At 43.4% G+C, this 57,671-nt stretch carries 59 protein-coding genes and 1 pseudogene (1 of these 60 running past the window's edge); 43 read left to right on the top strand and 17 right to left on the bottom strand.

Translation table 11 applies throughout. The features are described from left to right. The 4 genes from ACE01T_RS03820 to ftn all read left to right on the top strand — a co-directional run. Positions 1-648: the 3' portion of a cell division protein ZipA C-terminal FtsZ-binding domain-containing protein gene (locus ACE01T_RS03820; RefSeq protein WP_180042512.1), read on the top strand. The gene continues 303 nt to the left of window position 1, outside the view; 648 of the gene's 951 nt are visible here — the last part of the coding sequence; its start codon lies off the left edge, out of view; it ends in the stop codon at positions 646-648. A 91-nt stretch (positions 649-739) separates the two neighbouring features. Next, positions 740-2,779: an NAD-dependent DNA ligase LigA gene (gene ligA, locus ACE01T_RS03815; protein WP_395518779.1), complete on the top strand. Its 2,040-nt coding sequence runs from the start codon at positions 740-742 to the stop codon at positions 2,777-2,779. A gap of 169 nt (positions 2,780-2,948) precedes the next feature. Continuing rightward, the gene (gene rlmF / locus ACE01T_RS03810) at positions 2,949-3,923 is read left to right on the top strand and encodes a 23S rRNA (adenine(1618)-N(6))-methyltransferase RlmF (RefSeq protein WP_395518778.1); all 975 of its coding nucleotides are present in this window, start codon (positions 2,949-2,951) and stop codon (positions 3,921-3,923) included. 403 nt (positions 3,924-4,326) lie between these two features. Beyond that, on the top strand, positions 4,327-4,791 hold the full coding sequence (gene ftn / locus ACE01T_RS03805) for a heteropolymeric bacterioferritin subunit Ftn (RefSeq protein WP_395518777.1): 465 nt from the start codon (positions 4,327-4,329) through the stop codon (positions 4,789-4,791). Positions 4,792-4,874: 83 nt separating this feature from the next. On the opposite strand, the gene ACE01T_RS03800 is transcribed toward ftn, so the two are convergent. Beyond that, positions 4,875-5,444: a peroxiredoxin gene (locus ACE01T_RS03800; protein ID WP_395518776.1), complete on the bottom strand. Its 570-nt coding sequence runs from the start codon at positions 5,442-5,444 to the stop codon at positions 4,875-4,877. A gap of 327 nt (positions 5,445-5,771) precedes the next feature. Between ACE01T_RS03800 and ACE01T_RS03795 the strand changes: the two genes are divergently transcribed. The 5 genes from ACE01T_RS03795 to bioD all read left to right on the top strand — a co-directional run bounded on the left by ACE01T_RS03795 (position 5,772) and on the right by bioD (position 10,488). Next, a complete protein-coding gene (locus ACE01T_RS03795; RefSeq protein WP_395518775.1) occupies positions 5,772-6,503 on the top strand; it encodes an alpha/beta hydrolase family protein in 732 nt (243 codons plus the stop codon). Between the two features lie 84 nt (positions 6,504-6,587). Further along, the gene (bioA, locus tag ACE01T_RS03790) at positions 6,588-7,883 is read left to right on the top strand and encodes an adenosylmethionine--8-amino-7-oxononanoate transaminase (RefSeq protein ID WP_395518774.1); all 1,296 of its coding nucleotides are present in this window, start codon (positions 6,588-6,590) and stop codon (positions 7,881-7,883) included. Then, complete coding sequence (locus tag ACE01T_RS03785; RefSeq protein ID WP_395518773.1) at positions 7,880-9,067, top strand: 8-amino-7-oxononanoate synthase; 1,188 nt, start codon at positions 7,880-7,882, stop codon at positions 9,065-9,067. Before bioA ends, ACE01T_RS03785 begins: the two co-directional genes overlap by 4 nt. A gap of 9 nt (positions 9,068-9,076) precedes the next feature. Further along, entirely contained in the window at positions 9,077-9,847 is a 771-nt protein-coding gene (bioC, locus tag ACE01T_RS03780) for a malonyl-ACP O-methyltransferase BioC (protein WP_395518772.1), read from the top strand. Beyond that, positions 9,844-10,488 (top strand): dethiobiotin synthase, encoded by a 645-nt coding sequence (bioD, locus tag ACE01T_RS03775; protein WP_395518771.1) that lies wholly within the window; start codon positions 9,844-9,846, stop codon positions 10,486-10,488. The genes bioC and bioD overlap by 4 nt, the downstream gene beginning before the upstream one ends. 399 nt (positions 10,489-10,887) lie before the next feature. Here the strand turns inward: bioD and rluB are convergent. The 3 genes and pseudogenes from rluB to ACE01T_RS03760 all read right to left on the bottom strand — a co-directional run. Then, positions 10,888-11,742: pseudogene (gene rluB, locus ACE01T_RS03770) on the bottom strand (23S rRNA pseudouridine(2605) synthase RluB); the annotation flags it as partial. 41 nt (positions 11,743-11,783) lie between these two features. Then, positions 11,784-12,371, bottom strand: a complete 588-nt coding sequence (gene scpB, locus ACE01T_RS03765; RefSeq protein WP_395518770.1) for an SMC-Scp complex subunit ScpB — start codon at positions 12,369-12,371, stop codon at positions 11,784-11,786. Then, positions 12,371-13,165, bottom strand: a complete 795-nt coding sequence (locus tag ACE01T_RS03760) for a segregation and condensation protein A (protein ID WP_395518769.1) — start codon at positions 13,163-13,165, stop codon at positions 12,371-12,373. Before ACE01T_RS03760 ends, scpB begins: the two co-directional genes overlap by 1 nt. Before the next feature lie 378 nt (positions 13,166-13,543). Here ACE01T_RS03760 and ACE01T_RS03755 point away from each other — a divergent pair, with 378 nt between their 5' ends. Beyond that, positions 13,544-14,260: a GNAT family N-acetyltransferase gene (locus ACE01T_RS03755; RefSeq protein ID WP_180042501.1), complete on the top strand. Its 717-nt coding sequence runs from the start codon at positions 13,544-13,546 to the stop codon at positions 14,258-14,260. Between the two features lie 11 nt (positions 14,261-14,271). Here ACE01T_RS03755 and ACE01T_RS03750 read toward each other — a convergent pair whose 3' ends face one another. The 3 genes from ACE01T_RS03750 to ACE01T_RS03740 form a co-directional block, all read right to left on the bottom strand. Continuing rightward, entirely contained in the window at positions 14,272-14,559 is a 288-nt protein-coding gene (locus ACE01T_RS03750; protein ID WP_180042500.1) for a hypothetical protein, read from the bottom strand. A gap of 49 nt (positions 14,560-14,608) precedes the next feature. Beyond that, positions 14,609-15,226: an L-threonylcarbamoyladenylate synthase gene (locus ACE01T_RS03745; RefSeq protein WP_086196072.1), complete on the bottom strand. Its 618-nt coding sequence runs from the start codon at positions 15,224-15,226 to the stop codon at positions 14,609-14,611. 84 nt (positions 15,227-15,310) lie between these two features. After that, a complete protein-coding gene (locus ACE01T_RS03740) occupies positions 15,311-15,973 on the bottom strand; it encodes an elongation factor P hydroxylase (RefSeq protein WP_395518768.1) in 663 nt (220 codons plus the stop codon). A 97-nt stretch (positions 15,974-16,070) separates the two neighbouring features. Here ACE01T_RS03740 and ACE01T_RS03735 point away from each other — a divergent pair, with 97 nt between their 5' ends. The 6 genes from ACE01T_RS03735 to lysM all read left to right on the top strand — a co-directional run bounded on the left by ACE01T_RS03735 (position 16,071) and on the right by lysM (position 19,799). Continuing rightward, positions 16,071-16,628 carry a YceD family protein gene (locus ACE01T_RS03735; protein ID WP_086196070.1) on the top strand — a complete coding sequence of 186 codons (558 nt, stop codon included), beginning with the start codon at positions 16,071-16,073 and terminating at the stop codon, positions 16,626-16,628. A gap of 77 nt (positions 16,629-16,705) precedes the next feature. After that, positions 16,706-16,888: a 50S ribosomal protein L32 gene (gene rpmF / locus ACE01T_RS03730; protein ID WP_004279227.1), complete on the top strand. Its 183-nt coding sequence runs from the start codon at positions 16,706-16,708 to the stop codon at positions 16,886-16,888. Positions 16,889-17,093: 205 nt separating this feature from the next. After that, the gene (fabD, locus tag ACE01T_RS03725) at positions 17,094-18,080 is read left to right on the top strand and encodes an ACP S-malonyltransferase (RefSeq protein WP_180082019.1); all 987 of its coding nucleotides are present in this window, start codon (positions 17,094-17,096) and stop codon (positions 18,078-18,080) included. Further along, a complete protein-coding gene (gene fabG / locus ACE01T_RS03720) occupies positions 18,077-18,811 on the top strand; it encodes a 3-oxoacyl-ACP reductase FabG (RefSeq protein ID WP_166171102.1) in 735 nt (244 codons plus the stop codon). Before fabD ends, fabG begins: the two co-directional genes overlap by 4 nt. Positions 18,812-18,894: 83 nt before the next feature. Then, positions 18,895-19,131, top strand: a complete 237-nt coding sequence (acpP, locus tag ACE01T_RS03715; protein ID WP_004651013.1) for an acyl carrier protein — start codon at positions 18,895-18,897, stop codon at positions 19,129-19,131. 185 nt (positions 19,132-19,316) lie between these two features. After that, positions 19,317-19,799: a peptidoglycan-binding protein LysM gene (gene lysM / locus ACE01T_RS03710; protein ID WP_395518767.1), complete on the top strand. Its 483-nt coding sequence runs from the start codon at positions 19,317-19,319 to the stop codon at positions 19,797-19,799. A gap of 35 nt (positions 19,800-19,834) precedes the next feature. On the opposite strand, the gene ACE01T_RS03705 is transcribed toward lysM, so the two are convergent. Continuing rightward, the gene (locus tag ACE01T_RS03705) at positions 19,835-20,437 is read right to left on the bottom strand and encodes a hypothetical protein (protein WP_200223098.1); all 603 of its coding nucleotides are present in this window, start codon (positions 20,435-20,437) and stop codon (positions 19,835-19,837) included. A gap of 429 nt (positions 20,438-20,866) precedes the next feature. Here ACE01T_RS03705 and rutD point away from each other — a divergent pair, with 429 nt between their 5' ends. From rutD to ACE01T_RS03665, 8 genes are all read left to right on the top strand, one after another. Beyond that, positions 20,867-21,679, top strand: coding sequence for a pyrimidine utilization protein D (gene rutD / locus ACE01T_RS03700; RefSeq protein ID WP_395518766.1), 813 nt, complete (start codon positions 20,867-20,869; stop codon positions 21,677-21,679). 347 nt (positions 21,680-22,026) lie between these two features. Continuing rightward, complete coding sequence (gene rutA / locus ACE01T_RS03695; RefSeq protein ID WP_395518765.1) at positions 22,027-23,142, top strand: pyrimidine utilization protein A; 1,116 nt, start codon at positions 22,027-22,029, stop codon at positions 23,140-23,142. Continuing rightward, positions 23,139-23,900, top strand: a complete 762-nt coding sequence (gene rutB, locus ACE01T_RS03690) for a pyrimidine utilization protein B (RefSeq protein WP_180042492.1) — start codon at positions 23,139-23,141, stop codon at positions 23,898-23,900. The genes rutA and rutB overlap by 4 nt, the downstream gene beginning before the upstream one ends. 20 nt (positions 23,901-23,920) lie before the next feature. Continuing rightward, the gene (rutC, locus tag ACE01T_RS03685; protein WP_180042491.1) at positions 23,921-24,301 is read left to right on the top strand and encodes a pyrimidine utilization protein C; all 381 of its coding nucleotides are present in this window, start codon (positions 23,921-23,923) and stop codon (positions 24,299-24,301) included. Positions 24,302-24,474: 173 nt separating this feature from the next. Further along, the gene (gene rutF, locus ACE01T_RS03680; RefSeq protein ID WP_395518782.1) at positions 24,475-24,984 is read left to right on the top strand and encodes an NADH-dependent FMN reductase RutF; all 510 of its coding nucleotides are present in this window, start codon (positions 24,475-24,477) and stop codon (positions 24,982-24,984) included. A gap of 34 nt (positions 24,985-25,018) precedes the next feature. Further along, positions 25,019-26,374: a pyrimidine utilization transport protein G gene (gene rutG, locus ACE01T_RS03675; protein WP_395518764.1), complete on the top strand. Its 1,356-nt coding sequence runs from the start codon at positions 25,019-25,021 to the stop codon at positions 26,372-26,374. Positions 26,375-26,383: 9 nt separating this feature from the next. Beyond that, a complete protein-coding gene (locus ACE01T_RS03670) occupies positions 26,384-27,256 on the top strand; it encodes an NAD(P)-dependent oxidoreductase (RefSeq protein ID WP_395518763.1) in 873 nt (290 codons plus the stop codon). 157 nt (positions 27,257-27,413) lie between these two features. Beyond that, entirely contained in the window at positions 27,414-27,827 is a 414-nt protein-coding gene (locus tag ACE01T_RS03665; RefSeq protein ID WP_395518762.1) for a TM2 domain-containing protein, read from the top strand. A 48-nt stretch (positions 27,828-27,875) separates the two neighbouring features. Here the strand turns inward: ACE01T_RS03665 and ACE01T_RS03660 are convergent, their stop codons facing one another. The 5 genes from ACE01T_RS03660 to ACE01T_RS03640 all read right to left on the bottom strand — a co-directional run bounded on the left by ACE01T_RS03660 (position 27,876) and on the right by ACE01T_RS03640 (position 33,674). Then, positions 27,876-28,481, bottom strand: coding sequence for a DUF805 domain-containing protein (locus ACE01T_RS03660; protein WP_395518761.1), 606 nt, complete (start codon positions 28,479-28,481; stop codon positions 27,876-27,878). 171 nt (positions 28,482-28,652) lie between these two features. Continuing rightward, positions 28,653-28,886 (bottom strand): DUF2188 domain-containing protein, encoded by a 234-nt coding sequence (locus tag ACE01T_RS03655; RefSeq protein ID WP_395518760.1) that lies wholly within the window; start codon positions 28,884-28,886, stop codon positions 28,653-28,655. Positions 28,887-28,953: 67 nt separating this feature from the next. Then, positions 28,954-30,237 (bottom strand): ribonucleotide-diphosphate reductase subunit beta, encoded by a 1,284-nt coding sequence (locus tag ACE01T_RS03650; protein WP_395518759.1) that lies wholly within the window; start codon positions 30,235-30,237, stop codon positions 28,954-28,956. 137 nt (positions 30,238-30,374) lie between these two features. Continuing rightward, positions 30,375-30,506, bottom strand: a complete 132-nt coding sequence (locus ACE01T_RS03645) for a preprotein translocase subunit YajC (RefSeq protein WP_086196044.1) — start codon at positions 30,504-30,506, stop codon at positions 30,375-30,377. Between the two features lie 339 nt (positions 30,507-30,845). Beyond that, positions 30,846-33,674 (bottom strand): ribonucleoside-diphosphate reductase subunit alpha, encoded by a 2,829-nt coding sequence (locus ACE01T_RS03640; protein ID WP_395518758.1) that lies wholly within the window; start codon positions 33,672-33,674, stop codon positions 30,846-30,848. 586 nt (positions 33,675-34,260) lie between these two features. Here ACE01T_RS03640 and bfmR point away from each other — a divergent pair. Both bfmR and bfmS read left to right on the top strand, forming a co-directional pair. Next, a complete protein-coding gene (gene bfmR, locus ACE01T_RS03635; RefSeq protein ID WP_086196042.1) occupies positions 34,261-34,974 on the top strand; it encodes a response regulator transcription factor BfmR in 714 nt (237 codons plus the stop codon). 35 nt (positions 34,975-35,009) lie between these two features. Continuing rightward, complete coding sequence (gene bfmS / locus ACE01T_RS03630; protein WP_368737327.1) at positions 35,010-36,680, top strand: sensor histidine kinase BfmS; 1,671 nt, start codon at positions 35,010-35,012, stop codon at positions 36,678-36,680. A 45-nt stretch (positions 36,681-36,725) separates the two neighbouring features. Here bfmS and ACE01T_RS03625 read toward each other — a convergent pair whose 3' ends face one another. Then, positions 36,726-37,082, bottom strand: a complete 357-nt coding sequence (locus ACE01T_RS03625; protein ID WP_086196040.1) for a hypothetical protein — start codon at positions 37,080-37,082, stop codon at positions 36,726-36,728. Positions 37,083-37,651: 569 nt separating this feature from the next. Between ACE01T_RS03625 and ndhC the strand changes: the two genes are divergently transcribed. From ndhC to ACE01T_RS03545, 16 genes are all read left to right on the top strand, one after another. Further along, positions 37,652-38,197, top strand: coding sequence for an NADH-quinone oxidoreductase subunit A (gene ndhC / locus ACE01T_RS03620; protein ID WP_086196039.1), 546 nt, complete (start codon positions 37,652-37,654; stop codon positions 38,195-38,197). A gap of 7 nt (positions 38,198-38,204) precedes the next feature. Next, complete coding sequence (locus ACE01T_RS03615; protein ID WP_395518757.1) at positions 38,205-38,882, top strand: NuoB/complex I 20 kDa subunit family protein; 678 nt, start codon at positions 38,205-38,207, stop codon at positions 38,880-38,882. A gap of 87 nt (positions 38,883-38,969) precedes the next feature. After that, complete coding sequence (gene nuoC, locus ACE01T_RS03610) at positions 38,970-40,757, top strand: NADH-quinone oxidoreductase subunit C/D (protein WP_086196037.1); 1,788 nt, start codon at positions 38,970-38,972, stop codon at positions 40,755-40,757. Between the two features lie 14 nt (positions 40,758-40,771). After that, entirely contained in the window at positions 40,772-41,281 is a 510-nt protein-coding gene (nuoE, locus tag ACE01T_RS03605) for an NADH-quinone oxidoreductase subunit NuoE (RefSeq protein WP_086196036.1), read from the top strand. Beyond that, positions 41,278-42,606, top strand: coding sequence for an NADH-quinone oxidoreductase subunit NuoF (nuoF, locus tag ACE01T_RS03600; protein WP_180042486.1), 1,329 nt, complete (start codon positions 41,278-41,280; stop codon positions 42,604-42,606). The genes nuoE and nuoF overlap by 4 nt, the downstream gene beginning before the upstream one ends. Positions 42,607-42,617: 11 nt before the next feature. Further along, a complete protein-coding gene (nuoG, locus tag ACE01T_RS03595) occupies positions 42,618-45,296 on the top strand; it encodes an NADH-quinone oxidoreductase subunit NuoG (RefSeq protein ID WP_395518756.1) in 2,679 nt (892 codons plus the stop codon). Between the two features lie 3 nt (positions 45,297-45,299). Beyond that, a complete protein-coding gene (gene nuoH, locus ACE01T_RS03590) occupies positions 45,300-46,316 on the top strand; it encodes an NADH-quinone oxidoreductase subunit NuoH (protein WP_180042484.1) in 1,017 nt (338 codons plus the stop codon). Between the two features lie 18 nt (positions 46,317-46,334). After that, on the top strand, positions 46,335-46,877 hold the full coding sequence (gene nuoI / locus ACE01T_RS03585) for an NADH-quinone oxidoreductase subunit NuoI (protein WP_086196032.1): 543 nt from the start codon (positions 46,335-46,337) through the stop codon (positions 46,875-46,877). Continuing rightward, the gene (nuoJ, locus tag ACE01T_RS03580; RefSeq protein ID WP_171521992.1) at positions 46,877-47,395 is read left to right on the top strand and encodes an NADH-quinone oxidoreductase subunit J; all 519 of its coding nucleotides are present in this window, start codon (positions 46,877-46,879) and stop codon (positions 47,393-47,395) included. The genes nuoI and nuoJ overlap by 1 nt, the downstream gene beginning before the upstream one ends. Next, the gene (nuoK, locus tag ACE01T_RS03575) at positions 47,395-47,703 is read left to right on the top strand and encodes an NADH-quinone oxidoreductase subunit NuoK (protein ID WP_004651041.1); all 309 of its coding nucleotides are present in this window, start codon (positions 47,395-47,397) and stop codon (positions 47,701-47,703) included. Before nuoJ ends, nuoK begins: the two co-directional genes overlap by 1 nt. Further along, complete coding sequence (gene nuoL / locus ACE01T_RS03570) at positions 47,700-49,595, top strand: NADH-quinone oxidoreductase subunit L (RefSeq protein WP_180082258.1); 1,896 nt, start codon at positions 47,700-47,702, stop codon at positions 49,593-49,595. Before nuoK ends, nuoL begins: the two co-directional genes overlap by 4 nt. A 7-nt stretch (positions 49,596-49,602) precedes the next feature. Further along, entirely contained in the window at positions 49,603-51,207 is a 1,605-nt protein-coding gene (nuoM, locus tag ACE01T_RS03565) for an NADH-quinone oxidoreductase subunit M (RefSeq protein ID WP_180082262.1), read from the top strand. A gap of 3 nt (positions 51,208-51,210) precedes the next feature. Next, positions 51,211-52,704 carry an NADH-quinone oxidoreductase subunit NuoN gene (gene nuoN / locus ACE01T_RS03560; protein ID WP_166167762.1) on the top strand — a complete coding sequence of 498 codons (1,494 nt, stop codon included), beginning with the start codon at positions 51,211-51,213 and terminating at the stop codon, positions 52,702-52,704. Between the two features lie 122 nt (positions 52,705-52,826). Continuing rightward, the gene (gene upp / locus ACE01T_RS03555) at positions 52,827-53,462 is read left to right on the top strand and encodes a uracil phosphoribosyltransferase (RefSeq protein WP_180082257.1); all 636 of its coding nucleotides are present in this window, start codon (positions 52,827-52,829) and stop codon (positions 53,460-53,462) included. Between the two features lie 83 nt (positions 53,463-53,545). Beyond that, positions 53,546-53,839 (top strand): cold shock domain-containing protein, encoded by a 294-nt coding sequence (locus ACE01T_RS03550; protein ID WP_180082256.1) that lies wholly within the window; start codon positions 53,546-53,548, stop codon positions 53,837-53,839. 123 nt (positions 53,840-53,962) lie between these two features. Continuing rightward, the gene (locus ACE01T_RS03545) at positions 53,963-54,697 is read left to right on the top strand and encodes a cold shock domain-containing protein (protein WP_395518755.1); all 735 of its coding nucleotides are present in this window, start codon (positions 53,963-53,965) and stop codon (positions 54,695-54,697) included. 40 nt (positions 54,698-54,737) lie between these two features. On the opposite strand, the gene gigC is transcribed toward ACE01T_RS03545, so the two are convergent. Then, positions 54,738-55,616 (bottom strand): LysR family transcriptional regulator GigC, encoded by an 879-nt coding sequence (gigC, locus tag ACE01T_RS03540; protein WP_166167753.1) that lies wholly within the window; start codon positions 55,614-55,616, stop codon positions 54,738-54,740. An 85-nt stretch (positions 55,617-55,701) separates the two neighbouring features. On the opposite strand from gigC, the gene ACE01T_RS03535 reads away from it, so the two are divergent. Next, on the top strand, positions 55,702-56,463 hold the full coding sequence (locus tag ACE01T_RS03535; RefSeq protein WP_180174689.1) for a ferredoxin--NADP reductase: 762 nt from the start codon (positions 55,702-55,704) through the stop codon (positions 56,461-56,463). Between the two features lie 178 nt (positions 56,464-56,641). Here ACE01T_RS03535 and ACE01T_RS03530 read toward each other — a convergent pair whose 3' ends face one another. Further along, the gene (locus ACE01T_RS03530; protein ID WP_086196104.1) at positions 56,642-57,064 is read right to left on the bottom strand and encodes a hypothetical protein; all 423 of its coding nucleotides are present in this window, start codon (positions 57,062-57,064) and stop codon (positions 56,642-56,644) included. Positions 57,065-57,284: 220 nt separating this feature from the next. After that, positions 57,285-57,671 (bottom strand): IS3 family transposase (locus ACE01T_RS03525; RefSeq protein ID WP_395518754.1); only part of this gene is annotated, 387 nt, incomplete at its 5' end.

The raw sequence follows: 57,671 nt of genomic DNA, 5'->3' as shown, positions 1-57,671 counted from the left end.
CCCGCTCAGGCGGAGTTGAAAGCAGATGCTACCGCTGTAGAAGAAGTAAAATCTGAAGCCAGCTCAGAACAGGCTCAACAAGGTGAAGATAAAAAAGCAGATGAATTTAACCTGAACAGCAGCATTGAAAAAGCCGAAATTTCAGACTTTGAAGATGAAAGCAGCATTCTGGATGAGCACTTGCATGAACAGCAACGCGTGGATGAAGCCAGTGCCTTATCGACTGCAGCCGAATTTATTGCCTTGAATATTTATCCGGAACGTCGGGTGCTTTCCGGGGAAAAAACCTTAAAAGTCTTGCTAAAGTATGGCCTGCGTTTTGGTGAAATGGCCTGTTTCCATCGTTATACTGAAGATGGCAGCAAGTTACTCTTCTCAGTGTTGCAGATTACTGACGAAGGTGCAGCCGGTTTTGATCTGGAAACTTTATCTACTGAGCAAGTGAAAGGCTTGGCTTTCTTCCTGGCATTGCCACACAGTGATGTACAGAATGCCTTTGATACTATGGACAGCATTTCACGCCTGATTGCCCGTGAAATTGACGGCACCGTGTATGATCAGAACAATCAGGAATTTACGCCGCAATTACGTGAACAATGGCGTCATTTCGCGATTGATTACCGTGCAGGTCAAAGCACAGAAGTTTAGTTTGAAACTGACGGACTCGATTTCTATAATAGCGAGTAGATCAAATAGTTATGAAGGGCGGAAATAGACCGCCCTTTTTTATGGTGTAGATATGACCGAAGATTCAACTATCAAAGCGCAAATGCGTCAATTGATTCAAATTTTAGCCAAGCATAACCATGCCTATTATGTGATGGATCAACCCAGCATTGAAGATAGTGAATATGATCAGCTCTTTCATCAGCTCAAGGCTTTAGAAGAAAAATATCCCGAATATATACAGGCGGATACTCCGACCAATAAAGTGGGTGGCAAAGCGCTTACTAAATTTGCCAGCGTGACCCATGCCGTGCCGATGCTGTCATTGGGTAATGTCTTTAACCAGGAAGAATTGTTCGCTTTTGCCCGCCGTATCGAAGAACGGTTACCAAACCAGAAAATTCAGTATGATGTCGAACTGAAATTCGATGGCCTGGCCATTTCCCTATGGTATGAAAATGGCGTGCTGGTTCGGGGGGTGACCCGTGGTGATGGCGAAACCGGTGAAGATATTACCCATAATGTCAAAACCATCCGTAACTTGCCGAAAGTTCTAAGCTCTGCACAGGTTCAGGTACCGACACTGCTTGAAGTGCGTGGTGAAGTGCTGATTCCTAAAGCTGGTTTTGAAAAGCTGAATGCCGAAAATGAAGCCAAAAGCGAAAAGACCTTTGCCAACCCGCGTAATGCAGCGGCAGGCAGTCTGCGCCAGCTCGATCCTAATGTTGCAGCCTCACGTCCACTGGCCTTTTATGCCTATGGTATAGCACAGTGCGAACCTCATCATGGCCAGACCACCATGTATGCCAGTCTGGAATGGTTAACCCAGTTTGGTTTTACCATAGGGGAAAGTCATTTTATTTGTGACACGATTCAGGATGTACAAAAAGCCTATGAAAAAATCAATGCAGAACGTGCCGATTTAAGTGTTGAAATTGATGGTCTGGTCATCAAGGTCGATGACTTAAAACAGCAAAAACAGCTCGGTTTTTTGAGCCGTGAACCCCGTTGGGCAACCGCCTATAAATTCCCGGCGGTAGCGGCTTTAACCACGGTAGAAAATATTGACTGGCAAGTGGGGCGTACCGGAACTTTAACCCCGGTTGCACGTTTAAACCCTGTCGCGGTCGGTGGGGTCACGGTGTCCAATGTCACCCTGCATAATATTGGCGAAATCCACCGTTTAGATGTCCGAATTGGCGATACCGTCAGCGTATACCGTAGCGGTGACGTGATTCCGAAAGTGGAAAAAGTCTGGCCGGAATTCCGCCCGGATGAGGCAGTAGAGGTTCATTTACCGGAAAATTGTCCTGTTTGTGATTCGCCGGTGGTGATGCCTGAAGGCGAGGCATTGGCACGCTGTTCTGGCGGTTTGTACTGCGCAGCCCAGCGAATTGAAGCCATTCGCCACTTTGTTTCGCGTAAGGCCATGGATATTGAAGGTCTGGGCGATCGCTGGGTGGAATGTTTACTCCATCTCGACCTGCTCAAAAATGTGGCGGATATTTACTGCTTGCACCAACATCGTGAACAGCTTTTAAACATTGATAAAATGGGTGAAAAATCGGTACAAAACCTGTTTGATGCAATTGAAAACAGCAAGAAAACCACACTGGCTTCCTTCATTTATGCTTTGGGGATTCGTGGCGTGGGAGAAACCACTGCACGTATGCTGGCCAATACTTTCCAGACTTTTGAAGCTCTGCAAAATGCTGATATTGAAGCCTTGAAGAAAACCCCGGATGTCGGGGAGATTACCGCTGAATGGATTATCGATTTCTTTCAGGCACCGCATAATCTGGAAGTGGTCAAGCGTTTGCTCGAAGCGGGAATTCACTGGGATGCTCCAGTTGCACCGATACGTCAGCCGCTGAATGGCGAAAGCTGGGTGGTGACGGGTACGCTCAGCAGCATGGGCCGTGATGAAGCGACACAGTTACTCCAAGCCTTAGGCGCTCGGGTCAGCGGCAGTGTGTCGAGTAAAACCAAATGTGTGGTTGCCGGTGAGAAAGCCGGTTCCAAGCTGGATAAGGCAGAAAAACTCGGTGTCGCTGTGATCAACGAAGAACAGTTTATTGCTTTGATGAAAGAGCATGGTCAACTTCCTGCTTAATCGATCTTAAGCATGAATTAAAAAAGACATCCTCGGATGTCTTTTTTATGGCTTGATTGGGTTGGGATCGTCATGATGAGCTGAATTCACGTACAATATCGATCTATTGACAGGTATTGAGCCTGTCTTATCAGATGATTCTGTTCTCCCGTTGATTATTGGCATACACATGGCGCAAGCAAAGAAAACTTTTCCGCAACAAAAATCGCAATTACATGCACGAAATCTGCATCGCAGTCGTTACGATTTTCCTCAGTTAATGCAGACTTGTCCGGAACTTGCACCTTTTGTTAGCTCAAATAAATATAACGATCTTTCAGTCGATTTTTCTGATCCACAGGCTGTGAAAATGCTCAATAAAGCATTGCTGAAACATTTTTATGGCATTCAATATTGGGATATTCCTCAAGATTTTCTTTGTCCGCCTATTCCGGGTAGAGCTGACTATATCCACTATTTGGCTGACTTGTTGAGTGCCAATAATAAAGGTCAGATTCCAACAGGGCATGCCGTTCAAGTGTTGGATATTGGAGTGGGAGCAAACTGTATTTATCCGATCATTGGTCATCGTAGCTATGGTTGGAAATTTGTCGGCTCAGACATTCATTCTACATCCTTTAAAAGTGCTCAATTCATTGTGGAGGCGAATCCAAATTTGCGAAAAGGGATTCAGATTCGATTGCAGAAGAACTCAAGCAATATTTTCAAAGGTGTGATTAAACCCACAGATCATTTTGATTTGACGATGTGTAACCCGCCATTTCATGCCTCGCAAGATGAAGCAAATGCCACAGCAACTCAAAAATTAAGAAAACTTGGCAAGCCGGTTGATCGGACGAAGGTGGTGTTAAACTTTGGTGGTCAAAAAAATGAACTCTGGTGTGACGGTGGTGAAGAACGCTTTGTCTGCCAAATGGTACAAGAGAGCATACAGTTTGCTGAGCAATGTCTTTGGTTTAGCACACTGGTTTCCAAGAAAACAACATTGCCTGTGCTTTTAAATGCGTTGCGTAAGAGCGGAGCAGTGGATGTGAAAACCATTAAAATGACGCAGGGGCAAAAAGAAAGTCGTTTTGTCGCTTGGACTTTTTTAGATTTAAAGCAACAACAAGCATGGAGAAATGCACGTTGGACTTCAGCTTAAGCCTATTTTCGCTGAGGATGAGTGAGCGTGTCGGTGCATGACTAAGATTTGGCCTGCTTATACCAATGAACAAGCTCAATTTTGCTTATATATAATAACCTGATGCCGATGCACTCAGCGTTTCTGATTTGATACGCATATAGTTCAATGAATATATGCCACAATGATTTTGAATCTAGTTACAAAAAACCAATACATTATAAAAGTACTTTGATCTTGTTCATCTAAGCTGAGTACTGAGTGCAAGACATTGTTTTATAAATGGGAATTTATTCAACTAAAACTGTAAATGTAAGTGTTTCTCATTTTAATTGTTTAAAAATCATATATTTACTGAAATTTTATTTTGCAAATCCAGATGATTTTCTCCATAATAAGCCCATAAAGGTAGGGAGTTATAAAAATGCGTGGTAATCCAGAAGTCGTAGATTATTTAAATATGTTGATCGGTGGCGAACTGGCTGCTCGCGACCAATACCTGATCCACTCTCGTATGTATGAAGATTGGGGGTTAAACAAGATTTTTGAACGGATCGACCATGAAATGCAGGAAGAAGCTGCTCATGCCGATGCGCTTATTCGCCGTGTATTGTTTTTAGAAGGTACACCGAATATGAACCGCGATGACATCGAAACTGGTGAAGATGTGCTGAGCTGTTTAAAAGCAGATTTAAAACTCGAATATCATGTACGTGAAAAATTGGCACAAGGCGTGAAATTGTGTGAAGAGAAAGGTGATTATGTGAGCCGTGATATGCTTCGTCAGCAAATGTCGGATACGGAAGAAGATCATACTTACTGGTTAGAAAAACAGATTCGTTTGATTGAATTGATTGGTTTGCAAAACTATATTCAATCGCAAATGTAAGTTTAAATGTTGAAATATAAAGCCTGACCTGAGTCGGGCTTTTTTATTTGTTTAAATTTATGATTGAGATAGGCAATGACGTGCTATTGAGAAAATTTCCGGATATCCGCCAGGACCTGAGCCGCATGAGTTTGCGTATTCACACTGCTATAGTGGTAAACAATGGTGCCTTGAGGATCAATCAGAAAGCTTTCCCGTTTGGCAATTTGGATAATGCCCAGATTACGCACAATACCCAATTGATTCGATAATTGGTGTTTGTGATCTGCTAAAAGAGGAAAAGCTAAGCCTAACTTTTCTGAAAATTTTTGATGGGATTTGACATCATCCAGACTCACCCCCAAAACCATGGCATTGTTTTTTAAAAATTGTGGATAGAGCGCTTTAAATTGATTGGCTTCCTGGGTACAGCCGGGAGAGTTGTCTTTAGGATAGAAATATAACACCACCCATTTGCCTTTGTACTGGCTCAAGGAATGCCATTGACCATTTTGATCCTGCAATTTAAATGCAGGTGCCGCTTTTCCGACCCATTGTTTTTCAGTGTTTTTCTGAGAAGTGAAAATCGAATTTTCGGCATAGGCAGGAACCGTGAAAGCATTGAATGCTGATATGGATATCAAGCTGATTTGCAGCAGTTTTGAAGTTTTCATGACGTATACTTTTATAATTAATGTCTGCATTAATCTTAGCAAATTTGCTGATGAGATGGTGCAGTGTAGGTTTGCAATGATTTCAAAGTTTCTTATGAACGAAATTCTTTAAAAATTACCTGTGATTGCATATTTACCTTTGATGGATCAAAAATAACAAAACCCCGCTGTTGGTCAAAAAGGGATATTCATATCATCCTTCAGCAACAACGACTCCCTTGTCGCCATTCACGATAGTGGATTATGAATGAATTTTGAAATGCTGCTGCGAGAATTGAGACAGAGGTTTTATACTGTTCAAATGATTTAGTTTTTTTAGAGCTTACCTTGAATCAACGTATTTTACTCATCACGGGCTGGGGCGGTGGAACCCAACTGCTTGATCCATTAAAACAGGCTTTGGCGGCACAAGGACATGAGGTTGAACTTTGCAACATTTTTAATGCTTTAGATGAACAGGTTCTACAGCAGAAAGTGGAACTGGCGCATCAGTTTGATGTGATTGCCGGCTGGTCTTTGGGGGGGCAGTTAGCTACAGTGTTGGTCGATCAGGTTCAAAAGCAGCATGGACAGGAAAAAGTATTGATTACTTTAGGTTCCAATCCCTGTTTCGTAGCAAACGATACATGGCCAATGGCAATGGATCAGCTGACCTTTCAGCAGTTCAAACAGTCATTTGAGCAAGATGCTATTTCCACTTTAAAAAAGTTTGGCTATATGGTGTGTCAAGGCACAGTAACCACAAAAGCTGACTTCATCACTTTACAAAGTTTGATTCAGGCACAATCGATTGAAACTTTAAGACAAGGACTATTATGCCTTGAGTATTTAAATAATGTCGATATCTTGAGGAATTACCCAGGTCATCAATATCATATGTTTGCAAAACAGGATTTTTTAGTTAGTTACAAAGTTCAAAGAAATTTTCATAAATTCAATGCAAAGTTTCTGGAAACAGAGCTGATCAGCGGGTCACATGGCTTTCCCTTATTTGAAGCTGAACTGATAACTGGCAAAATCTGCCAATTTTTAAAGAAAATAGAACAAACAAGCGGATAACTGGTTTATCTCGCAATTTATTTTTAGTTCATGCAGGTTTAAGATCATGAAAAATTGATTTTCAAGCGTCTGCAGGAGTAAGGGATGACCGAATTAAACGACCAAGACTTTGATCTTGCGCATATCTGGCATCCTTATACCTCCATGACCGATCCATTGCCGACCTTTAAGGTAAAACAGGCGCATGGTGCCATTATCGAGCTGGAAGATGGACGGCAACTGATTGATGGCATGTCTTCTTGGTGGTGTGCCATCCATGGCTATAACCATCCTGAACTGAATCAGGCCGTGACAGATCAATTACACAAGATGTCGCATATCATGTTTGGTGGTTTGACTCATGATCCTGCAATTGAACTTGGCAGACTGTTGTTAAAAATTACCCCGCCCAGTCTGGATAAAATTTTCTATGCTGACTCTGGATCTGTTGCGGTAGAAGTGGCATTAAAAATGGCGGTGCAGTTTTGGACTGCACAAGGTGAAAGTCAGAAAACCAATTTTATTACACCGCGTTCTGGCTATCATGGCGATACCTGGAATGCCATGTCAGTTTGTGATCCGGTCACAGGCATGCATCAGATTTTTGGTTCCAGTTTACCTAACCGTTTCTTTGTTGCAGCCCCACAGGTCGGCTTTGATGATGAATGGAATCAGGATGATATTGCAGAATTGGAACAGGTCTTAAAACAGCACCATGCCAGCATTGCTGCTTTAATTCTGGAACCGATTGTGCAGGGTGCGGGCGGGATGCGTTTTTATCATCCTGAATATTTGCGTCAGGCCAAATTGCTGTGTGAACAATATAAAGTGCTGCTGATTTTTGATGAAATTGCCACCGGTTTTGGTCGTACTGGCAAATTGTTTGCCTGGGAACATGCCGGCGTTGAGCCGGATATCATGTGCATCGGCAAGGGCTTGACTGGCGGCTATATGACGCTTTCGGCCACCTTAACCAGCAAGTATGTGGCGGAAACCATTAGCCGTGGCGAGGCAGGCGTATTCATGCATGGTCCCACCTTTATGGCCAATCCACTGGCCTGTGCAGTGGCTGTGAAAAGTACCGAGGTTTTATTGGCTCAGGATTGGCAAGCCAATATTCAGAGCATCGAGCAACAGTTGCAACACCATCTGCAACCCCTATCAGCACTGGATTATGTGCAGGATGTGCGGGTGCTGGGCGCGATTGGTGTGGTGGAGCTGACATTTAATGTGGATATGAAAAGCTTGCAACAACAGTTTGTTAAGCGAGGCATCTGGATACGTCCATTTGGTAAACTGGTCTATGTGATGCCGCCGTATGTGATTACTGAACAACAATTGAATATATTGCTGGAACAATTAGTGAATGTGGTGGAGCAGATGCAAGAGGTATCCGCATGAAATTGTTAAATAACCAGCTGTTAAATGCCCCTTTGTTAAATGATTATGCAAGCAAGCTGGACGAACTCAAACAGCAGGGCAATTTGCGGCAATTTACCTCTAATGTCCAGCAAGGCCGAATGATTGAAATCCAGGGTCATTCGATGCTTAACCTGTCTTCCAATGATTATTTGGGATTGGCAGCAGACTTAACTTTGCGTGAACAGTTTTTTGATGAAACACCGAATGAACTTCGTGTCATGAGTTCATCTTCTTCACGACTGTTAACCGGAAACTTTCCTGAATATGAACAGCTAGAAGCCAGTTTGAGTCAGGCTTTTCATGGACGAGCTGCGCTGTTATTTAACAGTGGCTATCACATGAATATCGGGATTCTGCCAGCTTTAAGCGACAGTAAGACCCTGATTCTGGCCGACAAACTGGTGCATGCCAGCATGATTGACGGTATCCGTTTATCCTCTGCAAAATATGTACGCTATCGGCACAATGACCTGAATCATCTGCAACAGCTTTTACAGCAATATCATACAGATGAGGCTTTTGATCACATTATTGTGGTCACGGAATCCATTTTTAGTATGGATGGCGATGAAACCGATCTGGCTGAGCTGGTTCGGATCAAACAGCAATTTTCTAAAGTGATGCTGTATGTTGATGAAGCACATGCCATTGGTGTGCGTGGCGAGCAAGGCTTGGGCTGTGCAGAACAATATGCGGTGATTGATGAGATTGACCTGCTGGTTGGGACTTTCGGGAAAGCACTGGCATCGGTCGGTGGTTATCTGATTTGCCATCCCATCATCCGGGAGTATCTGATTAATTCCATGCGTCCACTGATTTTCAGTACCGCACAGCCACCCATGTGTATGGCGTGGACTGATTTTATTTTCCAGAAAGTTTTAGGCTTACAACAGCAACGTCAGCATCTGCAACAGATCAGTCAAAATCTGCAACAGTCAGTACAGGCCAAAGGTTTTGATTGTCCTTCGACTTCACATATTGTGCCGGTGATTATTGGCGAGTCACAAAAGACGGTGGAAAAAGCCCGGCAGCTACAGCAGGCCGGATTTTATATCATGCCGGTGCGTCCACCTACAGTACCGAAACACAGTTCAAGATTACGTATTTCACTGACTTCTCAAGTCAATCAGGCTGACCTTGAACAGCTGGTGGCATTGCTGTGAGTTGTAGCCGTGAATATTAATAAGTCTCAAGTTGCACAGCGTTTTGCCAAGGCAGGACAAAGCTATGCTGAACATGCCATCGTACAAAAACAGATTTGCCAACAGTTACTGCAATTGATGCAGCAATATTTGCCAAGTAACAGCCTGAACCGTGTTTTTGAAATCGGTTGTGGCTCAGGCAATTTAAGCCATTTGCTGATGCAAAATTTGGAAATAAAGCATGTGTTTTTAAATGATCTGTATTCTGAAGTTCAGCAGCATTTTCAAGCTAAGGAAAATTTGGAGTGGCTGATTGGTGATGTGGAACAACTGGATTTTCCGCAATCCCTTGATCTGATCGCTTCGAGTTCGGCGTTGCAATGGGTGGGTGATATCGATTCGATCTTTAAAAAAAGTGCAGCGGCGCTTATCGAAAACGGCTATTTGTGTTTTTCCACTTTCGGTCAGCAGAATTTGCAAGAAATTAAGGCTCTGACTGGGCAAGGACTGAATTATCTGACTCTTGATGAGATTCAGCACAACCTGCTTAAACAGGGTTTTGAAATTCTACATCTTTCCGAGAGTCTGGAAATACTGAATTTTTCCCATCCTAAAGCTGTGCTGCAACATTTAAAGGCCACCGGGGTGACTGCAACCGCCGCACAGCATCGTTGGACCAAACAGTCTTTACAGCAGTTTTATCAGGACTATCAGCAATTTTCAGAGCTGGATCAATCTGGTCAGCACCATTATCAGCTGAGCTATCATCCTATTTATTGCATTGCACGGAGTAAGCCATGACATCCCCCGTTTATTTTATCAGTGGCATCGATACCGGTATTGGCAAGACCTATACCACAGGCTATCTGGCGAAGTTATGGAATGAGCAGGGCAAGAAAACCATCACCCAAAAACTGGTGCAAACCGGCAATACCGATATTTCTGAAGATATTGAACAGCACCGTAAAATGATGCAGATGGGCTGGTTTCTGGAAGATGAAAGCAAACTCACCATGCCGGAAATTTTTACTTATCCGGCTTCGCCACATTTGGCGACTAAAATTGATGGCCGTGAAATCGACTTCCAGAAAATTGCCGATGCGACCCGGCAATTAACTGAAAAATATGAAGTAGTGTTACTGGAAGGTGCGGGCGGTTTAATGGTGCCTTTAACCACAGAATTGTTAACGATTGATTATATTGCTGAACAGAAATTCCCTGTCATTCTGGTGAGTTCTGGTCGTTTGGGTAGTATCAATCATACCTTGCTCAGTCTGGAAGCCTTGAAAAGTCGTGGTCTGGAACTTTATGCTTTGGCCTATAACCTGAATGACGAATCACAGGACCAGCTGATTTCCAGAGATACTTCGGATTATCTGAAAGGCTATCTGGCGATACATTTCCCAAATGCACAGTGGATTGATATTCCTGTTTTATCCTAACTCTTGCTTAAAAGAGAAGGATATAAAAAAAGCCACTCTATTGAGTGGCTTTTTAAAGGAAAGTTTTAAAAATTAAAACTTCTTAAAGCTTTTTTTACCAAATGGTTTACGTGGTGCATTTTCATCACGACGTTCACGCTGGGCATATGTCGCTTGATTGCCAAAGTTTTCAGGTCGGTTTTCACGCTGTGCATAGCTGTTGCCTTGACGTGGTTCACGTTGAGCGTAAGTGTTTGGATTGCCATCCTGACGACGTTCACCGCGTTGGGCAAAACCGCTGCCATTATTGCCGTCACGACGTGCATAAAGATTGCCAGTATTGTCACGACGTTGTGCATGACCATTCTGGTTTTCACGACGATCACGCTGTGCATAGGTCATTGGGCTTTGGTTTTCACCTTCTTCGCTATCACGGCGTTGCTGACGCAAATAACCGCCACGACGTGCTGCCATTGGTTTTTCTTGCATACGCTCGGTACGGCGTTTTGCCATACCAAACAGGCCTGTACCTTGACGTGGCTTCAACTCTACAGATTTGGTCAGGTTGTCGATGTCGGCTTTATCCAGTTCCATCCAGCGACCGGTACGAAGTTCACGCGGTAAAATCACGGTACCATAACGGGTACGCAGCAGGCGGCTGACTTTTAGACCTTGTGATTCAAAAATACGGCGCACTTCACGGTTACGACCTTCTTTAACTACCACCTGATACCAGCGGTTGATGCCGTCACCACCAATTTCAGAGAAGGATTCGAATTTCGCCGGACCATCATCTAAAACTACGCCCTGAAGCATGTTGTTTTTGATTTGTGGTGTCACTTCACCCATCACACGAACTGCATATTCACGTTCAATTTCATTTGATGGATGCATGAGGCGGTTAGCTAATTCACCATCATTCGTGAACAGTAAAAGACCGGTTGAGTTAATATCCAGACGGCCGACCATCACCCAGCGATCATTGGCAATTGCAGGCAGTTGTTCAAAAACGGTAGGACGTTGTTCAGGATCATTGCGTGAGCAAATTTCACCTTCGGGTTTGTAGTAAATCAGAACGCGACGACGGATTTCGTCTTCAATCTGGAATTGGACTTTACGACCATCGATGCGAAGCTCATCACCTGGTTCAATGCGTTCACCCACTTGGGCAACACGTCCATTGATACTGACACGACCAGCGGCAATGACTTCTTCCATATAACGGCGAGAACCCAAACCTACGCGTGCAAGCACCTTTTGTAATTTTTCACTCATGACAGCATAACCTTAGAAATTATCATCAACAGTTCACCTATCTATGACTTCGCTGCGTGAGCATCGAGCACCATAAAAGCTTCCTTGGCATCCTGCAGGGGAGGCAATTGGCCTAAAGATGTCAGACCAAAAGCATTTAAAAATTGTGGCGTTGTAACTAACAACGCGGGTCTTCCCGGTAGTTCTCTGAAGCCGTATTCTTTAATCCAGTTCCAGTCAAACAATGATCTTAAGATCTGACTATTGTTTGAAACTCCACGAATCTGTTCAATATCTGCCCGGGTTACTGGTTGGTGATAAGCAATCACAGCAAGGGTTTCGAGCAGGGTGGGTGATAAACGAGTTGGTCGTTCCGGCCACACCTGGGTAATGATATTGCGATATTTAGCCCGAACCTGGAAACGGAACCCTTGTGCGGTTTCTACCAGTTCAATCGATCTACCATGTTGTAGCATGGCGAGCTGTTGTAACAACTGACGCAATTCCTGTTTATTATATTGATTTTGGAATGCTTCTTTCAAACGTGCAAGTGAAACAGCTGTTTCACTTGCAAAAATAATGGCTTCCAGTTGCATCAGCACTTCATGTTGATTCTCGGCAACAGATAGAGATGTTGTCTGATGATCCATTATGCAGCTACTCCTTGAATTGCAAGTGGTGCTTCAATACCGCTGGCAATAATAGCTACTTTTTGTTGCCGTGTGAGTTCTAAAATGGCCATAAATGTAACCACCATGCCCATGCGCCCCTGGCTGGGTTTAAGCAGGGCTTCAAAATGCAGCACTTCACCGGACTGTAAACGGCTTTCAATAAAGGCGATGCGCTCTTCAAGCAACACTAGTTCTTGCTGAATTTGATGGGTAACCGGTTCTGGGCGATTGAATACGCAAAACAGCGCATCACGTAACTGGCTGACATCATAACCTTCATTGATTTGTACAACCTGACCCAGACTAATATTGGCCGGGAAGGTATCGCGTTCCAGAACAGACATTTGTCCTAAACATTCTGCCGCCTGTTTGACCCGTAAATAGGTTTCCAGCCGGTCAATCAGTTGCTGTTTGGGGTCTTTTTCAACAATAACGCTGGAGCTTGGTTTTGGCAACAGCAGTCGTGATTTAAGATCGGCCAATAAGGCAGCCATCACCATATAATCTGCCGTCAGCTCAATATTCAGCGACTTCATGGCATCCATATAAGATAGATACTGCGCGGCAATGGGAGCGATATCCAGTTGTAATAAGTCAAAACCGTTTTTTTGAATCAGGTAAATCAGGAAGTCGAGTGGACCTTCGAAATGCTCTAGCAGAATTTCAAATGCAGCAGGAGGAATATATAAATCCTCTGGAATCGTATCTTGCCACTCATCCATAACACGGATATGTGAGCTTGGCTCCATAGGATTATGGATAGGTTGATTCATTGCAGTTTTAGGCCACGCGAATTTTCAAAGGCATGCAGGATGATGCTTTTGCCTCGATCTCGCATCGAAAGAAAAAGCACGTAAATTAGTAAGTGCTAGTGTAATGGAAATTTGACTTCAAATAAATTAGTTAAGTCAACAAATACAAAAAAACCTGAAATTCAGTAAGGTTTTTAACTGGCTTGATGAGGTGAAATGCATAGGGGAGTATGGTTTTAATTTTTTTGACCGAACCGATTGGATTTTGGATTTGTATGAAAAAATGGGGCATAGCATTAGGCCTCATATTGTGAATAGAATAAAAGAAGATTCTGAATATAGAATAAAGCAAAATTTTTCGGCAATATGAATGCCAATAAAAAAGAGATCCCCGATGTCATGAAAGATCATGAAAAAGTACAAGAAAATGAATATGGGCAGTTTATTGGAGTTCCCGTATCTCATCCTTTGCCGACCCATTTTTTAGCCGATACCCTTTATGGTAAATATGCCACCCTGCATGTCTTATCTTCAGCAACCATGAGTGAAGATCAGCTGAAGCAAGTTTGGCAATGTGTAAATGGTGAAATAGATCGCAGCTGCTGGACTTATTTACCTTATTCGGGTTTTGAAAATGCAGCGGAATTGCAAACTGCTCTTGAAAATAACTTTAATTTCAAAAATTCAGTTCATTATCTGGTAGAAGCCAATCATGCAATTGTAGGATGGGTAGGCTTGCTGAACCAGCGTTCCGCCGATCAGGTTATTGAAATCGGCAATGTTTATTTTTCACATCAACTGAAACAGTCTACAGCATCGACAGAAGTCATCTATTTATTATTAAAGGCGTGTTTTGAGCAGGGTTTTCGCCGTGTGGAATGGAAGTGTGATGACTTAAATCTGCCCTCTAAACGCGCAGCCTTGCGCTTTGGCTTTCATTATGAAGGCACTTTTCGCCAAGACCGTATTGCCAAAGGTCGTAACCGCAATACCGCCTGGTTTTCAATTCTGGATCAAGAGTGGCCTGAGCTGGAAAAAGCCTATCTGGCCTGGTTAAGGGCAGATAATTTTGATCAGAATGGGCAACAAAAAATGCGCTTGCGTGATGTTCTTTAACTTTACTGTGCTTAATGATCTGTTGCGGTGGATGTCGATAACTTGAGCGCGAATTCGATGATTCGTTGCGCACTGTCTCGGATGCATAAATTTTGAGTTTGATCGAGGCTGGATAATTTTTGAATAACGACAACTTCCAGGAAAAATGCATAGGTGTTGTCGATTATCGCAGAAGGGGTTTGCTCAGCATCTGCCTTCATAATTTTCACTTTAGACTCAAGTGTCCAGGGCATTTCCGCATAAATGCGGCTATTTACCTCAAAATCATGATAGTTGAGCAGCACATAAAACAGATCCATTCTCGCACTACTCCTTGATCCTGAACATTCCCTTTAATCTTAACCGTGCTTATTCAAACGCGCTGACATCACCCATACCGCGACGGATCACTTCAGGATTGTCACCGGATAAATCTACAACACTGGTGGTGCTTAAGGTGCCGAATCCGCTATCAATAAATACATCAATACGCTTTTCCAGCTGTTGCTCAATGTCATAAGGGTCATCTAAAGGTTCATCCTGACCGGGAAGAATCAGGGTGCTGGTTAACAATGGCTCACCCAATTCCTTAAGCAACATTTGGCACACACGGTTGCTTGGTACGCGCAAACCAATGGTTTTCTTTTTTGGATGCATCAGTCGTTTAGGGACTTCACTGGTTGCCGGCAGAATAAAAGTGGTGATTGCCGGTGTATTGTTTTTTAGCAGACGATACATGGCATTGTCGACTTTGGCATAGGTCGCAATATCAGACAGGTCACAACAAAGAATGGCATATTGATGCTTTGGACCGAGACCACGAATCTGGGCAATGCGTTCCATGGCATTTTTATTTCCGATCTGGCACCCAATGGCATAGGCAGCATCGGTCGGGTAAACAACCACATCACCGGCACGAATACGTTCTACCGCTTGGCTGATCAAACGTGGTTGAGGATTATCAGGATGTATTCTTAAATGCAGCATATTTATTCTCCCCTGACTTGCTATTAGTCATTATCTGTTGAATTTACAAAGTCTTGCAATCAGGCTTTGATGATTTTGTGTAAATTAATCCAGCATGTCACGTTGAAACTCGTCACTTTGTAATGTTTTGCCACCCCGGGTACAGGCACAGATACAGGCAATAAAATGTGCAGCATCATGCGGCAACTTGGCTTCACCGGAAAAATAACGTTGTACTTGAGCAAAGACATTATCTTTAAAGGTGCTGCCGTCACCGCCGTCACCGGTCAGGTTATCCAGAGATACACGGAATTTACGACCAAAAGCTTGTGCAAACATCCATTCAATCGCTTGAGGCTTGATTTCGACCTGCTCAAATAAAGCCTGCTGTTCTGCTGTGCGACCATCTGGGGCATACCAGTAACCCAGGTCGGGGAGCAAGCGTCTTTGCTCACCCGCAATAGTCCAGTGACTGATTTCATGCAAGGCACTATTAAAGAAACCATGGGCAAATTGAATGCGGGCAGGCGCATCTTCGGTTGCCGGAAAATATTCAGGTTCAAAATCGCCTTTGACCAAACACACATTTAAGTGGGAAAACCAGTGATTAAAGTGTAGTATAAGCCAATCAACTTGTTGAACTTCAGTTTGCAAACTGGCCCAGGGTGAGCGTTGCACAGGGTCGATAGAAACAGCAGAACTTGAGGTTGAATAAGTAGTTAACTGTAATGAAGTGGTGACTTCAGGTTGCGGCTGCAACTGATGCATGACTTGTATTACCCAATTGATCTGTCTAAATAAGTACAAAATTGTATCTTAATCTTTGACAGAGTACCGATGAATTTGTAGAATTGCCGCCTTAATTATGTCAGCAAATACCTTTCCGGCACAGATTGAGCCGTTTAAATGGGCTGAACAGGGCTTTACATGGTCAGGTACACTGCCATTGTCTCGCTTTGTTCGTATTTCCCGTGAAGCTGTTGGATCAATTGATGATCAATTGATTAACATAGACTGTAAGCTATCAATGGATGCGTATCATCGTATCGTATGGTTAGATGGTCATGTTGAAACGAAAGTACCAATGGAATGTCAGCGTTGTCTGAATCCTGTTGAAATTTCTCTCGTTTCAGACTTTCATTTAGCGCTTGTGGATGATGAATCACTGATAGAGCGCTTGGATGAGGATGCTGATTTCATCGTCTTAGGTGAGAGTGAAGCAACGACAAAAGGCAGCTATGATGCGCCTGCGACGGCTGATTTACTTTCTCTGATAGAAGATGAATTGTTATTGTTGTTGCCTTTGTCTCCTAAGCATGACGTTTGTGAGCATAAGCATCAACCTGCCATTGATGACATTGTCGAAGAAAAACGGGATAACCCGTTTGGTGTTTTGGCAAGTTTGAAGGGTAAACTTAACTAATTTTTGTGTTATACTGTTAAGTATAAGACAACTGAATTTGTTCTGATCCATTTTTTCGATCTTTGTAAGGAGCCATCATGGCCGTTCAGCAAAACCGTAAAAGTCGCTCTCGCCGTGACATGCGCCGTTCACATGACGCTTTAACCGAGAATGCATTAACTGTAGACCAAGCTACTGGCGAGACTCACCGTCGTCACCACGTATCTAAAGATGGTATCTACCGTGGTCGCCAATTATTCGCTAAAGCATCTGCTGAATAATTGATGATGTATTAAGCGTCAAGCTTAGTAGAAAAAATGGGAGCGTTAAGCTCCCTTTTTTTATGGCGTCTTTTTGTTGTATTTGGCAATTACCAAAACAAAAATTAAGTGTTAAATTCCGTTCCGTAAATAAGCTTACATAAGTGTATGTTGGTTATTTAACCGATTGTTGAATAACAATATCACTTCATTACAGGATTTTTTTATGTCTGCTAAACAACTCGAGCAAGTTGCTCAAGCAACGAAAACAGCATTTGTATTTCCGGGTCAAGGCTCACAAAAAGTCGGTATGCTCGCAGAATTGGCTGAACAGTTTAGTAGCGTGACAGAAACTTTTGCAGAAGCATCGGCAGCCGTGGGTTTTGATCTCTGGCACATTGCACAAAGCGGCGAAGGTTTAAATCAGACTGAATTTACCCAGCCTGTACTGCTCACCGCAAGTATTGCACTTTGGCGTGTGTGGCTAGAGTTGGGTGGAGTGGCGCCAAAATATCTTGCAGGACACTCACTGGGTGAATACAGCGCATTGGTTGCTGCCGGAGCGATGTCACTGGGTGATGCGGTTAAGCTGGTGAATTTGCGTGGCAAATTGATGCAAGATGCAGTACCGCAGGGTCAAGGTGCAATGGCGGCTATTCTGGGTCTGGATGATGCCAAAGTGATTGAACTATGCGAGCAGGTCAATATTCATGGGCGTGGTTCAGTAGAAGCTGCCAACTATAATGCTCAGGGCCAAGTGGTGATTGCAGGTGATAAGACCCTGGTCGAAGCGGTTATGGAGCTGGCAAAAGAAAATGGCGGTAAAGCCATTGCTTTACCTGTTTCTGTTCCATCGCACTGTTCACTGATGAAACCCGCTGCTGACAAATTTGCACAAGCTTTGGAACATACTGCCATTGAGCTGCCTAGCCTTCCTGTAATACAAAATGTCAACGCGGAAATCGCGACAGATGTAGCAGGATTACGTCAGGCATTGACTGCACAATTGTATCAATCTGTGCAATGGACCAAGACCATGCAGTTCCTTCAAGATCAAGGAGTGCAGTATGTGGTTGAATGTGGTCCAGGTAATGTATTGGCTAATCTTGCGAAGCGTTTACCAAATATCGAAAAAGCATTCCCAGTCGACAGTAACAGTCGTATGGAAGATGCGCTAAACGCCATTTTAGTGGCTGAAGGAAAAATTGCATGACACAGGAACGCAAAGTCGCATTAGTGACAGGCGCGAGCAGAGGGATTGGTGCAGCCATCGCTCAGCAATTGATTCAAGACGGTTATTTTGTAGTGGGAACCGCCACTTCAGAAGCGGGCGCAGAAAAATTATCTGCAAGTTTTGCTGAAAATGGTGCGGGTGCAGTACTGGATGTACGTGATGCGGCAGCCATTGATGCACTAGTTACAGATATTGAACAAAAATATGGTCCAGTTCTTGTATTAGTGAATAATGCTGGCATTACCAAAGATAATTTGTTACTGCGTATGTCTGAAGATGATTGGGACGATATTCTCAATATTCATTTGAAGGCAGTATACCGTCTGTCTAAGCGTGTCTTAAAGGGCATGACTAAAGCACGTTTTGGCCGCATTATTAATATCAGTTCTGTTGTAGCACACTTTGCAAACCCGGGGCAGGCCAACTATTCTGCTGCCAAAGCAGGCATCGAAGCGTTTGGTCGAAGTCTTGCAAAAGAAATGGGCAGCCGCCAAATTACCGTGAATGCTGTGGCACCTGGCTTTATTGCAACAGAAATGACGGATCAATTAAGCGAAGACATTCGTAAAAAAATGAGTGATCAAGTGGCATTAAACCGTTTAGGTGATCCACAAGATATCGCAAATGCCGTGAGTTTTTTAGCAAGCGATAAAGCAAGCTATATCACTGGTACTGTTTTACATGTAAATGGCGGTTTATACATGAGCTAAGCTCAAGTATAAACTTTGCAAAAATAAGATATTCAATTAAACTAACGGCATTAAAAACGCCACAAGCAATGAGGAGAATTCCTGTGAGCGATATCGAACTACGTATCAAACAAGCGGTTGCAGAACAACTTGGTCTTAAAGCTGAAGAAATCAAAAACGAAGCATCTTTTATGGATGACTTAGGTGCTGACTCTTTGGACTTAGTTGAGCTTGTTATGTCTTTCGAAAATGATTTTGACATCACTATCCCTGATGAAGATTCTAACGAAATCACAACTGTTCAATCAGCTATTGACTATGTTTCTAAGAAACTAGGTTAATTGTTGTTTCAGCTCTGCTGAATATAAAAAAGCCACCTTTAGGTGGCTTTTTTATTTACTCATCAAAATGATAATTACATATCTTTACTGTTGCTGGACCAAAGACAACCTTTCTTTGAATTAATTTTATGTATAAAAAAAGACGCTATTTCAAATTGCATAAATAATAATGATGGAGAAATACGATGGGTCTTTTTGATTTTGTAAAAGGTATTGGTAAAAAAAATACGGCACCAGCAGAACCTCAGCCAGCTCCGGTCGCTTCAACTCCTCCAGCAGAACCTTCTGCACAAGAAATCGCAAACAAGCTTCTGGGGCATATTAAAGCTTTAGGCTTGCCAGTGACCGGTTTATCGGTGAGTTATAACAGCAGCAGCGATCTGGCGACCATTAAAGGGCAGGTACAAAATCAGGCCGACCGCGAAAAAATTGTCCTGGCTGTAGGGAATGTCGATCATGTGGCTAAAGTAGATGACCAAATGACCGTGGTAACACCTGCTCCGGAAAGTAAATTCTATACAGTTAAATCGGGTGATACCTTGTCCAAGATTTCAAAAGAATATTATGGTGACGCCAATCGATACAACAAAATATTTGAGGTTAACCGTCCCTTGTTAAAAGATGCTGATGATATTTTTCCCGGGCAGGTACTGCGTATCCCGACTTAAGTAGAACCTGATAAAAGAGCGCCGAGAGCGCTTTTTTATCGAAGCTTGTGCTGTAATTTCTGTCTGGCAAGTTGTGCTCTACCTAAAAAAAATTTAGGGTCTAAATCATAGTGTTGCGCCAAAATCTGAATCAGTTTTTTTCGGTTGTCTTTATCGAACATATTAAGATCAATATGTGTCATTTTATATTGCTTGCGAAATTCAGGTTTTAAAATAAAGCCGAGACTACTCACTTTCCACTGTTGTTCTTGGCTGAATGCTTTTGCTGCGAAGGGCTTATATGTGCGATACCTTGAGCTGTGAGAGGAATAAAGCTGGGTCTTTAAAAGCCTGTTGCGCTGTACCAGATTGCTTAACTTTATGCCAAAACTTTGTATGGATATGCTTTGGCGGGTGATGACCAATTTCATATTGATTGCAATCAATGTCAGCATGATGAAGAGTGCCAGCATCAACCAACCCGGCATGGATTGATGCAATAAGTATTGAATCAGGCTACTGAAATCTTTAATCATATTGAAGTTACTGAGCGAGTGCTGCGCTAAAACAATAAATATAGCAGGAATAAAGATTAACCCAATTAAATAACGGGGCAGATAATGGCATTGAAATAGCGGATATTCAGTAGGTATGTCCATTCATCATCACCTTTCAAGCAAAGTAGAGATAGGGCCATGATGGCTATTTTTTTCATAATGACTGCTGTATGGGGAAACAGGTGTTGCATTATGAATGCTATAAATTTTCCTCCAATTAAGTTGTGTTTAAATTCTTAATCCTTGTTTTAGCAAGTTATTTTCTGGTATCTATTTTTGTGTTTATCTATTTTAAGTGTTTGAGTTTTCTTGGGTTTATCTATTTTTGTTGTAGATTTGAGTATGAAAGTAAATCCTGTTATTCAGTGTTTAGAGCCAAATTATTCTTTTGTTTATTTTGCATAAAATTTTACTTTTTCTATGAGCCTTGCAAGCCAAGGTTTCCAAGAATCAGACAGGCTGAATTGATGTGATTTTTCAGGCATAAAACTTGCTGTTTATTTTTTAAATTATTTGAATAAATGGTAAAAAATGAACTATAAAATTCATTTGTGCACAGAAAATTCAGCCGCCGATTTTTTAATTTTTTCTTCCGGTTTGGGCGGGCATGGCAGTTTCTGGCGCCCTCAAATTGATGCATTCACGCGATATTTTCATATTTTGACGTATGATCAGGAGGGCTGTCATGCGGATTCAGCAATTTTGCCTGATGATTACAACATTATCCATCTGGCCCAGCAGTTACTGCAAATTATCAGGCAAGAAAAAATTCGGCATTTTCATTTTGTGGGACATGCAATTGGCAGTTTTATTGGTGCAGAGCTAGCGTTATTGCTCAATTCATCTGAGCTGAGAGTGCTCAGCCTGACCTGTATCAATTGCTGGGACGAACTCGACCCACATACGCAAAAATGCTTTGAAGCACGGACTCTTCTATTAAAGTCAGCGGGTTCTGATGCTTATGTCAGGGCGCAGGGACTGTTTTTATATCCACCGAGCTGGATTTCAAAACATCATCAGCATTTAAAGACTTTGGAGGATATTCAACTCGCGGATTTTCCGCCGCCGCAAAATGTACTCAAGCGAATTCAGGCAGCACAGCAATTTAAAATTAATGAGCAGCATATACAGGCCTTGCAACACAGTCAGTTGCATTTGATTGCCAATCAGGATGACTTTTTGGTTCCTGTACACAAATCGAGTGATTTAAAGCAGCGGCTTGGACATGGATCTTTAAGTATTCTTGCAACCGGAGCTCATGCTTCCACGCAAATAGAACCTGACTTACTGAACAAAACCATGCTTGAATTTTTGCATAAACACTTTTTGCAAGTAACGTCTTGAGTAAATGAAACTGGCTTGTTAATAAAATTAGCAACGGATTTCTCGATAATTTCTTATCCTCCTAGCTCGCCGTGATTGTTTAAAATCACGGTTTTTTTATCCATTTTATTAAAGACAGCTTGAATATAAGGCAAATTGAATTTGACGGTTTTTTCAAACCGTGCATTTTTTTGGAGCCATGGTGGCTAATAAAGGTGCATTTGTTTGATTGTATGTTTTACTGTTTGTTAAAATAAAATAATTACAAATATTTGATAATTAATGCATTTGCTAAATACTTGTTATAAAAATAAGGTTGATTGCCTGAAGTGTATTTATAACCAAATGGTAAAAAAGAGGTATCGAAAATGAAAATAGGCGTCTTTTGTCCAATCGGGAATAATGGCTGGCTGCTCTCGGAAAATGCACCACAATATAAACCGACTTTTGAAATGAACAAACAGATTGTAGAGCGTGCAGAACATTATGGATTCGACTTTGCACTTTCCATGATCAAGTTGCGTGGCTTTGGTGGGAAAACAGAATTTTGGGATCATAACCTCGAAACCTTTACCTTAATGGCCGGTCTGGCGGCAGTAACCAGTAAAATTAAAATTTATGCAACAGCGGCAACTTTGGTAATGCCGCCGGCTATAGTGGCTCGTATGGCATCTACCATTGACTCCATTTCCAATGGCCGTTTTGGTTTAAATGTGGTGACGGGATGGCAAGCCCCTGAATATCAACAAATGGGCATGTGGCCCGGAGATGAATACTTTGCCAAGCGTTATGATTATCTGTCTGAGTATGTAGAAATTTTACGTGAACTGTGGGCGACTGGAAAATCAGACTTTAAGGGTGAGCATTTTCAAATGGAAGATTGCCGGGTCAGCCCGCGACCGCAAGCCGATATGAAAATTATCTGTGCCGGACAGTCGGATACAGGTCTGGCATTTTCGGCCAAATATGCAGACTACAATTTTGTTTTTGGGAAAGGTTTAAATACCCCGACTGCCTATGCAGACATCAATGACCGCTTAAAAGCACAAACCGACAAGACCGGGCGTGATGTGCAAACTTATGTGCTGTTTATGCTGATTGCTGCAGAAACCGATGCAGAAGCTTTTGCCAAATGGCAAAGCTATAACGAGGGAGCAGATGTAGAAGCCATTAACTGGCTGATGAATCAAGGCAGTCAGGATACCAAATCCGGTGCTGATACCAATATTCGCCAAATGGCTTCTAGTGTATCTCCAGTCAATATCAATATGGGCACCATTGTCGGTTCTTTTGAAAATGTCGCGAAAATGCTGGATGAAATTGGTGAAATTAAAGGCACCGAAGGCATCCTGTTAACTTTTGATGATTTTATTCAAGGAGTAGAGGATTTTGGTCAAAGAATTCAACCGTTAATGAAATGTCGTGAACATGTTGTGGTCGAAGGTGTAACCGCTCCAGCCACAGCCTTGGAGAAGTCAGCATGAATACAAATGAATCTTTAGAATATGTGGTTTGTACAGGCTTTACCCAAGCTGTCGGAACAGGAAAAGTGTTAAAGGCTGAACCGGAAGCGATCCAGCTTTCAGCCGAGCAAACCGCACTGATTGTAATTGACATGCAGAATGCCTATACCTCCAAAGGGGGCTATCTGGATCTGGCTGGTTTTGATGTGTCTAAAACCAAGCCGGTGGTGGAGAATATTAAAAATGCAGTGGATATGGCGCATGCCGCAGGCATTCAGGTGATTTATTTCAAAAATGGTTGGGATGATCAGTATGTGGAAGCTGGCGGGATCAATTCGCCCAATTTTCATAAATCCAATGCCTTAAAAACCATGCGTAAGTATCCTGAATTACAGGGAAAATTACTGGCCAAAGGCAGTTGGGATTTTGAGCTGATTGATGAGCTGCAACCTTTGGCGCAAGACATCGTGATTGAAAAACCCCGTTATAGCGGTTTCTTCAATACTGCTCTGGACAGCATGTTACGTAGTAAAGGGATTCGTAATCTGGTGTTTGTCGGCATTGCCACCAATGTTTGTGTCGAATCGACCTTAAGAGACGGCTTTTTTCTGGAATATTTCGGCGTGGCGCTGGCAGATGCCTGTTATCAGGCCGGTCCAGCGGAAGCGCATGCAGCCAGTCTGTATAACATTAAAACCTTCTTCGGTTGGGTGTCTGATACACAGAATTTTGTCGAAACATTTCAATTCAAATCACACCTCTTAGAAAAATCAGCTTAAGTCGTTATAGGGGAAAACACATGCCTAAAGACATTATTTTACCTGCAGGGACAGGCAAACCATTGGCACCGTATGTACCGGCAACCAAAGCAGACAATATTGTGTACGTTTCCGGCACTTTAGCGTTTGATGAACATAACAATGTGGTGCATGTCGGCGATGCGGCAGCACAGACCCGTCATATTCTGGAAACCATCAAGAAAGTGATTGAAACGGCCGGTGGCACAATGGATGACGTAACCTTTAATCATGTATTCGTCAAGGATTGGGCGGATTATGCGGCAATCAATAGCGTGTATGCCGAATATTTTCCGGGGGATAAACCTGCACGTTACTGCGTACAAACAGGACTGGTCAAACCCGATGCGCTGGTGGAAATCGCTTCGGTTGCCCATGTATAAATTACTTATTTTTCTACTCAAGCATCAAGCTGATTGGGTAATTAAAAACAGCAACACTGAAATTTGCATTGTATGATCAATAGCGGATTTCAGTGATGGAGAAGGTGATGAACAGTAAACTGATGTCCGTTCCATCTGGAAAAGATTTATTACAACATGCCCAAAGTTTTAAAATGGCTGATGATGAAGCAGATACAGAAATTGATCAGGCAACTTTTAGACAAGGCATGAGTAATTTGGGTGCCGCTGTGAATGTGATTACCACCGATGGTGCAGCAGGTCAGGCAGGGTTTACCGCTTCGGCTGTATGTAGTGTCACTGATACTCCACCGACATTACTGGTCTGTTTGAACCGTTCCGCATCTGTATTTGAAACTTTTAAGCGTAATCAGGTACTTTGTGTAAATACCTTAGCGGCTCATCAAAAAGACTTATCCAATGCTTTTGGTGGCAAAACACCTATGGCGGAACGATTCTTGCGTGGAATATGGTCAACCCTAATCACACAGGCACCAGTTTTAGAAGATGCCTTGGTTTCATTTGACTGTGAAGTGGTGCAGAGCATGTTGGTAGGTAGTCACGACGTTCTGATTTGTCAGGTCAAGGCCATGAAACAGAATCAGGGCGGTAATGCATTAATGTATTTCAACCGTAGTTATTGTGAGCCGCAACCAATGAATTGATTCAATATTCCTAATTTAAGGGGAGGGGAAACCCATGCAAAAAGAAGAATCATGGTTTCCGAAATTTAAGCCTTATCAAGGCAATCTAGATGTAATGCCTGTACAGGTCGATGAATATTTGCCTGCTGGCAAAAGTATGGTTTTGGGTTTGCAACATGCTTTTGCAATGTTTGGCGCAACAGTGCTCGCACCTTTGCTGATGGGCTTCGATCCAAATCTGACGATCTTTATTACCGGGATTGGCACCATTTTATTTTTCCTGATGACCGGCGGACGGATGCCGAGTTATCTGGGATCAAGTTTTGCGTTTATTGGCGCAGTGGCTGCGGCAACAGGCTATGCGGGTGCAGGTGCCAATCCGAATATCGGATTGGCACTGGGTGGAACCATGGCTTGTGGGTTGGTTTATGCGGCGATAGGCCTGATTGTGATGAAAACCGGAACCGGCTGGATTGAAAAGCTGATGCCACCGATTGTGACCGGTGCAATTGTGATGATTATTGGTCTGAATTTGGCGCCAGTTACCATCAAGAGCGTGTCCACCAATAGTTTTGATACCTGGATGGCTGTGGTCACTATTATCTGCATTAGTGTTGTCGCCGTGTTTACCCGCGGTATGGTGCGCCGTCTGCTATTGTTGATTGGTTTGTGCAGTTCTTATCTGGTGTATTTCCTGCTGGCCAATGTCATGGGTTTGGGCAAGCCGATTGATTTCTCCATCATTTCCAATGCTGCTTGGTTTGGTCTGCCAACTTTCCAAACACCGGTCTTTAACGCCAATGCGATGTTATTGATTGCACCTGTTGCCATTATTCTGGTCGCGGAAAATCTGGGACACTTTAAAGCCGTTTCAGCTATGACTGGTAAAAACCTGTCACCGTATATGGGCCGTGCATTTTTTGCAGATGGGGTATGTACCACCATGTCGGCTTCGGTGGGTGGCACAGGCATGACCACTTATGCGGAAAATATTGGCGTCATGGCCGTCACTAAAGTTTACTCAACCACTATTTTTGTGGTGGCGGGACTGTTTGCCATTTTGCTGGGTTTGTCACCAAAGTTTGGTGCGGTAATCAGTACTATTCCTGTGGCATTGCTGGGTGGTGCATCAATTGTGGTGTTTGGCCTGATTACCGTAGCCGGTGCCAAAATCTGGGTCGATAACAAAATCGATTTCACCAAAAACAGCAGCTTAATTATTGCAGCCGTCAGCCTGATTATGGGTGCAGGGAACTTTAGTCTGCATATCGGTTCATTTGATTTGGGCGGTATTGGTACAGCCACTTTGGCGGCGATTGTGCTGAACCTGTTTTTGAGTCGTGGCGAAGAAAAACAAGGTTCAGTCAGCCTCGATAGCGAAAATTCAGTAACACCTGTGGTTAACCAATAGGAGTATATTTTGAGCCATACAATTGCATTTATTGGACTAGGGGCAATGGGATGGCATATGGCCTCCCACCTTCCTCAACTGGGACATGAAGTCTGGGTCTGGAATAGGACCGGATCCAAGGCGGATCAACATGCCGAAACTTTTCAAACCCAATCCGTAAAGATTGAAAAGGCGGTGCAGGCCGATTTTATTTTCTCCTGTTTGCCGACCAGTGCCGATGTTGAGCAGTTGATTGCAGCACATCCTCCCAAGTCCGGCAGTATCTGGATAGATTGCACCAGTGGTGTGCCACAATCGGCGCAGAATTTAATGCAAAGCTTGAAAAAACTCGGTGTTGCATATCTGGATGCACCGGTTTCAGGGCAAACCATCGGTGCGGAAAAAGGCACTTTAACTGTTATGGTAGGCGGTGATGTCGATGCATTTGAAAAAGCTAAACCCATCATTGCCGCCTTTTCGAGTCTGATTGAATATGTAGGAGAGAGTGGTTCGGGCTTTGCGGTCAAAGCCATTAACAATACCTTAATGGCAACGCATTTGTGGGCTTTGGCTGAAGGCTTAACCGTGCTAAAGTCGAAAGGCGTTAATTTATCTGCAGCTTTGAACTGTATCAATCATTCCAGCGGTAAAAGCAGCATGTCGGAAAATATTATGGCACAGCGGGTGCTGAATCGCAGTTTTGATAAAACCTTTGCTTTAGACTTGTTGCAGAAAGACATTGGTATTGCGATTGATCTCATTCAGGAACAATCGTTACAGCTTCCGAGCACACAGTTAATCCAAAATCAATTTGCCCGAATTCAAAAAGAGCAGGCCAGTACCTTGGACTTTTCTGCTGCAGTGCAGAGCCTTGAACAAATCAATCAGATCGAATTGCGATAAGTATTTTTAATAGATGAAATTATGCATCCATGACCCAGGCGAGCAAAGTCTGGGGCTTTTGCATATTTTTAGCATAAGGGATGAGTTGATAATTATTTTAAATTCAATCAAATGCACTTACTATTCAAAGTGAATATAAAGAAAAACAAGGAAATATATGAAAGGTCAGATATTGGATTTTTCTATTCAAAGTAATAGTGGGGTGATTAGTGGTGATGACCAGAACCGCTATCACTTTACTGGGGCAAGCTGGCGTGGGCAGATTTCACCTGCCCGGGGGCAGAAAGTCGATTTTACTGTGGATGGAAGCGGTCAGGCCAACGACATTTATGTCCTGAGTTCAGCCTCTGCATTTACCAATCAGGTGGGCGAGAAAAACAGGATTGTGGCTGCAGGTTTAGCTTTTTTCCTGGGTGGCTTTGGTATTCATAAATTTTATTTGGGGCAAATTGGCTGGGGCATTGTTTATCTGATTTTCTGCTGGACCTTTATTCCTGCGCTTGTCGCTTTTATTGAGTTCATTATTTATTTGTGTACTTCAGATGAAGATTTTGCCCGAAAATATGGTTGATGAATTTCAGATAAGAGAAAAGGGCGATATCGCCCTTTTTGATCTGCTTTATTTAGCGGGTTGTCCCCACTGATTGTTTTCCCGTTTTGTATCTGAAGCCCACCAGATAATGAGAGGAATAATACCAATAATGGTCAGCACAAGAAGTTGCCACCAACCCGATCGATTTGTGTCATGTAAACGACGGGCACTTACGGCGAGACTTGGCAGGAATAATGCCAAATTTAATAGTCCATTCAGCATTTTGTCGGTACCGAGTATTGCATCAATAATTTGTACGATAATGCCCAAAATGAAAGAAACCAACATAAAGAACCAGAATTCCTTACGGCGTGCACGTCCATCAAAGGTGACATAATTTTTCAGACATTTTACAAACCAGTCAATCATATTAAATTGTTCTTCAGATTGATTCTGGTTTGAAATTCTATCCAGTTGTTCAGACAGGTTCTGAACGGTGCTGTTGCGGTTGAGGGCAATATAGATCTGCGAGGCATTACCGGCATTGTCAACCGCAAAATCGACATGTTCACCAGGTGAAGGCGGGCGCTGTCCTCGCCATTCCGCACCAGTAAAATTATAGCGGTTCTGGTCATCACCACTGATAATGCCTGTATTGCTTTGGATTGAAAAATCCAGAATTGTTCCTTTCATTATTAGCCTCTATTTTTGTAGTATGCGTTATAAATTTAGTATCATCATAGCAGAATGGTTTAAAAATTAAACTAATTAATTATTATTAAGTCTATGTATTTATATTGTTTTTTATAATATATTTATCTTTTGATAAAAAATCCCACTATTGAAGCGGGATCTAGAATCGGATTATTTTGTATCTTTCGGTGGATAAGGATCATTACCATAACTGTTACCGGAACGTATTTGTCCATTTGTACCATGAATTTTTGTGTCAGACCCTTGATTACGAGCAATGCTTTCAGCAATTTTAATTGCTTCAGCTTGGGTAGATGTTACTTTAGTTGCTTTGCTATAGCCGGCACCTTTAACAGCCCATCCATTAGAATGTGGGGCGACATGTTGATTTTTACCTTTACTCATTTTTATTCACCATTATTTTTATTCGTATAAAAAAAGCGGAACCTAATGACTCCGCTTTTTATATTTCTTACCAGCTTAAAGCACCGCCAGTCTGATAATCCGTTACACGCGTTTCAAAGAAGTTTTTCTCTTTACGCAAGTCCATCATTTCCGACATCCACTGGAATGGGTTATTCACGCCAGCGAACTGTTCAGGCAAACCAAGTTGCGCTAAACGACGGTTACAGATGAACTTCAGGTATTCTTCCATCATCGCAGCATTCATGCCAAGTACACCGCGTGGCATGGTGTCACGTGCGTATTCGATTTCAAGCATGGTGCCTTCAAGAATCATCTGGATGATTTCTTCCTGGAATTCAGTCGTCCATAAACCTGGGTTTTCGATCTTGATCTGGTTGATCATGTCGATACCGAAGTTCAGATGCATAGACTCATCCCGCAAGATGTACTGGAATTGCTCGGCAACGCCATTCATCTTGTTACGGCGGCCCATAGACAAGATTTGGCTGAACCCACAGTAGAAGAAGATACCTTCAAGTACACAGTAGAACGCGATCAGGTTGCGAAGCAAGATTTGGTCGTTTTCAGGTGTACCGGTTTTAAAAGTAGGATCAGTTAAAGACTGGGTATATTTCAAGCCCCACGCCGCTTTACGTGCTACTGATGGAACTTCGCGGTACATGTTGAAGACTTCGCCTTCATCCATACCCAAAGATTCGATACAGTATTGGTAAGCGTGAGTGTGAATCGCTTCTTCAAATGCCTGACGCAAGATGTACTGACGGCATTCAGGGTTGGTAATGTGACGGTAAATCGCCAGTACCAGGTTATTTGCTACCAATGAGTCCGCAGTCGAGAAGAAACCAAGCGAACGCATGACAATAGTACGCTCATCTTCGGTTAAGCCATTTTCAGACTTCCAAAGTGCGATGTCGTGGTTCATGTTGACTTCTTGTGGCATCCAGTGGTTGGCACAACCGTCCAGATATTTTTGCCAAGCCCATTCGTATTTGAACGGTACTAGCTGGTTTAAGTCAGCACGACAGTTGATCATGGCTTTATCATCAACCTGTACACGCTGCGCGCCCATTTCAAGCTCTTCCAGACCTGGAGCAACATCAAGGTTCTCTAGGGAAGAAGATGCTCTTGCCAATGAATCGGTTGGATTTGATCCTCGGTTTTGAGTGGCTCTAAGGGGTTGTGCAGTTGCCACATGCGACGGTGCGTTGTGTGCATCAGATACCACCTGTGTATGAGCCGCTTTTTGCGGTTCGACGGACGCAGACTTGTGTTCAGGTGCAGCCGGTTTTTGCGAATCATCTTCGAAATCGTCCCAACTTAGGATAGACATATCAATTCTCTCTTCGTTGCTTATATCCGTTATCTGACATCTCACAAACGAAGATGTCTACTATACGCTTAAATTGTGTAAGCAAAATTAAGTTTTGCCGACTACTGCTCTAATCTTGTTCGATAGGACAGATATCCTCACGACTTATTTTGATTACGCTGCTGTTTGCGAATGGCTAAAAACGCATAAACCATAGGCGTGTAAAAGAAAATAAAGGCAAACACCAGTACTGCAAGTCCTAACATGTAGTTATGAGTCATATGGAGCATGGTGTTTTCCTTTGTGTGTTTAATGTGATTTAGAATTTTTTGTCGTGATTACCATAGTAATTATGGTTAGTGATGTTATTTATAATTTTCATATTTTGCGAATTATCTCTATTTGCTTTAAATGAAAATTTTAACTTCACTGCATACAACGTTGCTAAAAAAGCTATTAATCCTAAAACACATATGATTATAAAGCTGTCCATTTAATCACCGTTAATTTTGGCGATTTGGCTATCTCTGACTATTAACAACATCCTTGATAGCCAAATTGGCTATTTTCAGAGCTAATTAATTCATTAAATTAATTAGCTCGACGGATAAATTACTTTTAATCAGTGATTATTGACAAGCCTCACAATCAGGGTTGTCAATTGAACATGCCATTGGCACTGGTGCTGCTTGAGCAAAATCATCTTCAACAGCTGCTTCAGCTTTCACTTCAGGCGCTACTGCAGCGGTAACTGGCGCTGCAACAGTGGCAGGTTTAACTGCGTTTAATGCACCAGTATTAATGGTCGATTTCTCGGCAGAAGTTGCACCCAATGCACGGAGGTAATAAGTCGTCTTAAGACCACGTAACCAAGCCATTTTATAGGTCAGGTCAAGTTTCTTACCGTTTGCACCAGAGATGTAAAGGTTAAGAGACTGAGCCTGATCAATCCATTTTTGACGGCGTGATGCAGCATCCACAATCCAGCGTGGCTCAACTTCAAACGCAGTTGCGAAAATCGCTTTAAGCTCTTCAGGAATACGCGAAATCTTTTGTACCGAACCTTCAAAGTGTTTCAGGTCGTTGACCATCACTGAATCCCAAAGACCGCGATCTTTTAACGCACGTACCAGGTACGGGTTGATCACTGTGAATTCACCAGAAAGGTTTGATTTCACATATAGGTTTTGGAAAGTCGGTTCGATCGATTGAGATACGCCACAGATGTTCGAAATAGTCGCAGTAGGTGCAATCGCCATTACGTTCGAGTTACGCATACCGTCTTTTTGAACTTTGGCACGTAAAGTGTCCCAGTCTAAACGTTGTGTACGGTCTACTTCAAACATACGTTCTGGGCGTGATTTAGCCACGATGTCTAAAGAATCGATTGGCAAGATACCTTGATCCCAAAGTGATCCTTTAAATGTTTCGTAAGTACCACGTTCAACAGCCAAGTCGCTAGAAGTCTGAATCGCGTAGTAGCTGATCACTTCCATAGATTCGTCAGCGAAATCTACAGCTTCATCAGAACCGTAAGCCAGTTTCATTTCATATAAAGCATCTTGGAAGCCCATGATACCCATACCGACCGGACGGTGTTTCAGGTTCGAGTTTTTCGCTTGTGGAACAGCGTAGTAGTTGATGTCAATCACGTTATCCAGCATACGAACTGCTGTTTTTACAGTGCGCGCCAATTTTTCACGATCTAGTACACCACCTTGAACGTGTTGTACCAGGTTAATCGAACCCAGGTTACATACCGCAATTTCGTCTTTGCTTGTGTTTAGGGTAATTTCTGTACACAAGTTAGATGAATGCACTACACCTACATGTTGTTGTGGTGAACGCAAGTTACATACGTCTTTGAATGTGATCCACGGGTGACCAGTTTCAAACAACATAGACAACATTTTGCGCCATAAGTCTTTCGCACGTACTTTTTTGTGCAACATGTTTGTTTCTTTGGCAATCCCTTCGTAATAAGCATAACGCTCAGCGAATTCAGCACCGGTCAAATCATGTAGATCCGGTGTTTCAGAAGGGGTGAACAGCGTCCATTCCGCATCTTCAAACACACGTTGCATGAACAGGTCAGGAACCCAGTTCGCAGTGTTCATGTCATGGGTACGACGACGGTCATCACCGGTGTTCTTACGCAGTTCCAGGAATTCTTCGATGTCCAAGTGCCAGGTTTCTAAGTATGCACAGACTGCACCTTTACGCTTACCACCCTGGTTGACTGCAACGGCTGTATCGTTCGCCACTTTCAGGAATGGAACGACACCTTGTGACTTACCATTCGTACCTTTGATGTATGAGTTAAGTGCACGAACTGGCGTCCAGTCATTACCTAAACCACCTGCCCATTTAGACAGCATTGCATTATCACGCATTGCGCCATAAATGTCGTACAGGTCATCATCAATCGTGGTCAAATAGCAGCTCGACAATTGTGGACGAAGCGTACCCGAGTTAAACAGGGTAGGCGTCGAAGCCATGTAGTCAAAGCTAGACAATAAATTATAGAACTCGATTGCACGGTCTTCGCGGTTTTCTTCATTGAGTGATAGACCCATTGAAACACGCATAAAGAACAATTGCGGAAGTTCGAAGCGTACGCCATCTGAATGGATGAAGTAACGGTCAAATAAAGTTTGCAGACCTAGGTAAGTAAACTGGTTTGAACGTTCCGGTTGAATCGCTGCAGCCAGTTTCGCCAGGTCAAAGTTAAGTAATTCTGGAGAAAGCAGCTCAAGCTCGATCCCTTTTTTCAGGAAAGTTTCAAGCGCGTCGCCTTCATTGGTCTCTGTAGAAAGACCTAAAAACTCAAGACCTGTAGCAACCAGGTTGTCACGAAGTAAACGTGCAGTCACATACGTATAGTTAGGTTCTTGCTCAATACGGGTACGCGTCGCCATCATCATGGTCGTTGAGATGTCAGACTCTTTTACGCCGTTATAAAGATTTTTTACGGTTTCATCGACAATGGCTTTAACGTCAATACCTTCCAAACCTTCAGCTGCTTTTGCCACATGCGCTTCTAAAGCACCCAGGTCAAGCGGTTTAAACTGGCCATTTGTACCAATCACTTGCAAGGTAGGATGATGATGAGCGCCAGTCTGCTTACGTGCTTCAGAACGTTGTTCGCGGTAGATGACATACGCACGAGCTACTTTTTGTTCACCTGTCCGCATCAGCGCAAGTTCAACCTGGTCTTGAATTTCTTCAATATGGATGGTGCCGCCTGAGGGTAAGCGACGGTTAAACGTATTCATTACCATCTCGGTCAGCTGCTCGATACGATCATGAATACGGCTAGAGTCAGCACTTTGCTGGCCTTCTACCGCCAAAAAAGCTTTACCAATCGCTACAGAAATTTTTTCTGCGTCAAAAGTGGCAACATCACCGGTGCGTTTAATCACCTGAAGTTGACCAGGAGTTGAAGTGATTACGCTCATTTAGCATAGCTCCATTGTCATCTATTTTTATGTTTATGGACCGTTTGAACCGGGCAAATTTTATGCCACAGTATTTGAGGAATAAACACAAGACCTAGTGGTTTTAAAATTAATTGAACACAAGATACGGGAAAATTTAGGGTAGATCAATATTGACATTTTGCTAAATATTTTTCTTAGTACATGCATTAATCTCTGTAAAAATATTGCTATTTTTATTGATTTTTCTATAAGCCTTATCAGGCAAGGCATAGCATAACAAAGCTAAAAAAATGTGCTTATAGATAACATTGTGGATAACTTAAAAGAAGCTAACTAACTAGTCAGAAACTGTGCAAACAGACAGGCGGTTTAAAAAATAGACATTTTGTAGCTAAATATTTCTATAAATAGTCTGAAAATTACTAGAATATGAAAAATTCAATAAATTCAATGTTTAAAAAAAATATAACAAAATGCTACTTTGATGTATCAGTTTGGTGAACAGCATCTTGTTTACAATGTAAACGTGTGTATATTGCTGAAGATATTAAAGCGTATCCAACGGATTTTTAAGGATAGCTTAATCCATATAAAGGGGCATTTTATGAGCCAAGAAGAAAAGTTACCTAAAATTTTAATTGTTGAAGACGATGAACGTCTTGCGCGTTTGACTCAAGAATACCTTATCCGTAACGGATTGGAAGTTGGGGTAGAACCTGACGGTAATCGTGCAATCCGCCGTATCATCGCTGAACAGCCAGATTTGGTGGTACTTGATGTCATGTTACCGGGTGCGGATGGTTTGACCATTTGTCGTGAAGTACGTCCACATTATCATCAGCCAATTTTAATGCTGACAGCACGTACTGAAGACATGGACCAGGTTTTAGGCCTGGAAATGGGGGCAGATGACTATGTCGCAAAACCGGTTCAACCGCGTGTATTACTTGCCCGTATTCGTGCCTTGCTGCGCCGTACCGACAAGGCTCCTGAAGATGAAGTGGCTCAACGCATAGAATTTGATGATCTGGTGATCGATAATGGTGGACGATCAGTGACCTTGAATGGTGAGCTGGTTGACTTTACCAGCGCGGAATACGACCTGTTATGGTTGTTGGCTTCAAATGCGGGTCGCATTCTTTCCCGTGAAGACATTTTTGAGCGTCTGCGCGGTATTGAATATGACGGTCAGGATCGTTCAATTGACGTACGTATCTCACGTATCCGTCCAAAAATTGGCGATGATCCTGAAAATCCAAAACGTATTAAAACGGTACGCAGTAAAGGTTATCTGTTCGTTAAAGAAACAGGTCTTTAATCTCTGCCCGCTCGCTAATTTTATAGGACAACTACGTGTTTAAACACAGTATATTCTTGCGCATTTATGCAGGATTAGTGATTTTAGTGGCCTTGGTTGCCTTATTTGGCTATCTACTGGTACAAATCATCAATTATCAGCGTGCGCAAGAATATCGTGAGTCGTTGACCGATGGTATTTCTTATATCATTAGTGAAGGGATTGCCCGACAGCCGAATGAACAGCAGAAAAAAGACTGGATTTCTGATGCTTCCGATTTGCTGGAGCTTCCGATCTATTATGTTGATGCGGCTAAGGTGGATTTATCGCGTACCGAGAGAAAACGGATTGAAGAGCGTAAAGCAGCCGTTCGTTATGATGCAGAAAACTCCATTGCTTATATCATTATTGGTCTGAAAGATGATCCTCAGCATTTGCTGTATGTAAAAGTGAATAAAATAGGCGAGCGCCAGATGAAAGCCTTACCTATTTTCATTCTGGATTATCTGGTGTATTACCCTGGGCAAGAAAAAGAGTATCTCGCCAAAATTCAATCGAATTTTTCTTATCCGATTGCCATTGAAAAAGTGCAAAACCTACCGCTTGATTCTGAACAAATCGGCCGGCTTCGCTTGGATCACAGTATTATTTTGTACCGTGACAATGCCTCGGTTCGGGGTACCACCATCTCGATCGTTTCTCCTATGCCCAGCTCACCTTCCGAGGTGCTGGTTTTAGGGCCTGTACCTTTATTTAACTGGATGCCTTTCCAGTTGGCTGCTGGCATTACCTTACTGAGTCTATTTGTGTTAAGCCTTGGCGTATATGGGTTGTTGGTGCCAATGCAGCGTCGTTTACGTGAAGTGAATTACGCCTTGCATCGTATGAAATCGGGTGACATGACCTTGCGTTTACCGGTCGATGGTACTGATGAAATGGCCAGTCTGGCGACCAATTACAACAGCATGTCCGATCATATTCAGCGTTTGATTGAAGCACAGCGCGAGCTGATGCGTGCAGTTTCGCATGAACTGCGAACACCTGTAGCACGTATCCGTTTTGGTATGGAAATGTTGGCCGAAGAAGATGACTATGAGTATCGCCTACAACAGGTTGAACAGATTGATAAAGATATTGAAGCGCTCAATACCTTGATTGATGAAATCATGACCTATGCAAAACTGGAGCAGGGCACACCTTCTTTAGATTTTGAAAAAATCGTGCTGTTTGAAGTGCTGGATCAGGTGGTGATTGAAACCGAGGCACTTAAAACTCAAAAAGAAATTGAACTCAAAGCACCACCTATTAGTGTGGTGGTCGATGCTGAGCGGCGTTACTTGCATCGTGTAGTACAAAATCTGGTTGGCAACGCGGTTCGCTACTGTGATCATAAAGTGCTTGTCAGTGGTGGTATCAATGACGCGGGGCAGGCTTATGTTCAGGTAGAAGACGATGGTGCCGGTATTCCTGAGGAAGAGCGGCAGCGCATTTTTGAAGCTTTTGCCCGTCTGGATGACAGCCGGACCCGTGCTTCAGGGGGCTATGGTCTAGGTTTGTCCATTGTGAGCCGTATTGCTTACTGGTTTGGTGGGAAAATTGAGGTGGATCAAAGCCCGATTTTAGGCGGGGCTCGTTTCACCATGTCGTGGCCGGTACAGCGGTTTAATAAAGCAAAAAAGAAAACCGGTGTCCTTAAGGTTGATGGTGCCATACAGACAGAATTTTAAAGAATAGGGAACACTAAAAAGCACCGCATTCGGTGCTTTTTAGTCTTATTCATGACTGGTGGCATCTGGTTCAATCAGGCTTTTTCCCTGTTTTAAGCTAGCGAGTGCATCGGCATTAAGATCTAGTAGCAAAGAATTGTTTTTGGGATCTATGGCATAATGGCTAATCAATTTCTGGTCCCCATTTAATGTTTCGACCTTGTATTCATCCGCAACGTTTAAAATAGCTTCGAGATTGGTGGTGGTTGCAGCAAAGTCTTGGCGGAAAAGGTCATAGATATCACGCAGGTCAAAAATGGCATCCTGAGCATCTGGGTGTTTCTCGATGTATCTTTCCACATGGTGAACTAACAGTTGTGCAAAGAAGAAATATTCAGATTCATGGGCATATTTTAATGTCATTATAGTTTCTCCTGTCTATTCGCTTTTTGAATTTTAAATACCAATATCACAAACTGTTAAACACATGTCAAAGTGTTGCAAAAAAACCACAAGAATAAAGCGGCTTATGCAAAAGATATAAGGTAATTTCTAAAGCAAAGAAAGGCGGTATTTTTAAGATTGTGATGATAGGGAGGAAAATTTAATCAATTTTTGTGATTCCTATCATTTTTTAAATAAATACTCAAAATAAACTGAACTTTTAGAATCGAAAGAATATTCAACAATAATTGTATTTCTGGATTGCAAAATAAGTGAGCAATATTTCCTCATAAAATCTTAATGTGAGAAAATTTAATAAAAATAACTGTTTTTATTAAATAAAACGATGAAGGTGTTGTGTAAAGGAATAGATGTAAATTAAAAGCGACAATGCTGAAAAAATCATCCAAAAGACTAAGGCTTATGAGCTAGCAAGTGAAATCATAAATCAGGTACAATTGACGGGATTAATTTTGTGTTTGGTGTATTTGAAGGCCAATACATACATTCTTTGTTAATAAATTAGGCCTGCCAGGAGTTATCCCCGCATGAGTGCCATTACTCCATACGATTGGGCAATTATTGCCTTCGTGATCGGCGTTACATTTCTTTGTGTCTTTATGCTCACAGTTCCTTTACTCCTTGGGGGTAAATCATGGGGCCGTGCAAAGCAAGAGCAATTTGAGTCAGGTGTGGTAGGTGCTGGTGGAGCACGCATCCGCTTATCTGCGAAATTCTACTTGGTTGCTATTTTCTTTGTGGTATTTGACCTGGAAGCATTGTATCTCTACGCATGGGCTACATCAGTTCGTGAAGTAGGTTGGTTCGGTTTTACCACTGTTGTGATTTTTGTAGTCGATTTATTGATTGCTTTGATTTATGCGATTGCTGTAGGCGCATTAAACTGGGCACCAACCGATCGTCTCAAAGCGGCAGTGATGAAATCGAAAGTGGGTTCAGCAAATATGAACCTTGCCGACATTACACGCTTCAATTCTATTGAAGAGTTGGTTGTTGACCCTACAGGTCAAATTCCAGCTCAATCATCTGGTCGTGTGAAAAAATCTGCGACTACATCATCTACTAAGGAGTAACCCGGGAATGAAATATACATTAACCCGTGCGAATCCGAATGCTGATCAATATCCACTTCAAGAGCGTCAAATCGTTACTGATCCGCTTGAAGAAGAAGTGAATAAAAATGTGTTCATGACTCGTTTAGAGGATGTAATGCATACAGCTGTAAACTGGGGCCGTAAAAACTCTGTATGGCCCTTTAACTTTGGTACATCTTGCTGTTACGTAGAATATGCAACCACTTTGACGGGTGTGCATGATATGTCGCGTTTCGGTGCCGAGGTTATTCGTGCTTCACCACGTCAGGCGGACTTAATGATCGTTGCAGGGACCTGCTTCGTGAAAATGGCACCTGTAATCCAGCGTTTATACGAGCAAATGTTAGAACCTAAATGGGTGATTTCAATGGGTGCTTGTGCAAACTCTGGCGGTATGTACGACATTTATTCGGTTGTACAAGGTGTGGATAAAATCATCCCTGTCGATGTGTACATCCCGGGCTGTCCGCCACGTCCTGAAGCATTATTGCAAGCATTAATGTTGTTACAAGACCAAATTCAATTAGAGCGCCGTCCACTTTCAGCGGTTATTGGTGATGATCTTCAGCCAGTGTATAAGCCAAAGATGCAGCCAGAACGTGACCGTAAGAATACTGAACGTATTGCCGTGAAAAACTTACGCTCTATGGATGAAATTAAATAATCCGAGCGACAAAATATTGATGCACCCGGTCTGGGTGTAATTGTCGTTCAGGTTGACTGAATTTGTATTGAATAGGAAGCCAAGCCAATGGCTGAAACTGACATTGCTATGCCAGAATCAACGCCTGTTGATTCACGCCCAGCATTTGCAATTATAGAAGAGCTCAAAACCAAATTTGGTGAGAACTTCTTTGTGCAAACGACTTTTGAAGACTTTCCAACAGTCTGGGTTGAGCGCGCACGTGTGCAAGAAGTCTTAATGTTCTTGCGGAAAGTAGAACGTCCTTACGTGATGCTGTTCGATTTGTCTGCGGTAGATGAGCGTTTACGTACTCACCGTGACGGTTTGCCTGCGTCAGACTTCACTGTGTTCTATCACTTGTTGTCGCTAGAGCGTAATACGGATATTCGTATTAAAGTTGCCTTGAATGAGAGTGATCTCAACATTCCAACTGCAACCAACATTTGGCCAAATGCCAACTGGTACGAACGTGAAGCTTACGATATGTTTGGTATCAACTTCGAAGGGCATCCAATGCTCCGTCGTATCTTGTTGCCGACATATTGGGAAGGTCACCCGCTGCGTAAAGAATATTCTGCACGTGCGACTGAATATACACCGTATATGCAGAACCAGGCCAAGCAGGACTTTGAACAGGAGCACCTTCGTTTCGTTCCTGAAGATTGGGGTCTAAAACGCGGTAACGCCGATGAAGACTTCATGTTCCTGAACCTGGGGCCTAACCATCCATCTGCGCACGGTGCGTTCCGTGTGATCTTGCAGTTGGACGGCGAAGAAGTAAAAGACTGTGTGCCTGATATCGGTTATCACCACCGTGGTGTGGAAAAGATGGCTGAACGTCAAACCTGGCATTCATTCATTCCGTATACCGACCGTGTTGACTACCTGGGTGGTTGTGCGCAAAACATGCCTTATGTAATGGGTGTGGAGCAACTGGCGGGAATCACTGTTCCTGACCGTGCGCAATGTATCCGTGTCATGATGTCCGAATTGTTCCGTATCAATAACCACTTGTTGTATATCGGTACTGCAATTCAAGATGCCGGCGGTATGACACCAGTATTCTATATGTTCGCTGACCGTCAAAAAATCTATGACGCCATCGAAGCAATTACTGGTTACCGTATGCACCCTGCATGGTTCCGTATTGGCGGTACTGCACACGATCTTCCAAACAACTGGCAACACCTCATTCGCGAAATCCTGGACTGGATGCCGAAGCGTATGAACGAGTACTACACTGCAGCATTGAAAAACTCGGTGTTTATCGGTCGTACCCGTAATGTGGCTCAGTACGATGCAAAATCAGCATTGGCTTGGGGTGTAACCGGTACAGGTCTGCGTGCAACAGGTATCGACTTCGATGTACGTAAATACCGTCCTTATAGCGGTTATGAAAACTACGACTTCGATGTGCCGGTTGAGTACGAAGGCGATGCTTATGCACGTGTTCTGGTTCACTTCCGTGAAATCGAACAGTCACTGAAAATCATCAAGCAATGTCTAGATAACATGCCGTCTGGTGCGTACAAAGCAGACCATCCACTGGCTGTTCCACCACCGAAAGATAAGACACTACAAGATATCGAAACCTTGATTACGCACTTCTTGAGCGTGTCATGGGGTCCTGTAATGCCTGCGGGTGAAGCATCTGTAATGGCGGAAGTGGTAAAAGGCGCGTCTAACTATTACTTGACTTCAGACAAGTCAACCATGAGTTACCGTACCCGTATCCGTACACCGACTTTCACGCACTTACAGCAAATGCCTTCTGTGATTAATGGCAGTCTTGTATCTGACTTGATCATTTATTTAGCGACAATTGACGTCGTAATGGCTGACGTGGATCGCTAAGGGGTAAACGCATTATGATGATTTTGACTGATAAAAAGCCACGTGTGAATGTTGAAGGGATTTTAACTTCGGAAGAAATCCATGAAATTGAACATCACATGGGTCACTACCCGTACCCGCGTGCTGCATGTTTAGATGCGCTGAAGTGTGTACAACGCCGTAATGGTTGGGTAGACGATGCACAAATGAATGCAATTGCTCAAATGCTTAGCATGAGTGTTGCAGATCTTGAAGGTGTTGCGACTTTCTATAACCGTATTTACCGTCAACCGGTTGGTCGTCACGTAATTTTATTATGTGATTCAATCGCATGTTTCTTGATGGGTGCGGAAACTCTGGCAGAAGCGTTCCAGCGTGAATTGGGGATTCAGTTTGGTCAAACCACCGCTGACGGTCGTTTCACTTTATTGCCAATCTGCTGTCTGGGTAACTGTGACAAAGGTCCAACCCTGATGATTGATCAAGACACGCACGGTTTGGTTGAAGTAACTTCAATTAAACAGTTATTGGAGAAGTATGTATGAATACTGAACCAAAACCAATTTATGGCGACGGTAACCCAGAAACTCACCCATTAACATGGCGTTTGAGCAAACAGGAACACGTTCGTAGTGCAGATGATTACGAAGTGCTGGAAGGTTATGCCGGCTTTAAAAAAGCCCTTGGCATGCAACCGAAAGAAGTGCTTGAAGTCATTAAAGCTGCGACTGTAAAAGGTCGTGGTGGTGCAGGTTTCCCGGCAGGGATTAAATGGTCATTGATGGCGCCAAATGATGGCGGCCCTCGTTACCTGATCTGTAATGCCGATGAAATGGAACCGGGTACTTTCAAAGACCGTTTGTTGATGGAAAAACTTCCACATCAATTGATCGAAGGTATGCTGATTGCAGGCTATACCCTTGAAGCAACGCAAGGTTATATCTTCATCCGTGGTGAATACATCGAAGCAGCTCAATACTTGAATGAAGCATTAGAGCAAATTCGTGCCAAAGGTTACCTGGGTGAAAATATCCTGGGCAGTGGCTGGAACTTCGAAATGCATGTGCATACCGGTGCGGGTCGTTATATCTGCGGTGAAGAAACTGCATTGATTAACTCGCTTGAAGGTCGCCGTGCCAATCCTCGTACCAAACCGCCATTCCCGCAAGTTGCAGGTGCTTGGGGTCGTCCTACGATTGTCAACAACGTAGAGACCTACAACAACTTGCCTGCGATTATGTTACGTGGTCCAGAATGGTACGTGGGTTTATCTGAAGGTAAATCAAAAGATCCAGGTACCAAAATCTACGGTGCATCGGGTAAGGTGAAATTCCCGGGTCTTTGGGAACTTCCATTCGGTACCACTGCGCGTGAAGTGATTGAAGACCATGCCGGTGGTATGCGTGACGGTCTTAAACTGAAAGCGTGGTTACCAGGTGGTGCATCGACTGACTTCCTGGCAGCAGAGCACATTGACCTGCCGATGGATGCAGAAAGCATCATGAAAGCGGGTTCACGTTTAGGTACGTGTTTGCTGATGGTGGTAGACGAAACTCAATGTATGGTGTCTGCGACTCGTAATTTGGAAGAATTCTTTGCGCGTGAATCATGTGGCTGGTGTACACCTTGCCGTGATGGTTTACCTTGGGCGGTAAAAGCGCTTAAAGCACTGGAAGATGGTACAGGCAAGAAAGAAGATATCGATCACTTACAAGAACTGACTCGTAAGCTTTGGATTGGTAAGACTTTCTGTGCCCACGCTCCAGGTGCAATGGAACCGCTTATGGGCGCACTCAAACATTTCCGTGGCGAATTTGAAGCGAAAGTCGTAAATGCTGCCGCTCAAGTTAGCTCCGTAGAACAAGCTTAAGGAATTCGACTATGGCTACAATTCATGTCGATGGCAAATCGTACGAAGTCAATGGCTCAGAAAACCTGCTGCAAGCATGTTTATCTTTGGGCATTGATATCCCGTACTTTTGTTGGCATCCATCCTTAGGTTCTGTCGGTTCTTGCCGTCAATGTGCCGTGACTCAATACGCGAATCCTGAAGATACGCGTGGTCGTTTAGTCATGTCATGTATGACGCCAGCGGCTGACAATACCTACATCTCGATTGAAGACAAAGAAGCAAAAGATTTCCGTGCATCTGTTGTTGAATTCTTGATGACCAACCATCCACACGACTGTCCAGTCTGTGAAGAAGGTGGTCACTGTCATCTGCAAGATATGACAGTAATGACACAACACGACCGCCGTCGTTACCGTTTCACCAAACGTACCCATTACAACCAGGAACTTGGTTCGTTTATTGCGCACGAAATGAACCGTTGTATCGCGTGTTACCGTTGTGTCCGTTACTATAAGGACTACGCGGGCGGTACTGACTTTGGCGTGTATGCCAATGCATCACGTGTGTACTTTGGTCGTCCAGAATCAGGCACTTTAGAATCTGAATTCTCGGGTAACCTGACTGAAGTATGTCCAACAGGTGTGTTCACCGACAAAACTCACTCTGAACGTTATAATCGTAAGTGGGACATGCAGTATGCGCCAAGCGTATGCCAAGGCTGTTCTTCAGGCTGTAACATCTCTCCGGGTGAACGTTATGGCGAACTTCGTCGTGTTGAAAACCGTTTCAACGGCGATGTAAACCAATACTTCCTGTGTGACAAAGGCCGTTTCGGTACCGGTTATGTGAACCGTGCAGACCGTCCACGTCAGCCACAATTCCGTGATGGTGCAAACGTAACGACTGTTTCAGTGGATACAGCACTGGATACCGTGATTGAAAAGATTCAGGGCAAAAAAGTTCTGGGTATTGGTTCACCACGTGCATCGCTTGAAACGAACTTCGCATTGCGTGAGCTTGTTGGTCAAGACAACTACTCAACTGGTATGGCTCAAAAAGAGCAAAACCTGGTTGAATTGGCTGCATCGATCATGCAAACCGAGGGTGTTTATAACCCGACCATGCGTGAAATCGAAAGTTATGATGCAGTGCTCATCTTGGGTGAAGATTTAACCCAAACTGCGCCACGTATGGCTTTATCTGTTCGCCAAGCTGCGAAAAACAAAGCCAAAGAAATGGCAGCAGAACGCCGCACCCAAGAATGGTTGGCTGAACCGGTACAACGTATTGGTCAGGATGCAAAATCCCCAATCTACATTCTTGCTGCGACTCAAACGCGTTTAGCTGACGTCGCGACTGGCGAAGTGGTTGCTTCTCCAAACGATATTGCACGTTTAGGCTTTGCGGTTGCTGCGGCAGTTGCAGGTGAAGCGGTTACTGGTTTAGATGACGATGCCAAAGCATTTGCTCAAACCATTGCTGACACTTTAAAAGCGGCGAAGAAACCATTGATCATCTCTGGTACCAGCTTACAAGATGCTGCCATCATGGAAGCTGCTGCACAAGTGGCACAGAACCTGGGTAATGCTGGTTTGACCTTGACTGTTCCTGAAGTGAACTCAATGGGTCTTGCAATCTTCGGTGGTAACAGCCTTGAGCAAGCATTTGCGCAAGACTATGACACTGTTATCATTGTGGAAAATGACCTTTACCGTCGTTTACCTGCTGCTCAAGTCAACGCTGCACTTGCAGGCAAAGACGTGATTGTTCTTGATCACTCTGAAACCGAAACTGTGAAGAAAGCAGATATCGTGCTTTCTGCTGCAAGCTTCGCGGAAGGTGATGGTACTGTGGTATCTCAAGAAGGCCGTGCACAACGTTTCTACCAGGTGTATGACCCAAGCTACTACAAACCGGAACTTGCAATCAAAGAATCTTGGCGCTGGTTACATGCCATTGAAACCGGTGTAAAAGGCAAAGCGATTTCCTGGACCTTGCTGGATGATGTCATTGAATCTGTAGTGAAAAATGTTCCGGCACTTGAAGCCATTCAGGATGTAGCACCAGATGCAGGTTACCGTGTCCATGGCTTGAAGATTGCGCGTGAACCGCGTCGTTACTCTGGTCGTACCTCTATGCGTGCACCATTGTCTGTTCATGAACCTAAACAGCCAATCGATGTCGATTCTGCATTAACGTTCTCTATGGAAGGTTATGTGGGTAATGAAACCCCATCTCCATTGGTTCCATTTGCATGGTCTGCAGGTTGGAACTCTCCACAAGCCTGGAACAAATTCCAGGATCACGTGGGTGGTCACCTAAAAGGTGGTGATTCGGGTATTCGTTTATTTGATCGTTTGGCTAAACGCCCTGCACGTACTTTCGTTGCTCCAGCAGCAGTACTTGCAAATGCTGAAAGCTTCCGTTTAGTGCCAATGCATCATATCTTCGCTTCTGGTGAATTTACGGTGAAAACTCCGGCCATGGAATCACGTATTCCTGAAGCCATGTTTGCAGTAGGCGAACAGGATGCTGCGCGTCTGAACGTTCAAGATGGTCAAAAAATTACTGTGCAAGCAGGTGAGGCGACAATTAGCCTTCCAGTTCAAGTGATCGAATATTTACCGACAGGTTATATCGGTTATCCAGTTGGTCTTGCACCAACGGTTTCACTTGCAGAGCCTGTATCCGTCGCGGTAGGAGTGTAATTCATGAGTCAAGAAATTATACGTCAAACACCGCTATGGGCTGAGAACTGGCCAATCGCTTATTCTGTGATTCAAGCGATTGTGATCTTGCTTGTAGTGGTGCTTGTCGCTGCGTTGATGTCATTCATCGAACGCCGTTTACTTGCGTTATGGCAAGACCGTTACGGTCCAAACCGTGTTGGTCCCGGGGGGATGTTCCAGATCGTTGCCGACATGCTGAAAATCATGTTCAAGGAAGACTGGACGCCTAAGTTTGCCGATAAGCTGACTTTCCGTTTAGCACCTGCAGTTGCCATGGCAACTGCGGTACTTTCGTTCATGGTGATTCCTGTAAGTCCGACAATGGGCGTAGCAGATATGAGCATCGGCCTGTTGTTCTTTATGGCAATGGCTGGTATCGCAGTATATGCCGTGCTATTCGGTGGCTGGTCTTCAAATAACAAATATGCGTTATTGGGTGGTCTGCGTTCTGCAGCTCAAACCATTTCTTATGAAGTGTTCCTGGGGATCTCGCTGATGGGTGTGGTGGCAATTGCCGGTTCATTCAACATGCGTGAAATTGTTGAAGCACAACGCGATGTATGGTTTGTGATTCCACAATTCCTAGGTTTCATTATCTTTATTGTTGCAGGTGTTGCGGTAACGCACCGTCATCCATTTGACCAACCGGAAGCTGAGCAAGAATTGGCGGAAGGTTATCACGTCGAATACGGCGGTATGAAATGGGGTATGTTCTTCGTTGCGGAATATGTCAACGTAGTTCTTATTTCAGCATTGATCGTCACTTTATTCTTTGGCGGTTGGTTAGCACCATTTAACCTAGAAATTCCATTTATTCCACCAGTATTCTGGTTCATTATCAAAACAGCATTCTTTGTGATGATGTTTGTCTTGGCTCGTGGTTCGTTAATGCGTCCACGTTACGATCAGGTGATGAACTTTGGTTGGAAAATTTGTTTGCCATTGGCGTTGGTCAACTTGTTGGTGACTGGTGCTGTGATTCTGATGAATCAGGCCTAGGACAGCAGGGAGTACAAAATGTATAAAATTCTAGCTGGATTCGGGTCAATCGTACGTTCATTGTGGATGGTATTCAGCCACGTGACACGTAAACGTGACACTATTCTTTATCCAGAAGTGCCAGCTGAACAAATTGTTCCGCCGCGTTTCCGTGGTCGTATTGTATTGACACGTGACCCAGATGGTGAAGAACGCTGCGTGGCATGTAACCTGTGTGCGGTTGCCTGTCCGGTTGGCTGTATTTCTTTACAGAAAGCAGAAAAAGAAGATGGTCGCTGGTATCCGGAGTTTTTCCGTATCAACTTCTCGCGTTGTATTTTCTGCGGTATGTGTGAAGAAGCGTGTCCAACGACAGCGATTCAAATGACACCAGATTTCGAGTTAAGTGAATACGTTCGTCAAGACTTGGTCTACGAAAAAGAGAACCTGCTCATTTCAGGTCCTGGTAAATATCCTGACTACAACTTCTACCGTGTAACCGGTATGGCAGTGGCAGGTAAAGATAAAGGTCAGGCACAACGTGAAAGTGCACCAGTTGACGTACGGAGCTTATTACCATGATGTGGCCATTTTATTTGATGGCACTTGTGGCCATTGTTTCTACGGTTCGTGTGGTGACTAACGCGAATCCTGTGCATGCTTTATTAAGCCTGATCGTGTCCCTCCTTGCTGTGGCAGGGATGTTCATGATCGTTGGTGCGCCATTCGCTGGCGCACTAGAAATTATTGTTTATGCCGGCGCGATCATGGTGTTGTTCGTGTTTGTGGTGATGATGCTAAATCTTGGTCAACATACGGTTGAACAGGAACGTAAATGGCTGACTTCATCTGCATGGGCATATCCAGCATTGATGAGTTTCCTGATGGGCTTGGTGCTCGTCTGGATGCTTGGTTCGGATTACACAACCGCAGGTCCGGTGATGGGCACTAAAGTTGTGGGACCTAAAGCTGTAGGTACAGCGCTCTTTACTCACTACTTACTATTGGTAGAAGTTGCCGCAATGTTATTGCTTGCAGCCCTCGTTGCAGCATTCCACTTAGGTAAACGTGAACCAAGTGCAAAAGAGGAAAAAGAATAATGGGCAACATTCCTTTAGAACACGGTTTAATCGTTGCAACCATTCTTTTTGCACTGGGTTTTTACGGTGTAATGGTGCGACGCAACCTACTATTTATGTTGATGAGCCTTGAAATCATGATGAACGCAGCGGCGCTTGCGTTCGTTCTTGCAGGTAGTGCATGGTTACAGCCAGATGGACAAATCATGTTCATCCTGATCTTGACCCTTGCAGCTGCAGAGGCTTGTATTGGTCTTGCGATCGTCCTTCAGTTCTACCATCGCTTCCATCATTTGGATGTGGATGCTGCTAGTGAGATGCGCGGATGAGTTATTTATATTTAACAATTTTATTTCCGCTCATTGGTTTTGTCCTCTTGGCGGCGGGGCGCAATAAGCTTCCTGAAAATGTGGCAGCCATTATTGGTGTGGGTTCAGTCGGTTTATCTGCTTTATTTGCACTGATTGCTGGCATGGGCTTTGTAGACAATGGTTCAGTAGCTCAGGTTCAACATCTTTGGACCTGGTTCAATGTCGGTGGTTTTGCACCAGGCATGAGCTTGCACCTAGACGGCCTGTCATTACTCATGACCGGCATGATCACCGGTGTAGGTTTTCTGATTCACATCTTTGCCTCATGGTACATGCGCGGTGAAGAAGACTTTGCACGTTTCTTCTCTTACTTCAACCTGTTCGTTGCCAGCATGTTGCTGCTCGTTCTTGGCGATAACCTGGCGTTATTGTTCTTGGGTTGGGAAGGCGTAGGTCTTTGCTCTTACTTGCTAATTGGTTACTACTATCAAAACCCGGAAAATGGTTTTGCAGCCATCAAGGCATTTACTGTAACTCGTATCGGTGACGTATTCTTGCTGATTGCATTGTTCCTGATTTTCCAACAATTCGGTACTTTGCATATCGGTACAATCGTTGCCAATGCACCTCAAGTATTAGCGGGTGACCATTCACTTGCGATCTGGACATCTTTAATGTTGTTCCTGGGTGCTGCCGGTAAATCTGCGCAAATTCCATTACAAACATGGTTGGCTGATGCAATGGCAGGTCCTACACCTGTTTCTGCGTTGATCCATGCGGCAACAATGGTAACAGCCGGTGTTTACCTGTGCTGCCGTATGTTCTCCGTGTTTGAAATGACACCAGAAGTGATGATGTTCATTTCGATCACTGGTGCGGTAACATTGATTGTTGCTGGTTTTGCTGCATTGGTTCAAACAGACATCAAACGTATTCTGGCTTACTCAACCATGAGTCAGTTGGGTTATATGTTTATGGCTGTTGGTGCTGAAGCATACCAAGCGGGCCTGTTCCACATGCTTTCACACGCATTCTTCAAGGCATTATTGTTCTTGTCTTCTGGTGCTGTGATTCTGGCTTACCATCACGAACAAAACATCTTCAAAATGGGTGGCTTGTTCAAACATAACAAATTCCTGTTTGCCTGCTTCGCAATTGGTGGTGGTGCGTTGGCTGCCATTCCATTCTTGACCATCGGCTTCTTCTCGAAAGATGCCATCCTTGGTGCAGTTTGGGCACAAAGCCACATTGCAAATCTTCCTATATATAATTGCTTATACTGGACAGGTGTTGCGGGTGCATTCTTAACGTCAATCTATACATTCCGTTTAATCTGGGTTGTATTCTTTGGTAAAGAAAACACGCCTTATCACGAAATCAAAGGTGCAACTTATTGGGCTCCGTTGGGTATCTTGGCGGTACTTTCAACTGGCTTGGCTTACTTCTTGAAAGCACCAGTAGAAGCTGCATTAACCAAAGCCAATATTCCAGCTTTTGTTATTCCTGAAGCGCTTGAAGCAGGTGTACATGGTGCTGAATATACCGCTGTGGGTATTGCATTGGCTGGTCTTGTGGTAGGTATCGTATTATTTGTCTTTGCTTATAATGCAGTGAAAGGTTTTGCCCGTACTTCATTGGGTGCCGGCCTTGCCAATATCTGCCGTAATGCACTTGGTTTTGATGCGTTGTATAACATCGTATTTGTGAAACCATATTTGCTTATCGCGAAAATTTTAGGTCGTGATCCGATTGACGGCCTGTGGTTAGTGCTTCCTGCCATTGTTAAAGGTGGTCATAGCTTCACCAGCTCACGTCAAACAGGTTCATTGCGTGAATACGCATCAAGTATGTCACTCGGTGTAGTGGTATTGCTGATGATCCTGATCGTGATTCAGGTAGTGGGGAAATAAGATGGAAATCACAAACAACTGGATTTTACCCGCGCTGATCCTCGTACCGTTCATTGCAGGTTTTGTATGCTGGATCGTCGACAAGCTCGACGACAAACTACCGCGTTACATTGCGTTATTCGGTATGCTCATTACTTTGGGCTTAACCGTTGCGCTTTGGAATTCCGGTACTTATCACTATGAACTCGGCGCAAAAGTTCCAACTTGGTCTGCCGAATTCATGTTGCCTTGGATTTCAACCCTTGGCATTAACATTCACCTTGCGGTGGATGGTCTTTCACTGCTTATGGTCGGCTTGACTGCATTACTGGGTGTACTTGCAGTGGGCTGTTCATGGGGTGAGATTCAAAAGAACGTGGGTTTCTTCCACTTAAACCTTTTATGGTCTTTGGGTGGGGTAATCGGTGTATTCCTGGCGATAGACCTGTTCCTGTTCTTCTTCTTCTGGGAGATGATGCTGGTACCAATCTACTTCCTGATTGCCTTATGGGGTCATAAGGGAGCAGACGGTAAGTCACGTGTTTATGCAGCGACCAAGTTCTTCATCTATACGCAGGTCGCAGGTTTGATCATGTTGATCGGTATTCTAGGCCTTGTGGTTTACGGATACATGATGACTGGCATGATCGGCTTCGATTACAACTACCTGTTAGGTGTGGCGAATACGCTTGATGCACAGTTGCCATCAGTGGCTTATGCCTTGATGATCTGTATGTTCATCGGTTTCGCTGTAAAACTTCCAGTGTTCCCATTGCACGGCTGGTTACCAGATGCGCATGCTCAAGCACCGACAGCCGGTTCTGTCGACTTGGCAGGTATCCTGATTAAGACTGCTGCATACGGTCTGCTTCGTTTTGTTATGCCATTCTTCCCGGCGGCTTCTGCACAGTTTGCAGATATCGCGATCATCTTCGGTTTAGTCGGTGTGTTCTACGGTGCCTGGTGTGCTTTCCAGCAAACCGATATGAAACGTTTGCTGGCGTATACTTCTATTTCGCACATGGGCTTTGTATTACTTGCACTTTACGCAGGTAATATCCTGACTTTCCAAGGCTTAATGATCATGATGCTGGCACATGGCCTGTCATCTGCTGCCTTGTTCATTATGTGTGGTCAAGTGTACGAGCGTGTTCATACGCGCGACTTACGTTTAATGGGTGGTATGCGCGGTCAATTCCCGTACCTTGCTTTCTTCCTGATGTTCTTTATTGCTGCGCTTGTCGGTATTCCAGGTTTAGGTAACTTTATTGGTGAATTCCTGATTTTGATGGGTTCATTCAACAAATTCCCAGCCTTTACCATTGTGGCAGCGACCAGCTTGGTATTGGCAGGTCTTTATGGCTTGATCCTGATTCACAAAGCATTGTTTGGTACGCCAAATGAAGAGCAAAAACAAAATTATACAAGCCCATTGAAAGACTTGAATGCGCGTGAGATTGTTATTTTGTTAGTGTGTGCTTTTGGTCTACTATGGCTCGGTATCTATCCACAAAGCTTCCTTGATATTTCAAATTCAAGCATGGCGTGGTTAGCAAACAGCTATATCCCAGTTCAAGAAGTTGTCGATGCGACTCAACAGGTCGTATCTCAACAAAATGTGGAGATCCAATAAGCCATGAACTTCACAATGTCATTTTCCGAGCTTATGCCATTAGCTCCTGTGATGATCGTGGCTTTAACTGCGATCGTAGTGATGCTTCTCATTGCAATTAAACGTAACCATAATTTAATTGCAACAGCCTCTGTAGTCGGCTTGAACCTTGCTGCAGCCTATGTCCTGATTGCAATGTTCGGTGGTGCTTTTGCACCAGCGAACGTGATGGGCATGTTTATGCTTGACCCATTTACCTTGCTGTACCAATTGGTCATTCTGATTGCTGCACTGGCTTGCTGTACCTTGTCACATGCTTATATTGAAAGCTATCAAGATAACCGTGAAGAACTGTATATCCTGATGCTGTGCTCGGTAGCGGGCGCAATGCTGATGGTGGCAAGTTCTCATTATGCATCTTTCTTCATTAGCCTTGAGCTAATGTCGATTCCTGTATACGGTCTTTTGGCTTATACACACCAACGTTCACAATCGCTAGAAGCGGGTATTAAATACCTTGTTCTTTCAGCAACTGCTTCTGCAATGTTGTTGATGGGCATGGCATATATCTATGCTTATACCGGTTCATTGTCTTTCTATGACAATGTTCAGGCCTTGATGCAAGCCATCAAACAGCCAATGGTGATTTTAGGTCTAGGCTTAATCGTTTTTGCCGTGGCATTTAAATTGTCTCTTGCGCCATTCCATAAATGGACGCCAGACGTGTATGCAGGTGCTCCAGCGCCAATCGCAACATTCCTTGCGACTGTGGCTAAAGTGGCAACCATTGGTCTGTTTGTACGTTATTTACTTGCTTCAGGCGCAATCCTGGTAGATTCAATCGTAACGATCATCACGATTATTGCGGTGCTTTCTATTCTGGTGGGTAACTTCCTTGCAGTACGTCAAGTCAACCTGAAACGTATTCTGGGTTACTCTTCAATTGCGCACTTTGGTTATTTGCTGATTGGTTTAATCAGCATGACTTATGCAAGCCTGGGTAACGTATCTGTATACGTAATCACTTATGTATTGACGACGATTGGTGCATTTGGTGTTGTAGCGTTGATGTCTAGTCCGTATAACAATGCAGATGAAGCACAAAGTCTGGCAGATTACCGTGGTTTGTTCTGGCGCCGTCCAGTATTGACTGCGACCTTGACTGTCATGATGTTATCTCTTGCGGGTATTCCATTGACTGCAGGCTTCATTGGTAAGTTCTTGGTGGTGATGGCTGCGGTAACAACCCAGCACTGGTTCCTTGCTGCCATGATTGTAGTGGGTTCAGGTATTGGTCTGTACTATTACCTTCGTGTGATGGTGGTGATGTATATGACTCCGCCAGATACGCCACGTATTGATGCCGACAAACATTGGGGTCAGAAAGTGGGTGGTATTATGGTGCTTGCTGCGGCATTGGCTGTATTGATCATTGGTGTTTATCCTGATCCAATCATCAAATTGGCGCTTCAAGCGGAGATTTTATCTCCATTGCATTTCATGCTATCTCAACAGTAATCTAAAAAAACTATAAGTTTTTTCTAAAAAGCCTCCTTTCATAGGGGGCTTTTTGGTTTATAAGAGATATAAAAAACATTTATAATAGCTGAAATTTTATCTCATCTTTTAGGTGCTCTCCCGTGGCTATTCATGAAATCCGTCATCCACTTATCCGACATAAACTTGGTTTGCTACGTCGTGCAGACATCAGTACAAAAAACTTCCGCGAACTAGCGCAAGAAGTGACCATGCTTCTGACTTATGAAGCAACCAAAGACTTGCCGATGTGTGAGCATGAAATTGACGGCTGGAATGGCAAAGTTACTGTAGACAGTATTGCGGGTAAAAAAATTACCGTTGTTCCTATTCTGCGTGCAGGTATTGGCATGTTAGATGGGTTTTTGAACCTGATTCCAAGTGCCAAAGTTTCTGTATTGGGTCTTGAGCGTGATGAAGAAACCTTGCAAGCACGTACTTATTATAAAAAACTGGTTCCCGATGTACAAAACCGTTTGGCGATGATTATCGACCCGATGCTGGCAACCGGTTCTTCATTGGTTGCAGCCATTGATGTATTGAAGGCGAGCGGCTGTAAAGATATCCGTGTCATGGTCTTAGTTGCAGCGCCTGAAGGCATTAAAAAAGTAGAAGAAAAACACCCAGATGTGACAATTTTCACAGCAGCTATTGATGACGGTCTCAACGAAAATGGTTATATCGTTCCGGGTCTTGGCGATGCAGGCGATAAAATTTTCGGTTCAGTGCAAAAAGACTGAGCCTAGAAGACAAATTAAAAGAGGCTTCAGGCCTCTTTTTTTATATACTGTAAACATGGCATTTTTTAGCATAGGGCAGCAGCATGAAAGATGAATTACATCAGGGTAAAATCAAAAAGTATGACCCTGAAAAAGGCTTTGGTTTTATTGGTTCGGCTGAAGGGGATATTTTCTTTCATATTTCAGATTTCCCTGCGGCAGAAGGCGAACCGAAACGTAATGAACGGGTAAAATTTGCGGCTGTTAAAAATGGTGACAAGTACAAGGCTGTTCGTATAGAACGTGTTGCAGATCACTCAGCAAAAGCAAAAAAATCGAAAGTATCCGAGCATAATAAATCGATTACATCCGCCTTGTTGTCGAATTTTCGAGGTTGATGCTTCTGCTTTTGATTGCAGCATGATGATGTTCAGGATTGCTTTTGACAATCATTGGAAAAGAGGCTTTTGGGCCTCTTTTTTATTATAATAAGAAAAAATATAAATGAAAAAGAGTATTTTATGTTTGTTCAGGGGAAAGTCAAAACTTATAACGCAGAGCGCGGTTTTGGATTTATTGCAGTAGAGGAAGGCGCAGTGAAAGATATTTTCTTTCACATTAAAGATGTGCCCAATAGCACTATCGAACCTAAAGTCGGGGAGAAGTTAAAATTTATTATTGTGGAAGATGATTGCAAGTTTAAAGCCGACCGTATTGTACGACTGGATCTACAGTCTGCCTCAGCGGAGAGTATAGCTGCCAAGCCAGTAGGTACAAAAAAGAAAACTGCTTCACCACGTTATAATAAGGCTTCATATAAAGGCCGAATCTTATCTGCTATTGCCTTGATCATTCTGGCACTGCTTGCTGTGATCGGTTATGGTCAATATCAGGATTATCGCACGGCAGAGCAGCTGAAAGCGCAACAGTTGATTATAGAGCAACAGCGTATTGTGTCACAACAGCGAGAAGCACTGGGGGATTTACCGGAAGCAGTTTTGTCGGAGCAGGGGCAGCGTAATCTGGCAGGTGAAACTTACAATACCACTAAACCGCGCTCGGAAAAGATTAATGCCAGTATTGATCAGCAAAATGGGGTGAGATTAGCAACAGCACAATTTAAATGTGATGAACGGCAACATTGCAGTCAAATGAATTCAAGAGCAGAAGCTGTGTGGTATGTACAAAACTGCCCAAATCATAAGATGGATGGTGATGGTGACGGTATACCTTGTGAAAATGATTCACGCTGGTAATAAAAAAAGCGCCTAAATGGCGCTTTTTTTAAATCGTTTTTTATTCTTCACAGAATTTCATAAAGGCTTTAAGGCCGGGTCCCTGATATTTCTGACGATGAACCAACATGAATAAAGGACGAGTCAGTTGCCAGAAAGGAGTTTCCAAAATGACCAGCTGACCTTTTTCACGTAAAGGTTCAATGGCGAGTTTAGAAATACAGGACATCCCGATACCTCCCGCCACAATTTTTAAAATCGCTTCATTATGGCCTAAAGTGAGGCGGATATTGGCATCTGGCAGGTCTTTTAAAATGGCATTGTCAAACACCTCACGGGTCCCTGAACCTTCTTCACGTAAAATCCATTCGACATGGTCAAAATCTTTAGCGGTAATTGCGCGGTCCAGTTTTGCCAATGGATGCTCTGGTGAACAGCATACCGCCAGTTCATCATCGCGCCAGTGTATACACTGCAGCTGTGGCAAATGACAGGACCCTTCAATTAAGGCTAAATCCAGCTGGAACTGGTTGACTGCTTCAATCATCTGACGGGTGTTGCCTACTTGCAACTGCAAATGTGCTTGCGGCTGAATTTGCAAAAAGTCTGCCATCAGGTCCGGCATCAGGTAATCGCTAATGGTTAAGGTTGCCCCCAGGCGCAGGTCAATACTTTGTAATTCACCTTTAGCCGCCTGTTCAAAAGCTTCGCAGCGACCTAAAATTTCTAGTGCTTGTGGAAGTAGAAAACGACCTAAATCATTGAGTTGCAGACGCTTGCCAAGACGGTCGAATAGAGGTGCACCCAAGCCATCTTCCAAATCTGCTAAAGCCATACTTGCAGCACTTTGCGTGAGTTTGACAGCATCGCTGGCTTTGGTTACTGTGCCTTCTTGTGCAACTGCTACAAAAACAGCCAACTGGCGTAAGGTCATGCGCATGAATAGAGCCTTAACATTTAAAAAATATTAATAAATTATGTGGTCATGCTACCATGAGCACAGTCTTTCATGCCACGTTGAAATCATGTCAATTGAAAAATTTAGCTTAGAAAAAGTTTTATCTGTACATCGCTGGACCAATACCTTATTCAGTTTTACCATGACACGACCTGCACATTTTAAATTTACTGCAGGGCAGTTTGCACGTATTGGCCTAAAAGTGGGCGATGAACTGGTGGTTCGGGCTTATTCCGTGGTGTCATCCCCCTTTGATGAAACCCTAGAGTTCTTTTCAATTGTAGTGCCAAATGGTGCATTTACATCTAACCTGCAACATTTACAGGTTGGTGATGAACTGTACCTGGAAAAAATTCCTTATGGTTTTTTAACCTTGGCGCGTTATCAGCTCCCATTACCGCATGACTTGTGGCTACTCGCGACTGGCACAGGTTTGGCACCGTTTATTTCCATGCTACAAGACTTTGAAACCTGGTCGAAATATCAAAAGATCAATCTGGTTTATAGTGTGCGTACGGAAGCCGAACTGGCTTATGTCGAGCGTATTCAGGAAATAGCTGAAACCTTTGGCGAAGGTCATACGGGCTTTAAATTTGTCCCGATTATTACCCGGAATCCCGATGCAGCGTTGCATGACCGTTTACCGGTATTGATTGAAAATGGTGAACTGGAAAAAGCGGTAGGGCTACAATTCAATGTAGATACCAGTCATGTGATGCTTTGCGGTAACCCACAAATGGTGGAAGATACTAAAGAAGCATTAAAAGCACGTGGCTTGAAAATGAACCGCCGTGGTGAAGGTAATATTGCGGTCGAAAATTATTGGTAATCGCATTTAGAGTTCCTCCCTTTTTAAAGGTGAGAAGCATTGCTTCGCAAGGGAGGGATTAAAAGGAATAATTTATCTCGTGAAAACTGAATCCCCCTAAATCCCCCTTCTTCTAAGGGGGACTTTCTCTAATCACAAAAAATCCTCCATTCAGGAGGATTTTTTAGCTTTTAATCTTTTAATGCACAAACATATCAATAAATTCGCGGATTTCCTGAATTGCAGTTTCCACATCGCTGGTCAGCCAGGTAGGTTCAAATATACCGGCATAATGTTCAAGTCGTTCTTGGGGAACCACCAGACGGATCGGACATTCTTCTTCCAGTAAGCGCCAAGGAATAATCGGTACTTCATTGTCTATAAACGGGGCAATATTGCGAATGTCGATCACCATGGCATTGATGCATTCAGGAAACGGCATCACAGAAAATTCTTCGGTACGACGACGGAAATATTCCAGATCACCCCATTTAAGCACATAACTTGGTTTACTAAATTCAATAATTCCAATGAGATGTTCATCACGAGTGTAATGCAAACAACATTGATGAGTGACGTCAGTGTCCAAATCAAGCGTTACAGATTGCTGACGATACGCCATAAAGTTAAGCAGCATGAAAAACGGTGCATAATTATAGCTCATTTTAAGCCTTTCAGCACCTAAAGCATGTTTCATCATGAAAGCTTAGACAGGTTTAAAAATCGGTTAATTTTCTTATTTTAAAAACCGCAACTTAAACCCCTATCTTTTGCATGGTTAAATTTTGCTGGAGCTTAAATTAAAATACTGGGACTTAAAGTAAAATAATAGTGTCTTGATCCTAGACAATATTGTGGACAGCTGATCCCTCTAAATTCTTAAAATATTTCTGTTCAAAGGCTTCTGGACTTAACCAGCCGTTTGCAGAATGCCTTCTGACCCGATTGTAATAAATCTCAATATAGTCAAACAATATAGCATTAGCCTCTTTTCGAGTGGCAAACACACTGCCATGTATCACATGACCTTTCAATGTATGAAAGAAGCTTTCGGTCACTGCATTATCCCAACAGTTTCCTCGTCTAGACATACTCTGAATACAATCATTTGTCAGTAATAGCGTTCTAAAATCACGACTACAGTACTGTGAGCCTTGATCCGAATGTACCATGACACCCGTTGGATAACCCTGACGAGCCATGGCATAGTTAAACGCATCACACACCAA

Source organism: Acinetobacter uliginosus (genome assembly GCF_044130295.1).
Taxonomy (GTDB): Bacteria; Pseudomonadota; Gammaproteobacteria; order Pseudomonadales; family Moraxellaceae; genus Acinetobacter.
Note: the sequence above shows the minus strand (reverse complement) of the source record. Positions and strands in the feature narration are given on the sequence as shown.

Excerpts from the sequence above, each read along its gene's own strand:
- ACE01T_RS03785 (WP_395518773.1), top strand. The coding sequence starts at position 7,880 with ATGAAATTGTTAAATAACCAGCTGTTAAATGCCCCTTTGTTAAATGAT.
- rutD (WP_395518766.1), top strand. The coding sequence starts at position 20,867 with ATGAACTATAAAATTCATTTGTGCACAGAAAATTCAGCCGCCGATTTT.
- ACE01T_RS03640 (WP_395518758.1), bottom strand. The coding sequence starts at position 33,674 with ATGAGCGTAATCACTTCAACTCCTGGTCAACTTCAGGTGATTAAACGC.
- ACE01T_RS03650 (WP_395518759.1), bottom strand. The coding sequence starts at position 30,237 with ATGTCTATCCTAAGTTGGGACGATTTCGAAGATGATTCGCAAAAACCG.
- nuoL (WP_180082258.1), top strand. The coding sequence starts at position 47,700 with ATGAGTTATTTATATTTAACAATTTTATTTCCGCTCATTGGTTTTGTC.
- ACE01T_RS03625 (WP_086196040.1), bottom strand. The coding sequence starts at position 37,082 with ATGACATTAAAATATGCCCATGAATCTGAATATTTCTTCTTTGCACAA.
- rutG (WP_395518764.1), top strand. The coding sequence starts at position 25,019 with ATGCAAAAAGAAGAATCATGGTTTCCGAAATTTAAGCCTTATCAAGGC.
- ACE01T_RS03545 (WP_395518755.1), top strand. The coding sequence starts at position 53,963 with ATGTTTGTTCAGGGGAAAGTCAAAACTTATAACGCAGAGCGCGGTTTT.
- rlmF (WP_395518778.1), top strand. The coding sequence starts at position 2,949 with ATGGCGCAAGCAAAGAAAACTTTTCCGCAACAAAAATCGCAATTACAT.
- ACE01T_RS03800 (WP_395518776.1), bottom strand. The coding sequence starts at position 5,444 with ATGAAAACTTCAAAACTGCTGCAAATCAGCTTGATATCCATATCAGCA.
- ACE01T_RS03760 (WP_395518769.1), bottom strand. The coding sequence starts at position 13,165 with ATGAATCAACCTATCCATAATCCTATGGAGCCAAGCTCACATATCCGT.
- nuoH (WP_180042484.1), top strand. The coding sequence starts at position 45,300 with ATGAGTCAAGAAATTATACGTCAAACACCGCTATGGGCTGAGAACTGG.
- bioA (WP_395518774.1), top strand. The coding sequence starts at position 6,588 with ATGACCGAATTAAACGACCAAGACTTTGATCTTGCGCATATCTGGCAT.
- lysM (WP_395518767.1), top strand. The coding sequence starts at position 19,317 with ATGGGTCTTTTTGATTTTGTAAAAGGTATTGGTAAAAAAAATACGGCA.
- rutF (WP_395518782.1), top strand. The coding sequence starts at position 24,475 with ATGGCTGATGATGAAGCAGATACAGAAATTGATCAGGCAACTTTTAGA.
- nuoI (WP_086196032.1), top strand. The coding sequence starts at position 46,335 with ATGTATAAAATTCTAGCTGGATTCGGGTCAATCGTACGTTCATTGTGG.
- ACE01T_RS03530 (WP_086196104.1), bottom strand. The coding sequence starts at position 57,064 with ATGGCGTATCGTCAGCAATCTGTAACGCTTGATTTGGACACTGACGTC.
- ACE01T_RS03550 (WP_180082256.1), top strand. The coding sequence starts at position 53,546 with ATGAAAGATGAATTACATCAGGGTAAAATCAAAAAGTATGACCCTGAA.
- nuoK (WP_004651041.1), top strand. The coding sequence starts at position 47,395 with ATGGGCAACATTCCTTTAGAACACGGTTTAATCGTTGCAACCATTCTT.
- bioD (WP_395518771.1), top strand. The coding sequence starts at position 9,844 with ATGACATCCCCCGTTTATTTTATCAGTGGCATCGATACCGGTATTGGC.
- ACE01T_RS03745 (WP_086196072.1), bottom strand. The coding sequence starts at position 15,226 with ATGCTGCATTTAAGAATACATCCTGATAATCCTCAACCACGTTTGATC.
- ACE01T_RS03535 (WP_180174689.1), top strand. The coding sequence starts at position 55,702 with ATGTCAATTGAAAAATTTAGCTTAGAAAAAGTTTTATCTGTACATCGC.
- ACE01T_RS03705 (WP_200223098.1), bottom strand. The coding sequence starts at position 20,437 with ATGGACATACCTACTGAATATCCGCTATTTCAATGCCATTATCTGCCC.
- nuoC (WP_086196037.1), top strand. The coding sequence starts at position 38,970 with ATGGCTGAAACTGACATTGCTATGCCAGAATCAACGCCTGTTGATTCA.
- rutB (WP_180042492.1), top strand. The coding sequence starts at position 23,139 with ATGAATACAAATGAATCTTTAGAATATGTGGTTTGTACAGGCTTTACC.
- nuoJ (WP_171521992.1), top strand. The coding sequence starts at position 46,877 with ATGTGGCCATTTTATTTGATGGCACTTGTGGCCATTGTTTCTACGGTT.
- rutA (WP_395518765.1), top strand. The coding sequence starts at position 22,027 with ATGAAAATAGGCGTCTTTTGTCCAATCGGGAATAATGGCTGGCTGCTC.
- nuoF (WP_180042486.1), top strand. The coding sequence starts at position 41,278 with ATGAATACTGAACCAAAACCAATTTATGGCGACGGTAACCCAGAAACT.
- ftn (WP_395518777.1), top strand. The coding sequence starts at position 4,327 with ATGCGTGGTAATCCAGAAGTCGTAGATTATTTAAATATGTTGATCGGT.
- nuoN (WP_166167762.1), top strand. The coding sequence starts at position 51,211 with ATGAACTTCACAATGTCATTTTCCGAGCTTATGCCATTAGCTCCTGTG.
- ACE01T_RS03755 (WP_180042501.1), top strand. The coding sequence starts at position 13,544 with ATGAAAGATCATGAAAAAGTACAAGAAAATGAATATGGGCAGTTTATT.
- gigC (WP_166167753.1), bottom strand. The coding sequence starts at position 55,616 with ATGCGCATGACCTTACGCCAGTTGGCTGTTTTTGTAGCAGTTGCACAA.
- ACE01T_RS03665 (WP_395518762.1), top strand. The coding sequence starts at position 27,414 with ATGAAAGGTCAGATATTGGATTTTTCTATTCAAAGTAATAGTGGGGTG.
- ligA (WP_395518779.1), top strand. The coding sequence starts at position 740 with ATGACCGAAGATTCAACTATCAAAGCGCAAATGCGTCAATTGATTCAA.
- ndhC (WP_086196039.1), top strand. The coding sequence starts at position 37,652 with ATGAGTGCCATTACTCCATACGATTGGGCAATTATTGCCTTCGTGATC.
- ACE01T_RS03615 (WP_395518757.1), top strand. The coding sequence starts at position 38,205 with ATGAAATATACATTAACCCGTGCGAATCCGAATGCTGATCAATATCCA.
- ACE01T_RS03660 (WP_395518761.1), bottom strand. The coding sequence starts at position 28,481 with ATGAAAGGAACAATTCTGGATTTTTCAATCCAAAGCAATACAGGCATT.
- ACE01T_RS03740 (WP_395518768.1), bottom strand. The coding sequence starts at position 15,973 with ATGCATCAGTTGCAGCCGCAACCTGAAGTCACCACTTCATTACAGTTA.
- scpB (WP_395518770.1), bottom strand. The coding sequence starts at position 12,371 with ATGGATCATCAGACAACATCTCTATCTGTTGCCGAGAATCAACATGAA.
- fabG (WP_166171102.1), top strand. The coding sequence starts at position 18,077 with ATGACACAGGAACGCAAAGTCGCATTAGTGACAGGCGCGAGCAGAGGG.
- ACE01T_RS03735 (WP_086196070.1), top strand. The coding sequence starts at position 16,071 with ATGTCAGCAAATACCTTTCCGGCACAGATTGAGCCGTTTAAATGGGCT.
- nuoE (WP_086196036.1), top strand. The coding sequence starts at position 40,772 with ATGATGATTTTGACTGATAAAAAGCCACGTGTGAATGTTGAAGGGATT.
- rutC (WP_180042491.1), top strand. The coding sequence starts at position 23,921 with ATGCCTAAAGACATTATTTTACCTGCAGGGACAGGCAAACCATTGGCA.
- rpmF (WP_004279227.1), top strand. The coding sequence starts at position 16,706 with ATGGCCGTTCAGCAAAACCGTAAAAGTCGCTCTCGCCGTGACATGCGC.
- ACE01T_RS03750 (WP_180042500.1), bottom strand. The coding sequence starts at position 14,559 with ATGGATCTGTTTTATGTGCTGCTCAACTATCATGATTTTGAGGTAAAT.
- nuoG (WP_395518756.1), top strand. The coding sequence starts at position 42,618 with ATGGCTACAATTCATGTCGATGGCAAATCGTACGAAGTCAATGGCTCA.
- ACE01T_RS03645 (WP_086196044.1), bottom strand. The coding sequence starts at position 30,506 with ATGCTCCATATGACTCATAACTACATGTTAGGACTTGCAGTACTGGTG.
- fabD (WP_180082019.1), top strand. The coding sequence starts at position 17,094 with ATGTCTGCTAAACAACTCGAGCAAGTTGCTCAAGCAACGAAAACAGCA.
- bfmR (WP_086196042.1), top strand. The coding sequence starts at position 34,261 with ATGAGCCAAGAAGAAAAGTTACCTAAAATTTTAATTGTTGAAGACGAT.
- ACE01T_RS03655 (WP_395518760.1), bottom strand. The coding sequence starts at position 28,886 with ATGAGTAAAGGTAAAAATCAACATGTCGCCCCACATTCTAATGGATGG.